Below are 51,490 nucleotides of genomic sequence, written 5' to 3'. Positions count from 1 at the left end.
TTCAGCTTTTGGAATGTATATACATTCCAAAAGCTGAATGCAATAGCCTCTTCCGTTAAGCAGCTGTTAACCATGTCTGATCAATCCTCATCTCATGAGACTGTCTGTTTTAACTGTTTGTCTCTTGGCGGCATGTGACACACCGAGCACCCCCTTTCGCGGGGTCCCTGTTCAGCGCATCACTGTTGCTCGGAGCACGTTTGACGTGCGTGTATTGGACCGACGTGCCGAAGCTATTCGTCTGAATGGCGAGTGGGCGCCACGGTTGGCGGCGGTCGAACCAAGGGCGCGGATTGCTATAGAGACGGTCTCCGGCTGCAAGGTAAGGCGGTTGAGGGGAGACCAGGCTATGATGATCGCTGATTTGAAGTGCTCGAATGAGCCAGTCCCATTGCCGCCGCCAGCGGTCATTTTCTGCGACATCCAACCGGAACCTAATATTTTCGTTGCAAGTTCGTTACTTAAGGCAAGGTGCGAGTAACGGTTACCGGCTTTCACGGTTGTTTAGCTGACGGTCTTGGCGCTCTTTTAGGTCTTGAGAAGTGCCTCCGCTTGGTCGGGCTCCGCCAGTGGAGCCAAAAATTCCTTCAAGCAGTTGTTCCACGGCGCTTTGCGTTTGCCTCGTCCCGCCTAGGGGAGAAATTTTGCCAAGGAGTTGCCCTTCGTTTGTCTCTGGTGCTCGCATCGGAAGCACATGGACGGGAAGGCCCTCATGGACACGCTTCATGGCCTCTTGCCATATCTCTGCGGGAAGGCCCGAGCCTGTGACGTCCTGGAGTGGGGTGTTGTCGTCATAGCCAATCCAAACGCCAGCTACATAGTCGGCTGTAAAACCGATGAACCATGCGTCTTTGGCGGACTGCGAGGTGCCTGTTTTACCAGCTACGTCACGGTCTGCTAGGCGTGCCCGACCACCTGTCCCTTCGGTGACGACCTTGTTCATCATCCAGGTCAGCTTTTCGGCACTCTCTTGTTGAATTACGCGTTCTCCGATTCCGCCTGTTGCCGTCATCAAAGGGTCTTCGTTTCCGAGAAGCTTGAGCTCAATGAGGCCGTAGGGCGTCACTGCGCTCCCACCATTTAGGATGCCTGCGTAGGCACCTGTCATTTCGAGCAGGCTCGCCTCGGAGGCTCCGAGCGCAAGAGCTGGGCCTTGAGCAAGATCCGATTCAATGCCGAAGTCGGAGGCAACCTTACGAACGGTATCGAGGCCGACTTCTTGTGCGAGTTTAACCGCTGGAATATTGTAGGACTTCTTGAGTGCTTCTGTCAGCGTGACCGTTCCGTGAAACTTGTCGTTGTAGTTGTTCGGGCAATATTTACCTGAACCAGGAACGTCGATGCAGTAAGCTTCGTCATTGATCAGATCAAAGGGCGATCTCCCGATGTCGAGCGCAGTGGCATAGACAAAAGGCTTGAATGCTGATCCAGGTTGGCGTTTGGCCATGGTGGCACGGTTGAAGGCGCCAGAAACTTGCGTTTGGCGTCCTCCTACCATGGCGCGAACTGCGCCATCGGCGGACATGATTAGAATAGCAGCCTGAGCACCAGAAGTTTTGCTGACTTTGGCATCAAAAACGTCTTTTATTGCGCCTTCGGCTGCGCGCTGGATCCGTTGGTCAAGCGTGGTACGGATGATGACGTCTTCTGTTGTATTGCGAGTGAAGAAGTCAGGGCCTGTTGTCATAACCCAATCAGCAAAATATCCGCCGGCTTTGGCTTGTGCTGCTTCAGAGAGCGTAGCGGGTGACAGAGATGCCTGCTTTGCCTCGGTGGCCGAGAGGTAACCTTGCTCTTCCATTAGGCGTATGACTGTTGCCGCGCGTGCTTGGGAGCGCTCAAGGTTGTTCGTTGGCGCGTAGCGAGTAGGGGCGACCAGAAGGCCAGCCAACATAGCTGCTTCGTTGGGGGCGACCATGGCCGCGGATTTGCCGAAGTAGCGCTGGGATGCCGCCTCAAAGCCACGCGCGCCCGCGCCAAGAAAAGCTCGGTTGATGTAGACCGTCAGGATTTCGTTTTTGGTGTATTTGAGCTCCATCGCCATGGAGTAGATTGCTTCTTTGGCCTTGCGTGCGAGAGAACCTTGACGACAATCGGCTTCGTATGCCGTTTCGTCTTTCCAGATTGTGGGGTCGAAATCTACGCCAAGGCAGATGAGCTTGGCTGTTTGTTGAGTCAGCGTTGAGCCACCGTGGCCAGACAGAGGCCCGCGTCCTTCGCGCAAGTTAATGCGAACAGCAGAAGCAATGCCACGCGGTGACAAGCCAAAATGTTGGTAGAACCGCTTGTCCTCGGTGGCAATGATTGCGTTCTTAAGGTGAGGTGAGACAGATGTTGCGGTGACCGCCCCTCCAAATTGATCACCACGCCAAGCAAAAACGCTCCCTGAAGCATCTAATAAAGTGACCGAGCCGCGTGCGCGGCCGTCGAAAAGCTGTTCCACGGGAGGGAGAGTGAGTGAAACATAACCCACTGCAAGCCCAAGCAGCAACGTACAGACAAGCGTCAGCCGCCAGCCGATGCCCCAGATGATCCGGAAGATCCAAGAAAAAATTGCCGACATAAAACGGCGAATGAGCCCACGCTTTGGTTTGGTGGGGCTGCGCTTACTGGCTGCCCGCTTTTTCGGCGCTGCAACGGTCTTTTTGGGGTAGCGGCGCTCTGCAACGAGCGGCGGCTTTTTGCGTCCAGTGTTACTCATAATCTGCCCTGCTCGGAGCCTTTGTTTTGTAAGACCTTATCTTGGCTTTCGTAAAATGTAGAGGGGAAAGACGTGCAGAAGCCCTCATAGAAATGCGTATTTTTTGTGCAGTTGAGCGAGTCGTTGCGCAAAAAACGGGATTCTGCCTGTTTTAGAGTCGTCTTGTGAGCCCGAACGCTTCTTTCTGCGCCGCATTGGGCAAATGCTGCAGATGCAAAGTGCTGTCGAAAGGCGGCTTAGGGAAAGGGATAACAAGGTGAAACTCATTATAGCAACGATCAAGCCTTATAAGCTTGAAGAGGTGCGCGAGGCACTGACCGCGATCGGTGTGCGCGGAATGATGGTGAGCGAGATTAAGGGCTTTGGGGCGCAATCTGGCCATACCGAGATCTACCGTGGAGCGGAATACGCAGTCAATTTTGTGCCCAAGATCAAACTTGAAATCGCAGTTCCTGCGGACATGGCGGATAGCATTGTAGAAACAATCACCAAGACCGCACGTACTGGCAAGATCGGTGATGGGAAAATTTTTGTGCTGGATCTGGCGCAGGCAGTGCGCGTGCGGACAGGCGAAACAGGACCAGATGCGCTTTAAGCGCGGGGAAAGGACGAAATCATGACGAATAAATTCATATATACGCTGGCTGCAGCGGCGACGCTTCTGCCCGCCGCCGCAATGGCGCAAGATGCCGAGGTTCTGCCGCTGAGCACAGAAGTCGGCTTCATCTTCAATACCTTCATGTTCCTTGTCGCGGGTTTCCTCGTGTTCTGGATGGCGGCTGGTTTTGCCATGCTTGAAGCGGGCCTTGTTCGCTCCAAGAACGTGACGATGCAATTAACCAAGAACATCGCTCTCTTTGCGATAGCCGCGATTGCTTACTATGTTGTTGGCTATAACTTGATGTATCCAGGCGATGGCTGGAGCATGGAAGGCATCTTGGGTGCGTTTAGCATGGCATCGCTTGAGCCAGTTGGTCTTGCGGGTGCTGAGCCAGACCTGACCTATGCTTCAGTTGGGTCCGATTTCTTCTTCCAGCTCATGTTCTGCGCAACGACTGCTTCGATCGTTTCAGGAACTTTGGCCGAGCGGATCAAACTTTGGCCGTTCCTTGCCTTTGTGGTTGTGCTGACAGCATTCATCTACCCGATCCAGGCCAGCTGGAAATGGGGCGGTGGCTTCCTTGATGGTATGGGCTTCCTCGACTTCGCCGGCTCGACTGTCGTGCACTCGGTTGGCGGCTGGGCTGCTTTGGCTGGCGCGCTCATTCTTGGACCGCGTCTCGGCAAATACACCAAAGAAGGCCGTACAGTTCCCTTCATGGGCTCGAACCTGCCATTGGCAACACTTGGTACGTTTATCCTTTGGCTCGGTTGGTTCGGCTTCAATGGTGGTTCGCAGCTTTATATGAACACAGCCGGAAACGTTGGTGACATCAGCCGTATCTTTGCGAACACCAACACAGCTGCGGCTGGCGGTGCGATTGCGGCTCTGATCTTGACACAGCTTCTCTACAAGAAGGTCGATTTGACGATGGTCCTCAATGGTGCGCTTGCAGGTCTTGTTTCGATCACCGCTGAACCTCTGACGCCTACGCTCGGTTCTGCGACTTTGATCGGCATGGTCGGTGGTGTGATTGTTGTGTTCGCAGTGCCATTCCTTGACAAGCTGAAGATTGACGATGTTGTCGGTGCGATCCCTGTTCACTTGATGGCGGGTATCTGGGGTACAATCGCCGTTGTCTTCACAAACTCAGATGCGAACCTGATGGTACAGCTGACATCTATCGCAGTTGTGGGTGTGTTCGTCTTCGTTGTCTCTGCAGTGTTCTGGTTCTTGCTGAAAGCAACAGTTGGTATCCGTGCAAGCGAAGAAGACGAGATCATGGGTTTGGATATGGCTGAGCTTGGTATGGAAGCTTACCCTGAGTTCTCAAAGGGTTAATCTAACCTAAACAGCATCGGGGCCAGCCAGAGGAAACTTGGCTGGCCCTTTTTGTTGTGCGGTTTCTCTCATGGTCGAATCGCGCGTGCCTATGCTAAGTCTTGCGGCATGTCCGAGCCTCGCCCCAACATAAGCCAAAATCATCCTGTGATTCGTCAGCTTGACGATGCTGCAATCAATCGTATTGCGGCAGGTGAAGTGATCGAACGGCCAGCGTCTGCGGTAAAAGAGCTGGTTGAAAACGCCATCGATGCGGGAGCCACGCGCATTCGTGTTGAAGTGGCGGATGGTGGCAAGACACTCATACGGGTTGTAGATGATGGCTGTGGGATGAGTGCGGCTGATTTACCGCTCGCGTTGTCGCGACATGCGACATCAAAGATCGACGGCTCTGACTTGACGAATATCCATACATTTGGTTTTCGTGGAGAGGCGCTTCCCTCACTTGGTGCTGTCGGGCGGCTGAGTATCGTCTCGCGAGTTTTGGGCGAAGAAGGCGCGCGTATTGAGGTCTCTGGTGGAGATATGAGCGCTGTGAAGCCAGCGGCTTTGGCAGGCGGAACCCGCGTTGAACTGCGTGATATTTTCTATGCGACACCGGCTCGTTTGAAATTTATGCGCTCGGACCGCGCAGAAATGCAGGCAATAGCCGAGGTTGTGAAGCGGTTGGCAATGGCCGAGCCTTATGTGGGCTTTAGTCTGGCCGATGTGTCGGGCGATGACGAGCCGCAAGTTAAGTTTCGCGTTGAAGGAGAGACAGGCGACCTTTTCAAAGCTTTGCACGGACGTTTGGCGCAGGTTATGGGCCGTGATTTTGCCCAGAATGCGCTGGCAATCGATGCGGAACGTGAGGGGATTGCACTGACTGGCTACGCTGCTCTTCCGACATATTCGCGTGGTTCTGCTGTGGCACAGTTTTTCTTTGTGAACGAGCGCCCGGTACGAGACAAACTTTTGATTGGAGCTCTGCGTGGGGCTTATTCCGATTTTTTGAGTAGAGATCGCCACCCTGCTGTGGCGCTTTTCGTGTCTTGCGCACCTAATCTTGTGGATGTGAATGTGCACCCAGCCAAATCTGAGGTGCGTTTCCGTGACCCGGGCATGGTGAGGGGGCTGATTGTAAGTGCGCTGAAACACGCGCTGGCAGAGGCAGGACACAGAGCCTCTTCCACTGTTGGTGCTGCAGCGCTTGGGGCCATGCGACCAGAAGTGACTGAACCAAGGGTCTACCAAATGGATCGCCCCGATATAGGGCGGGGGTATTCTGCGCCAAGCCAAGGCTTTGCGGAAATGGCAGGCGGTTTTTCTGCGCGAGTTGAGACAGTCGAAACACATGACGAACGGCCATTGGAGGCGCTGCCTTTGGGGGCGGCGCGGGCACAGGTGCATGAGAATTACATCGTAGCCCAGACAGAGACAGGGATGATCTTGGTGGATCAGCACGCTGCTCACGAGCGACTGGTTTATGAACGACTGAAAAAACAGATGGCCGAAAACGGCGTGTGCGCGCAGGCGCTATTGATACCCGAGATTGTCAACATGAGCGAAGGCGATTATGCGCTTTTGCTTGAAGCCGCGCAGGATTTGGCACAGCTGGGCTTGAGCATTGAACCTTTTGGGGCAGGGTCTGTTGCCGTGCGTGAGACACCTGCGATTTTGGGTGAGGTCAATGCAGAGGCAATGTTGCGTGACATTGTTGACGAGCTGACAGACGGCGGCTCGACAAGCGCGGTGAAAGACAAGCTCGAAGCTGTTCTCAGCCGAGTGGCTTGTCATGGTTCGATCCGTTCTGGACGACGAATGCGTGCCGAAGAGATGAACGCACTTTTGCGCGAGATGGAGGCGACTCCACATTCGGGTCAATGCAATCACGGACGGCCGACTTATATTGAACTGAAATTGAGCGATATCGAGAGGCTATTCGGGCGCACATGATTGAACTGGCAGGTTATCAGATTGCAGAGCTGCATCTTCTTGTTGCGGGACTCCTCCTACTCTTCGTGATCCTATTTATGCTGTTTATGGGGATGCGATCTGCTGCGCGCTCGGCACGTATGACAGAGCCTTTGGTGCATCAATTGGGGAATCTTGGTGTGCGCGTGCAACAGCTATCAGATGGGCAGCAACAGCTCGCAGGGGGCTTGACTCACGTGAGCGAAGCACAGGCAGCGTCTCAGGCCAATATGTTGCAACTGATGGAAAAGCGCCTTGCTGATGTCAGTGGCAAGGTGAACGAGAACCTGACGGGTTCGGCTCAGAGTACGGCCAAGTCACTCGGGGAGCTTCAAGCACGGCTTATTGCGATTGATAAGGCTCAAGATAATATTACGAAACTGTCAGGCGACGTTTTGAGCCTTCAGGATATTTTGAGCAACAAGCAAACACGGGGCGCGTTTGGTGAGATTCAGCTCACAGATATTGTAACCAAAGCCTTGCCGAGTGACAGTTATACGATGCAGGCAACGCTCTCAAATGGGAAGCGGGCAGATTGTTTGATCCATTTGCCGAACCCGCCCGGACCGATTGCCATTGATGCTAAATTTCCGCTTGAGGCCTATGAAGCGCTGCGGCGTGCCGAGAATGACTGGCAAGTCAACGAGGCAGCCAAGATGCTGCGTGTGTCGATTAAGAAGCATATAAAAGACATCTCGGAGAAATATATTCTTGACGGAGAAACTGCGGATGGTGCGCTGATGTTTTTGCCGTCTGAAGCGATCTATGCTGAGCTTCACGCGAACTTTCCCGAACTTGTTCGCGAAGGGTTTGCAGCGAAAGTCTGGATTGTTTCGCCGACCACCTGCATGGCAACCCTCAATACGATGAGAGCTATTTTGAAAGATGCGCGGATGCGTGAGCAGGCAGGAGCGATCCGACGTGAACTTGGGCTTTTGTTCGCCGATGTTGATCGTCTTGGAAACCGTGTCGAAAATCTTGACCGTCACTTTCATCAAGCTGCCAAAGACATCTCCGATATCAAAGTATCCGCTGACAAGGCAGGTCGACGGGCCAAGCGGCTTGATAACTTTGATTTCGAAGAGCTGGCCCCTGAGCCGCCGAATGTGGTGCCGATCAAAGCGCCTGAGTAAGCTTGAGTTAGATCAAGGCTGAGGGTGAGAAAGCGTTGCATGCTGAGCCTCATGCGCCGACAGGAGGACACAGCATGCTTGAAATCGGTATCAACAAAATTGCCCAAATTATTCTCATGTCCCGCGAGCTGGACCGTGCGGGGGCCGAACTTGCAGGTTTTTTTGAAACCCTCCGTGAGGAGGAGCTAACTGATCTCGTGGCAGTAATGTGGATTGGTCGTGGTAGCTTTGAGCCCGAAGAATTAGCAGAGGCGCGCGCCACCGCTATCGCCGAGGCGACGGTTCCAACACCTGACTACCTTATGGGCACACCTCATCTTTCCGATCATTTGGAGAACGGGCTGGAAGCGCTCGGGCTTTCCGCATTTGACGAAGAAGATGATTTGATCCGTAAAGGGTAAGAAGGTCGCATTTCGCAATGCGGACACGACCCTCTGAGATTGTTTTGATGCCAAGATCGCTTAGGCTAGGTGATCGACCACTTGTAGGTGCTGAGCGAGTGTGTCGACTTCCTTTAGCCATTCGGCGACCAGTTTGGGATCATGTGGCGCGGGGTGTACACCTGCACAAATCTGGCGGCTGAGCACAGCTTTGACCGCGAGAGACACGGGAATCGAGACAAGGCGAGCCATGGCGGTCCCGCGCGCATCTCCCCAGGCATCCATCACATATGTCTTGTTGAAGATTTCGCCTCCGTCTTGTTCTGCCTTCAATCCAACGCACATGACGACGCGATCAGGCTCACCTTCATCGTAGGCATTTTCATTCCAGAAGCCATCTGACATCTCCTTCAGGCGTGCGTCGCCTTCAGGGCCAGAAAGAGTTTCGATTTCGGTGAAGACATCGGCCCATGCGTCTTTCCAACCGTTTAGGCGCAGCGTGCCACGCACAAATTCTTTGATACGCCAGCTTGGCTCGAACTGGTAATCCGCCATGAATGGTAAGCTATCGCGGTTGGGATAAACTTCAAAGGTTTCTGGGCTTGCCAAAGGCGCGGCGTAAGAGCTGATCGCGTCCCAAGGGCGCGAGACGTTCAGTTCTGTGAAGTTTTTGATCGATTTTGAAGGTGACCGTAGCGCTTTGAGCACGCCAAGGGGTGACCAACTGAACTTGTATCTGAACGGGTTGGGATGCTTCGGAATACCGCCGCAATAAGAAATGAACGATATATCAGCACTGGCATCATATGATGCGTTTGCGCGATAATCTGCCACGAGCGCATGCGCCATCAGATGATCGATCCCCGGGTCGAGGCCAACTTCATTGATCGAAATGAGGCCTGCCTCGCGGAACGCAGCATCAAGTGCCCGCATTTCGGGGGCGATATAGCTTGAGCTCACAAAGTTTGCACCGCGTGCAAGACACATTTCGGCCAGTGGCACATGCCAATCGCCTGGGAGCATAGAGACAACGATGTCGTCTTTGGCTGTTGCAGCTGTAATTGCGCCCATGTCGAAGCTGCGAATGTCGTGCGCGATGTCACCGACGGCCTCTTCGGCCTTCGTGGTTGTGCGGTTCCAGACCACTACCGGGTGGCCTTCTTCGATCAGTTTGCGAAGGCCTGGAATGGCCGAAAGGCCTGTGCCGCACCAATGGATTGTCATGTTTTCTGTCCCTTATTTGTATTTCAGTTTGGCTGCGACGATTGTGAGAACCGCTATGACAGCAAATATATTTGCGATGATGATGGGCCAGTCTGAGACCAAAAGTCCATAGAGAAGCCAAAGCGATACCGTTGTTAGGAACAGCATGTTTGACACCAAAGATATTCCTGATGTGTTGCGCGTTCTCCAAGCTTTCCAAGCCTGTGGTATCCAGCAAATTGTGCCAAGCGCGGCGGCGAGATAGCCGACGTAAGGCGCGAGTGTCATAGAGCGCCTACATGTTTAACGAAGTCTCTTTCGGCGCGGGCCCAGACACCTTCGGTCAGTGCGTCAAGCGTGAGGAGCGATGGTAAAAGCTGTGCAGCAAAGTCCTCAGAGCTTTCGAGCGGGAGCATGGAAGGCAGGTTGTCGATAGCCATGACATTAAGTGGCGGGGTATCGTGGACGCGTACTGCAGGTGCTTCCCATGTCGTGGGTTCTGAGTAGACGGGAATAGGATTATAGTCGCTGTCAGGGTCACACGCGACATCACCTATCGCGGTGAGCTTACGGGGAGTCTCTTTTGCGGACAGCGGGACAAACTGCGGTGTTCCAGGGCGGGCAAGAATGCAGTTGATGAAGATGTCGTGCTCAAGAATTTCTGGAAAGGGGCCGCCATTTGCAGTTTCAGCCATGTCCCATTTCGTCACGGAAACGCCCAGTGCCTCAAGCAAATCAGATGCCCCCGTGCCAACGCGGCCCAGTGCGCCGATGACGATGGCGTTTGGCTTGGTGATAAGATCGGCGCGGAGCTCATCCAAGAGAGCATCTTTGTTGGCATAAGCGCCAACAGGCGGGCAAAGAGCGCCCTCTTTTTGAGCAAGCCATGTTTTAAGTGTGACAGCTGCCCCTGCGAAGCCTGCCCAATACCCGAAAGCCGCGACGCGGCGGCCTGTTTCGTCGACGAGATATTCAAGATCGTATAGCGTGCCGCCGCCGGCTTTAAATCTCTCAAGTAAGACTTTTCCGGAAAACTGACCTTTGTAGGCGTGGCCAAACATGATGTGACGGTGGGGAAGTGGTGTTCCATCTTCAGGCAGCTCTTTCAGGCCGAAGATGATCGCATCACGGGGGGCTGTGGGCCAGCTGTTTTCTGGGGCAACTTCGGCGCCGGCGTCGACATAGCCTTGCAGTGGGATAGCGCGCACGGAGCTTTCCTCGACGGTCAGACGGATCCCCGCATTGATCAGTGCCTTTGCCCCTTCGGGTGTAAGGCCTACACGTTCTTCGTGGGCACGTTGTTCGGCTCTGAGCCAGAGATGGGTCATGTTGTGTTCCTGTTCAGACAAAAGTGCGGGCGTGTTCACGGCCTGGGATATCGAGGTGGGGCGTCGCGTTGAAGCTGCCAAGCATGAGTTGGCCGTGTACATATTCGAGGCGGTGAACCGAGGAATTCATCACCTGCAACATGATCTTTGCCATCCCCTCATCAGAAAGGTGCAAGACATGGCGCAGTATTGTGCCGATAACACCTCCTGATGTTACTAGGAGCACGCGGCCGTGTCCTTGACAAACTTCTTCAATGAGGCCCGTTGTGCGGGCATGAAAGTCTGCGAAGCGCTCTGGGACAGATGTCACTTTATCGGCAGCCCAGTAGCCAATCATCTTGGGCAGATGGGAGGCGAACTCGGTTGGGTCAGTCGGAGTGACAATGCCGTGTTCAGCTTCAAGCGCTGCTGCCATTGCGAAGTATTGTAATTCATCAAGGCGCCCGTCGATGCAGGTTTTGTCATATCCCATGCCCGCAGCCGTCTCTTTTTGGCGGCGCAGAGTGCCCGTTATCACATGATCAAAATGGGGGTTGGTGGCGCGCAAATGCTCTCCGAGCCAACGCGCTTGAGTATGGCCCAGATCAGATAGTTTGTCATAGCTTGCCTCGTCCGTGGCGTGGCTGTTGGCCTGCCCGTGCCGCACCAGAATCAGTTCTGCCATATCCGCCTCATTTGATCAAATTCTTCCGAAGATTAGCCTTAGGGTGCAGCGGTTTAAAGGGGATGAAGACAAAGAAAATATAGTGAGGTGAAAGGCGGCGCAAAAGGGTGGTGGGGTGTCGGGAATGTGAGGTGTTCAGGTTGCCGTCTCTGCTTTATGATGGGCGTCAAGATCGACAGGAGACGCGCGATGTCTGAAACAGTTAAGTTCACGCTCGATGGTGAGCAGGTTGTGGCCGAAAAAGGTATGACCATTTGGGAAGTGGCAAACGGGCGTGGGCTCGTCATTCCGCATCTTTGCCACAAGCCTGCGCCAGGATATCGTCCTGACGGTAACTGTCGGGCTTGTATGGTTGAGATCGAGGGCGAACGGACCTTGGCCGCGTCTTGTATTCGCGAGCCGCAAGAGGGCATGGTTGTTGTGACCAATAATGCGCGTGCGACGAGTGCGCGTAAAATGGTTGTAGAAATGCTGTTGGCAGATTTGCCTGAGCGTGAGACGAGCCACGACAAATCGGCGCACATGTGGGATATGGCTGATCTCAACGGCGTCAGCGAGAGCCGTTTTCCCAAACTGGAAGAGGGTCATATTCCGCTGCTGGATGATAGCCATGTTGCTATGCGCGTGAATCTTGATGCTTGTATATCCTGCGGGCTTTGCGTGCGCGCGTGCCGTGAAGTGCAGGTCAATGATGTGATCGGTATGGCGGGCCGGGGGCACTCGGCCTATCCTGTGTTTGATATGGATGACCCGATGGGCGAGAGCTCATGTGTCGCTTGTGGCGAATGTGTTCAGGCTTGCCCGACTGGGGCGCTTATGCCTGCGACGGTTCTGGACGATCAGCAGCAAGGCGACAGCAAGGATTTTGACAGCGAAACAGAAAGTGTCTGTCCGTTTTGTGGCGTTGGTTGCAAGGTTTCGCTTAAGGTCAAAGATGGCAAGGTCAAATATGTTGAAGGCATTAACGGGCCTGCCAACGAGGGCCGGCTTTGTGTGAAGGGCCGCTTTGGATTTGACTACATTCATCACTCTCACCGCCTGACAAAACCGCTTATCCGCCGCGAAGACGCTCCTGCGAAGGGTCTCAATGTACATCCAGACAACTGGAACGAGTTCTTTCGCGAGGCGAGCTGGGATGAAGCGATGGCGTTTGCCGCAGGTGGACTGTCTGGGCTGCGTGATCAACATGGCGGCAAGGCTGTAGCGGGGTTTGGTTCGGCCAAATGTACCAATGAAGAGGCATATCTTTTCCAGAAATTCATTCGGCAGGGCTTTCTTCACAACAACGTCGATCACTGCACGCGGCTTTGCCATGCCAGTTCGGTCACCGCGCTGATCGAGAATGTTGGCTCTGGCGCTGTTACGGCGACATTCAATGAGATTGAGAACGCCGATGTTGCAATCATCATCGGAGCGAACCCGATTGAGAACCACCCTGTTGCAGCCACCTATTTCAAACAGTTCACCAAGCGTGGTGGCAAGCTCATAGTAATGGACCCACGTGGGGTCGGTTTGCGCCGTTTTGCAGAAGAAATGGTTCAGTTTCGCCCGGGAGCAGATGTCAGCATGCTCAACGCGATTATGCATGTGATCGTCGAAGAGGAGCTTTACGACAGCCAGTACATCCATCGCTGGACCGAAAACTGGGAAGCAGAGAAAGCCCATCTGAAGGACTTCTCTCCCGAAGCGATGAGTGAAATTTGTGGTGTGTCTCCTGATCAATTGCGCCGGGTTGCACGCATCTTTGCGGGTGCTGAGGCTGGGATGATTTTCTGGGGCATGGGCGTAAGCCAGCACATCCACGGTACGGATAACTCACGTTGCCTGATTTCGCTTGCCTTGATGACGGGCAATGTCGGTAAGCCAGGCGCTGGGCTGCATCCATTGCGTGGGCAGAACAACGTGCAAGGTGCGTCCGATGCTGGCCTCGTTCCGATGTTTTTGCCTGACTATCAAAGTGTCATGGACGACGGCATTCGCAAAGCCTTTACGGATGTTTGGGGGTCTGGAGACTTTTCCAACGAAAAAGGCCTGACTGTGACGGAGATCATGGATGAAGCCTATGCCGGCAATATCAAGGGGATGTATATTCAGGGCGAAAACCCAGCGATGTCAGACCCTGATGTGGAGCATGCGCGCGACGCTTTGGCAAAGCTTGAGCATCTTGTTGTGCAGGATATTTTCCTGACCGAAACAGCGAACTATGCTGATGTGATTCTTCCTGCTTCGGCGCTTTACGAGAAGAATGGCACGGTGAGCAACACCAACCGTCAGGTGCAGCGTGTGAGGCCAGCTGTGACACCACCGGGTGACGCGCGCGAAGACTGGAAAATCACGGTCGAACTGGCGCAGCGCGTCGGGCTCAATTGGGACTATGGTGATGTGTCTGAGGTGTTTAACGAGATGAAGATCAACATGGCCTCGCTCAACAATATAACATGGGAACGGCTCAAGACTGAGACGATCACCTATCCGAGCCTAAGCGAAACTGACCCCGGACAGGCGATCGTGTTCGGGGATGGATTTCCGAGGGCAGAAGGACGTGCAAAGTTTACGCCTGCAAGTGTAATCGCACCTGATGAATCGCCGGATGCAGACTATCCGATGATTATGACAACAGGTCGTCAGCTAGAACACTGGCACACTGGTTCGATGACACGACGCTCAAATGTTCTGGACGCCGTGGAGCCTGAGGCTAACTGTTCGTTGCATCCCAAGACTTTGCGCCGTCTTGGTGTGGCGCCGGGTGAACATGTTCGCTTGAGTACGCGGCGCGGCAGTATCGTGATCATGGCGCGTGCTGATCGGGCTGTCGCTGAGGATATGGTATTCGTACCTTTTGCTTATGTTGAAGCTGCAGCGAATATTCTTACAAATCCTGCACTTGATCCATATGGCAAGATTCCCGAGTTTAAATTTTCGGCTGTAAAAGTGGAGAAAGCAGAGGGTGCGGTTGCTGCTGAGTAGAATATGAACATCAATCCAACTCGCTTTCTTTCTGATCTTCACGCCTTGCGCCAATTCGGGGCGTCTGGTGTATGCAAAGGCGTTGTGCGCCCAGCCTATAGTGAAGCCGATATTGCGGCGCGGGCCTGGTTGGCGGGGAAGTTTGAAGAGGCGGGTCTCAGGGTGCATTACGATCCGATGGGGTCGCTCTTCGGTTTGTCGGATGCGCCCAGATCGCTCCTGCTCGGTTCGCATTCCGACAGCCAGCCCGAGGGCGGCTGGCTTGACGGCGCGCTGGGTGTGATTGCGGCACTGGAAGTCGCCCGCGCCGCAAAAGAATCAGGCGGACCTGCTGTGTCTGTTGTGAGTTTTCAAGACGAGGAAGGCCGCTTTGGCGTGACGACAGGCAGCACCGTTTGGTCTGGAGAGTTGACGCTTGAAGAGGCTGACAAGTTAACAGACCGCACAGGCACCACTCTTGCAGAGGCGCGCGGGGCTATGGCTTCTCAGGTTGGAGACTTTGTAGATCCAAAGCAATTTACGGGCTTTATTGAGATGCATATTGAGCAGGGTCCATGGCTTGACCAAGCGGGCGAAGCCGTTGGTGTGGTGACGGACATTGTCGGCATTCGCGATATGCGTATTACCTTCGAGGGCGAGCAGAACCATGCGGGGACGACCCCAATGCATCTGCGCAAGGACGCCTTTCAGGCGTTGGGTGCTTTCAATGCGCTTATTGGAGAGCGCTTTAAAAATGTGGCAACGCCTCAAACTGTTTGGACGATTGGTCATGTCAAGTTGCACCCCGATGCACACTCCATTGTACCCGGACGTGCCACCTTCTCGATGCAATGGCGAGACGGTGATGCTGACCGCTTGGGGCGCATGGAGGAGATTATTCGGAATGCCGCCTCAGAGATCGCTGACGCACAGGGATTTGAACTTTCGTTTGGCCCCATGCTGGGGCTTGAACCTGTTGCTATGAGCGCGGGTCTGCGTTCAGCGCTTGAGGCCAGTGCTGAAGAGCATGCTGCGGGACGCTGGAGGAAGATGCCGTCCGGTGCGCTCCATGACGCAACCAATGTCGCGCGATATTTGCCTGTAGCAATGCTGTTTGTTCCGTCAATTAACGGGATCAGTCACGCGTTCGAAGAAGATACAGACGAAGCTGATTTGGTCACAGGCCTTGAGGTTTTGGCGGGAGCAGTCGCGAGGCTTTAGCCCCAGGCCACATCGCCAAGAAAAATATAGCCAGCGCCATAGATGGTCTTGATCAGGCGCGGATTCTTTGGGTCTTCCCCAAGCTTTGTTCTGAGGCGCGAAATGCGCACATCCATCGCACGATCAAAACTTTCGCCCGCTGCCCCACCTAGCGTTTCTTGCATGTTGGCTCGAGAAATAAGTCTTTTGGGGCGTTCCAGAAACAGTCTCAAAACTTCTCCCTCGGCGTGAGAAAAGGCGGTCTCTTGGCCAGCTTGATCAACAAGAATATAGCGCTCAAAATATGCAGTCCATCCGTTGAAACGTGCAGTTTCGGTGCTTTGAGGGGCGGGAGCCGCTTTGCGTAAACGGGCGCGCACGCGAGCGACGACTTCTGCGGGCTCAAAGGGTTTGATAATGTAGTCATCTGCGCCAAGCTCTAACCCTGTGACACGATCTTGGACCTGCGCGCGGCCCGAAATGATGATCACGCTGGCTCCTTGTTCGAGGGCGAGGCGATGAACGAGCGTAAGCCCGTCCTTGTCGGGAAGTGACAGGTCGACGAGACAGACGTCTGGTATTGCGGTCTTGAGCGCCGCTTCGAACTCGGTGGCGCGCGCGAAGCTCATTGTCTCAAAGCCCGCCTCTTCAAGCGCATCAGTGAGCATTTGTCGAATAGCGCGTTCGTCATCCAGGATGGTTACGAGAGGTTTGGTCATGAGACAGTGTCCAATCCAAGGTAGATCTGAAGGGTTTCGGAATTAAATGGCTTGCGGATAACTGGTGCGAGCTGGACGGCACGTTGAAAGAGTGGATCGGTTTCAGGCAAAGAAGTCATCAAAAAACTTGTCGGTCGTGTCTGCCCCAAACGTTCGATCAAGTCGATGCCTGTCGCTTCACCTTCGAGCGATATGTCCGAGAGGACCAGCGCAATATCTGGCAAGTCTTGGGCGAGCAGCAGCGCCTCTTCTGTGCTGGTGGCCTCGATCACAGTATGGCCTTGTGAAATCAACATTTCTCGCACATCGGTTCGGATCAGGGCGTTATCTTCGACAAGCAGCGCCAGTCCGGGTGCGACGGGCGCGGGCGCGAGGCGAAGGGGAAGGCGCAGGCAGACCTCTGCGCCAGTAGCGCCATTGCGCGCCTGAACTCGGCCACCTGAGAGCTTTGCCACGTCATAAACCATAGCGAGGCCAAGACCCGAGCCATTATCGCCTTTGGTTGTGAAGAAGGGGTCAAACACGTGTGATAAGGCATGTTCAGAAAACCCAGGCCCTGTATCAATAACTGTAAATTCAATCCAAGTGTCTTGAACAACATCGACCAAGAGGGAGATTTCACCATCGCCGTTGCAAGCATCTCGTGCGTTCAAGACGAGGTTGAGCAAGCTATCCTGCAGGCTTCCTGAGTCCAGCATGAGGATTAGGTTTGAGGGCAAAAAACGACTTTCAAGGCGCAGGGTGACGCCTTCAGGAAGCGTTGTGCTCGCGAGCGTTTCAAACTCAGTCAAAAAGGTCTGGAGGCGTGTTGGCAGTGGATGGAGATCACGCAAGCCTGTCATGTCGGCGATGCGATTGAGCAAGTCTCCGCCACGGCGTGCAGCCGTGAGTGTAGCGTTGATAAGAGCATCGGCCTTTGGAGGTAAGCCCAGCCGTTGCAGGCGGCTCTGAGAGCCAAGGACAATTGTCAAGAGATTTGAGAAGTCATGCGCAAGTCCAGACACCATTTGGGCCGCAAGTTGACGGCGACGGTTCTGCTGAAGAGCTGAGCGGGTTTGTGTCTCCTCTGTAATGTCCATCGATAGGATGTACACGCCGCCTGTACTGCTGTCTGGTGTCAGCGCGACGCGGATCCGCCGTGAACTGGGTTCGTGATTGAATTCAAAGACCGAAGAGGCGCCCGCAAAACCACGCTCCAAGTGAGGTGAAATCACGCTGTAAGGCTGTGCACCTAACACTTCAGAAGCGTGGTGTCCTACAGGATCAGCCAAGCTGCCAGGCATGACGGAGCTCACGCGCCGGTTTGAGTAGGTGTAGACTTTGTTGGAGCTTACATGTGCGATGTGTGCGGGCATCATTTCAGTTGTCAGGCGGGTACGCGCTTCCATCGCGGTGAGCTGTCGCTTCGCTTCTTCAAGCGCGGTAACCGTAGCTTCGAGTTCACGGTTGGTTTTCGCAAGCTCCTCAGCACGGTTGAGAAGTTGGTCTGATAAAGACTCGGAGCGTGTGCGTAAAAGCTCTTCTTGGCGTTTAGATCCGGTGATGTCAGTATAGACAGCGACCCACCCACCGTTGGGCAGAGGAGAACCTTCGACTGAGATCCAGCGGCCGTTGCTCATTTGCCTCTCAATGTAGTGCGCTTCAAACGCGCGAGCGAGATCAACCCGCTCCTTAACAAATGCCTCAATATCATCAATGGCCCCATATTCGCCGCGCTCAGCGAGATAACGGATCGTTGCGGCAAACTCTGCTCCAGGTGTTACAGTCCAGTCGGGAAGAGCGAACATTGAGCGAAACCGCTCATTTGACACCACGAGACGCAAGTCACTGTCATAGATCGACAGTGCTTGTTGAATGAGATTGAGCCCAGCCATTGTCATAGCTTGATTGTCAGGATTGTTAGTCATGAGCCGCCTTTCTGCCCATGTGCTAACACCCAAACAGATGTAGGCAAAGCCCCACAGACGGCCAAATGCAGCTTGTTACAATTTGTTAGATTCGCGAAATGATCAGGTAAAAGTTGACGGCAACTCTGAAACAGTCACGCTGGGGGAAGGAGAATCGCCCAGAAAGTGGCGAGTTTGGCCCGAAAGGGGCAAAGGGAGGAAAAGATTTGACACAGTCGTCAGAAGCGACGAGCGGACTCGCGTCCGTTCCAGCGCTGTTGCAGCGTAACGCTCGGGAGTTTGCTGATAAGGCGGCTTACCGAGAAAAAGAATTTGGCATCTGGCAGAGCTGGACCTGGGCCGAAACCGAGAAGGAAATCGAGGCGCTGGCGCTTGGGTTTATTAATCTCGGCGTGAATGAGGGCGACTTTGTTGCAATCATTGGCAGAAACCGTCCGCATTTTTACTGGACGATGGTTGCGGCTCAATCTGTGGGCGCGATTCCCGTTCCGCTGTATCAAGATGCCTCTGCTGAAGAGATGGCTTATGTCATGGAGCATTGTGGTGCGCGCTTTGTGGTCTGTCAGGACCAAGAGCAAGTCGACAAAGTTATCGAAATTCAAGATGGGCTGCATCAGTTCGAACATATGATTTATGTCGATCCACGCGGCCTGCGTAAGTATGACCACCATGCGCTGCACCGGTTTGTAGATATCCAAGCACAAGGTCGCGCGGCTTATTATGAGCTGATCGAAGACCTCAAAGAGCGCCGTGAGAAGCTTACCTATGACAGCACCTGCGTCATGCTTTACACGTCTGGCACGACAGGTAAGCCAAAAGGCGTTGTGCTCTCTAACAGAAACATTATCGAGACAGCGAAGAATGCCAGTGAGTTTGATCAGCTGAATGCTGGCGATGAAATTCTGGCGTATTTGCCGATGGCGTGGGTGGGTGATTTTATCTTCTCAGTTGGTCAGGCGTATTGGACGGGCTTCTGCACGAATTGCCCTGAGAGCCCAGAAACCATGATGACCGATCTGCGCGAGATTGGTCCGACATATTATTTTGCCCCGCCGCGTATTTTTGAAACGCAGCTGACAAACGTGATGATCCGCATGGAAGATGCTAGTCCGTTTAAGAAGCGCCTCTTTGATGTGTTTATGGCGCATGCAAAAAAAGTCGGCCCAGCAATCTTGGACGGCAAGTCAGTCGGGTTTATGGATCGCTTAAAGTATAAGCTTGGTGAGCTCTGTATCTACGGACCACTCAAGAACACGCTTGGCTTTAGCCGTGTGCGTGTTGGTTATACGGCGGGTGAGGCCATTGGCCCCGAGATTTTTGACTTCTATCGCTCTCTTGGTATCAACCTCAAGCAGCTGTATGGCCAGACAGAAGCCTCGGTTTTTATCACTGTCCAGCCAGATGGTGAAGTGCGTGCTGACACGGTGGGCGTGCCTGCAAAAGGCGTTGAGATACGTATCGAGGAAAACGGCGAGATCTACTATCGCTCTGAAGGCACGTTTGTAGAATATTACAAAAATGCGGAAAGCACAGCCTCGACCAAAGACCCTGAAGGTTGGGTTGCTACAGGTGATGCTGGTTTCTTTGATCCAGACACAGGTCATTTGCGGATCATCGATCGTGCGAAAGACGTGGGGACAATGGCCGACGGTAGCTTGTTTGCTCCAAAATATGTTGAGAATAAACTCAAGTTTTACCCTGACATTCTCGAAGCTGTGCTCTTTGGCAATGGCAAGGACCGCTGCGTTGCGTTTATCAATATCGATCTGACGGCGGTGGGTAACTGGGCCGAACGCAATAATATTGCTTATGCCTCTTACCAAGAGCTTGCAGGCCATCCCAAGGTTCTGGCTTCAATCCAGAGCCACGTGGAAGAGGTGAACAAATCTGTCGCGCAGGATGAAATGCTTTCGGGCTGTCAGGTGCACCGCTTTGTCGTCTTGCACAAAGAGCTGGATGCTGATGATGGAGAAATGACCCGGACACGAAAAGTGCGCCGCGTCATTGTGGCCGATAAGTTCAAAGACATCGTTGATGCCATCTACGACGGCTCACCCCAGATTTCGACCACAACGGAAGTAACCTACGAAGACGGACGCAAAGGTGCCATAAGCGCGACTTTGAGTATTGTTGACGCCAAGGTTCAGGCCGTCACGACACAGAAGGTGGCAGCAGAATGAACGACATGAGTACAGAAGGCTACACCACAGCTGACGGCCGCAAGATTGGCGGCACGTTGATGGAGATGAAAAACATCACACTGAGTTTTGGTGGGGTGAAGGCTATTACTGACATCAGCTTTGACATCAAGGAAGGCGAAATCCGCGCCATTATCGGACCGAACGGTGCGGGCAAATCCTCGATGCTTAACGTTATCTCGGGCTTCTATATCCCGCAGCAGGGAGAAGTTTGGTATCAGGGTGCAAAGCGTCCACAGATGCGGCCTTATGAAGTCGCCCGTCAGGGCATTGCTCGGACATTTCAGAACATCGCTTTGTTTGACGGTATGAGCGTTCTGGACAACGTGATGACAGGCCGTCTTAACCACATGACCACGGGGCTTTTTGCACAGGGTCTCTGGAAGGGTAAGGCTGAGCGCGAAGAGGTTGAAAACCGCGAGCGCGCTGAGAAAATCATCGATTTCCTCGAAATTCAGGCGATCCGAAAGACGCCTGTGGCGCGTTTACCTTATGGTCTCAAGAAACGCGTAGAGCTGGCGCGCGCGCTCGCCGCTGAGCCTTCACTCTTGCTGCTTGATGAACCGATGGCTGGGATGAACGTTGAAGAAAAAGAGGACATGAGCCGCTTCATTCTTGATGTGAACGACGAATTTGGAACCACGATTGCTCTGATTGAGCACGATATGGGTGTTGTTATGGATCTGAGCGACAGGGTTGTCGTGATGGATTACGGTAAGAAAATTGGCGACGGCACACCTGATGAGGTGCGCAACAACCAAGACGTGATCGACGCCTATTTGGGGGTGAGCCATGACTAAGCAAGCCCAACTGACACAAGTATTTGGAGGCCTCAACAATGCCTGACAATCTGATTTTTGGGATCGAAGTCTTCCTGAATGGCCTTATGGCTGGGGTTCTCTATGCCCTTGTCGCCCTCGGCTTTGTTCTAATCTATAAAGCCTCTGGTATTTTCAACTACGCCCAAGGCGTTATGGCGCTTTTTGCAGCGGCCACTCTTGTCGGAATAATGAACGGTCAGGTGCCTTTCAGTCATCTGATCAATGCGATGTTTGGCACGGAAGTGCACCACTTCGGCTGGCATTTGCCTGCACTGCTCGGCATTTTGCTGACGGCTGCTTTTATGGTTTTGCTGGCATGGCTTGTGCAGAAGTTCGTCTTCCGCCACCTTGTCGGACAGGAGCCTATTATTCTTTTCATGGCGACAATCGGCCTTGCCTACTTCCTTGAAGGTATCAGCGATTTGATGTGGGGCTCCGAGATTAAAAACCTCGATGTCGGCCTACCGCAGGGTGCAAGCATCTGGCTTGAAGACAGCACGCGCTGGATGGGCTTCGGTAACGAAAACTTCTACGGCTTCTTCATCGATAAGCTTGATATGTTTGCGACTGTGATTGCTGCTATCCTTGTTCTGGCGCTCGTGATTTTCAGCCAATATAGCAAACAGGGCCGCGCCATGCGAGCTGTTGCGGATGATCACCAGGCGGCACTTTCGGTTGGTATCAACCTCAACTTTATCTGGGTGATGGTCTGGTCTCTCGCGGGTTTTGTCGCTCTGGTGGCAGGTATCATGTGGGGTACAAAATCAGGTGTCCAATTCTCGCTCTCACTCATTGCTCTGAAGGCCTTGCCCGTACTTATGCTTGGTGGCTTCACCTCCATTCCAGGTGCGATTGTCGGTGGCCTGATCATTGGCGTCGGTGAAAAGCTTTTTGAATTCTCCGTTGGCCCAATGGTCGGCGGGGCCACCGAAAATTGGTTTGCCTATGTGCTCGCTCTTATTTTCCTCGTCTTCCGCCCTCAAGGGTTGTTTGGCGAGAAGATCATCGAGAGGGTCTGACACCATGATGAAAATCATTGCGATTATCAACGTGGTGGCATGGTCAGGCTTCTGGGCCTTTGGGTACCTCGCCTTCTCGGCGAACGTCGACAACGAAAGTCAAATGACCATGGCTGCTGTATGTGCTGCCATTGGAGCGGGCATCGGGATCTGGACCTATCTCCAGCTTGTACGCCACGCAGAAGCAACAGGCTACGCCAAGCGCGCGAACCGCGCTGACCTAAGCCATCAAGAAGAACTAAACGGGGAGAGAGTCTGATGTTTTACCGTGAAGCTGGTGACTATAAGACGTCCTATCAAGATGACGGGCAAACCTTCCCGATCAAATTTGACCGCTATCGCTACTATTTTGTGCTCTTTGTGGCCTTTGCGATGGTTCCCTTTCTTATCAATGATTATTGGGTAAATGCGATCTTCCTGCCGTTCTTGATTTATTCAATCGCTGCAATTGGTCTCAACATACTTGTTGGGTATTGTGGGCAGGTGTCGCTCGGTACTGGCGGCTTTATGGCCGTCGGCGCCTATGCTTGCTACAAGTTCATGACAGGTCTCGATATCTGGATAGACGGTGTGCAATATGCGCTCCCACCTATTAATATCTTTTTCTCTGTCATCCTTGCTGGACTTGTGACGGCAGTTGTAGGTGTTCTGTTTGGCCTGCCGAGCCTCCGCATCAAAGGCTTCTACCTTGCGGTTGCAACTTTGGCTGCGCAATTCTTCCTTGTTTGGCTGTTCAACAAATGGTCATGGGCTTATAACTATTCCGCCTCCGGTCAGATCAACGCGCCTGAGCGTGAAATCTTTGGGGTCGCAATCACGGGGCCGAGCACTGACGCCTGGGCGACTTATCTTTTCTGCTTGGTCATAGCCGCTCTCTGCGCGATCGTTGCGCGCAATCTTACGCGTGGGGCGTCTGGACGCAAATGGATGGCCATTCGCGATATGGACATCGCCGCTGAAATCATTGGGGTGAACCCTCTAAAAGCAAAGCTAAGTGCTTTTGCGGTAAGTTCTTTCTACATCGGCATCGCTGGCGCGCTCTTCTTTGCGGTATATCTCGGCGCTGTTGAAGTTGGTGAAGCCTTTGGTATCCAGAAGTCGTTTATCGTTCTGTTTATGGTGATTATTGGAGGTCTCGGCTCGATCTTTGGATCGTTCGCAGGCGCGGCTTTTCTTGTGCTCTTGCCAGTTCTTCTCAAGCTGATGCTTGCAGACAGTACCGATGAAATATCAGGCTTTTCTTCAGTCATGAGCTGGGTGTTCCTAGCGGCTTTCGCGGCTGCGCTTGTCATGCTGGTGGTCAATATTGTGCGCACGCGCAGCCTGATTGCAGGCGCTGGTGTGGGGTGGATTTTTGCAAGTATCGCAGCCTTCATGGCTTATGCTCTGACCATTGGCGGCATGGGTTGGCCCACAGATATTGTGGCCCACTTGCAGCTTGTGATCGTTGGTGCGTTGATCATTATCTTCCTCATCGCGGAGCCACATGGTCTTGCCCAGCTGTGGCGCGTGGCGAAAGAGAAATTACGGTTGTGGCCATTCCCACACTAAGGGCAGGGCAACAAATAAGGGCTTCAGCGTAATAGCTGTGGCTAACATCGGAAAAAACCAAGGGAGGAGACCCCGATGAAGACGAAACTAGCAACTATGGCCGTGGCAGCCGTTATGGCGGCAGGCCCAGTGATGGCGGACCTTGTGTTCCCGTCACTCTCATACCGGACTGGCCCATATGCGGCGGGTGGTATCCCGTTTGCTGACGGCTACGCAGATTACTTCACAATGCTCAACGAGCGTGATGGTGGCATCGGCGGCATCATGACCAAAGTTCCTGAGTGCGAAACAGGCTATAACACCGAAAAAGGCGTTGAGTGCTATGAGTCTACAAAAGGCGAAGGCGCACTTGTTTATCAACCACTCTCAACAGGTATCACCTACCAGCTGATCCCCAAAGTGACAGCTGACGGTATTCCACTCCACACAATGGGCTATGGCCGTACATCTGCCGCAAACGGCAAGGTCTTCAGCCACGTGTTCAACTATCCAGCGAACTACTGGAACGGTGCATCTGTTGCGATCAACCACCTGCTCGAAACAAACGGTGGCGACATCAAGGGCAAAAAAGTGGCCCTCGTGTATCACAACTCTGCCTATGGAAAAGAGCCGATCCGCACGCTGGAAGAGCTTTCGGCGAAGCACGGCTATGAGCTGAGCCTTCTTCCAGTTGACCATCCTGGTCAGGAGCAGAAATCACAGTGGCTCCAGATCCGCCGCGACAAGCCTGACTATGTAATCATGTACGGCTGGGGCGTTATGAACCAAGTTGCGATCCAAGAAGCGGCGAACATCCGTTTCAACATGGAGAACTTCATTGGTATCTGGTGGTCAGGTGCAGAGCACGATGTGACACCTGCGGGTGATGCGGCCAATGGCTACAAATCGGTAACGTTCCATAACGTTGGTTCTGACTTCCCTGTGTTTGATGACATCAAAGCACACGTTGTCGACAAAGGCCTCACGGCTGGCGCTGGCGACCAGATCGGGACAGTGCTTTACAACCGCGGTATGTATGCAGCGATGCTTGCGGCAGAAGCTGCCAAGACGGCACAAGAGATCCATGGCACAGCCCAGATCACACCTGCGATGATGCGTGACGGTATGGAAGCGCTCGAGATCACCGAAGAGAAGATGACTGCTCTTGGTATGCCAAACTTCGGGCCAAGCTTTGCCGTTTCTTGCGAAAACCACGGTGGCCCGGGCCTCGGCGGGATCACGCAGTGGAACGCAACTGACAAAAAGTGGAACCTGATCTCTGACTTCGGACCATCGGACATGGACGTTATCCTGCCGCTGATCACCGCAGACTCAGAGGCGTTCGCCGCTGAAAGCAACATCGAACAGCGCTGCAACTAAGCGCTTTTGGCCGCCCACTCAGACGGGTGGGCGGCCAATCCTGTAAACGAATTCAAATAAGCGAGCCCTGATATGCTGGATGCTGGTGAAACAAACGACACCGTTCTGGAAGTGAACAACATCGAGGTGATCTACAATCACGTGATCCTTGTGCTTAAAGGCGTTTCGCTCAAAGTGCCCAAAGGCGGTATCACTGCCCTGTTGGGCGGTAACGGCGCGGGCAAGACGACGACGCTCAAGGCGATTTCAAACCTGCTTCACTCGGAGCGTGGCGAAGTCACCAAAGGAAGCGTGAGCTATCGTGGCGAGATTACGCAGCACCTAGATCCAGCCGATCTGGTCAAGCGCGGGGTAATCCAAGTGATGGAAGGGCGGCATTGTTTTGAGCACCTCACTGTTGAGGAAAACTTGCTCACAGGCGCCTATACGCGGATGGATGGCAAAGGTGCTATCGATGCGGACCTTGAGATGGTTTACAATTATTTCCCACGCCTGAAGGAACGCCGTCGCTCGCAAGCTGGCTATACATCGGGCGGAGAGCAACAAATGGTTGCGATTGGTCGCGCTTTGATGAGCCGGCCGGAAACGATCCTTTTGGACGAGCCTTCAATGGGGCTTGCACCTCAGCTTGTTGAGCAGATCTTTGGTATTGTGAAACAGCTCAATGAGGGAGAAGGGTATACCTTCCTTTTGGCTGAACAGAATACAAACGTAGCTCTCAGGTTCGCTCACTATGGGTATATTCTTGAATCAGGCCGCGTGGTTATGGACGGGCCGGCAAAAGAGCTGCGCGAGAACCCGGATGTGAAAGAGTTTTACCTCGGCATGTCTGATGATGGGCGCAAAAGTTTCCGCGATGTGCGCTCCTATCGTCGACGCAAGCGCTGGCTCAGCTAAGGCAGTCAAGCTGAGTTTTGAAAGAATATAGACCCCGTTGACCGCGAGGGTGATGTCCGCACCATGCCGCCAGTTGGGCGCAAATGAGCACAAGAAGGTTTACAAGATGGGCCAGTTTTTCGACGAGTTGGAGACGCGATCCGCTGAGGCGCGCGCTGCGGAAATTGCGCTGCGTTTGCCGCAGCAAGTAGCACTGGCGCAAGGGCTGGCTGGCTATGGGAGCCGTCTTGAAGGCGTTGATGCGGCAGCTATCACAACGGTGGGAGCACTTGCGTCTTTACCTGTGCTACGCAAGTCTGATCTTGGCGCTGCTCAGAAGAAGGTCCCACCTTTTGGTGGGCTGACGGCCGTGAGCGCTGCGGGCTTTGCGCATATTTTTCAGAGCCCAGGACCGATCTATGAACCCGGCAATATGAGCCATGACTGGTGGCGCGCGGGACGCTTTTTGGCGGCTGCTGGTATTGGTTCGGGTGATATTGTCCAAAACTGTTTTTCTTATCACCTTACGCCAGCAGGGATGATGTTTGAGAACGGTGCACGCGCTGTAGGCGCGGCTGTTCTGCCTGCTGGTGTTGGCCAGACCGAGCTTCAGGCGCAGGCGGCGCATGACATTGGCTGTACGGCTTATGTGGGCACTCCCGATTACCTCAAGCTCATTCTGGATAAGGCCGAAGAGATGGGCCTCAAGTTGAAGTTTAGTAAGGCGGCTGTCGGCGGCGGCGCGCTTTTCCCAAGTTTGCGTCAGGAATATAGAGACCGTGGTATTATGTGTTTGCAGAGCTACGGTACTGCAGATCTTGGCACAATTGCATACGAGACATCTGCCATGGAAGGCATGATTGTTGATGAAGGTGTCATCGCAGAGATTGTGCGCCCGGGAACTGGCGATCCCGTGGCTCCAGGCGAGGTGGGCGAAGTTGTTGTGACGACACTCAACCCTGACTATCCGCTGATCCGCTTCGCTACGGGAGACATGAGCGCTGTTATGGAAGGGCAGAGCCCCTGTGGACGGACGAATATGCGTATCAAAGGCTGGATGGGCCGCGCAGACCAGACCACAAAGATTAAAGGTATGTTCGTGCGCCCCGAGCAGGTTGCGGCTTTTGTCGCCAAGCACAGTGAGATTTTCAAAGCTCGTGTTGTGGCCAAGCGCCAAGGCGAGATGGATGCGATGACTGTCATGGTTGAAGCCGAGGGCGGAGATGCGGCGGCGTATGCCAAGTCTGTTTCTGAAGTCTTGAAGCTCAAGGGTGAAATCGAGATTGTTGGGCGTGGTAGTCTGCCCAATGACGGCAAGGTGATCGAAGATCTACGCAGCTACGACTAGGCCCTCTTTGGCTTGTGCACTCTAGCGAATGCGAAACCCGAAGAAGCGCGTAGCAGGGTCTTTCAGTTCCGGCGACTGGTGCAATTCACGGGCTACACCACGGGCGATTGCACGTCTCGTTTTGCGTTCGGCATTTTTGTGCTGGAGTGAGAGGGCCTCGAGAATCTTGATCCTGCGATCGAGCGGCTGGGCCTTGTCAGTCAAATACTCGTCGATCAGATATTGAACTGCGTCAGTGCCCCCCAGCTCGATCAGGGCAGTTGCATAAGCACCCATATAAGCAACGTCTCCTTCGACAGCCATCGCCAGCTCTTCCATCATAAAAGGCTTGTAGCTTTGGTCTTTTGTTAGACCGGCCAGCAAAACGCGTATCGGCATTAAGCCCTCTTCGCCTGTTTCAATCTCTAGTTTTAGCCCTGCTATATTTGGGATGATAAGCTTCTGAAGCGCGCTATATGGCGCGCGATCCAGCTCTTGCAAAGCAAGCTGGTGAACATCTGGACTTGGATCATTCAAGAGTGAACCAAACAACGTGAGGCGCTCTGCATCACCGCCATTGATCAGCGCGGACTGGCGTTCGATAACGTGGCTCAAAACATGATGGAGCCTATTGTCGAGTACTTTGAGCATTTGCCAAGGACCGTAGGCGCCATCACGTGCCAGTAGGACACGTGCTGAAGGGTTTTTCGAGATCGTCTTGGTGACTGATGCTGAAACAGTGATTGGTATATCCGACACATGGGGCCCCATGAGCACTTCGAGCAGCCGGTATCGGTTTGGCTGAGAGGGGTCTATGTCTGCGATGACAACCTGCTCGGTCATCATAAGAAGGTCCACGAGTGTTGGGTTTGGAGTGTAGCCGTGAAAGGCGCAGGCGAGAGTGGGAGCGCTGTTGCTCACGCTCAGTGCGCCGCAAAGAAGCCAGCCAAATATCTTGCGTCTCATGCCCAGTTCAGACCTTGATTGCATCACTCATCTTTCCAAGATGATAGGACATAAAGGGCTTTGATGTAAGGGGATGGGGTCAGTCCAAAAGAAAAGAGCCGCCCCTCGAAAGGCGCGGCTCTTTTTGAAGTGCTGCGTTCAGCTGGGCTTAGCCTTGACGGGCTTTGAAGCGTGGCTGTGTTTTGTTGATCACATAAACGCGGCCCTTGCGGCGCACGATGCGGCAGTCACGGTGCCGGCTCTTGAGCGAGCGGAGTGAATTTCTAACCTTCATGAGGTCGTCTCCTTGGTCGCGGCGCAGGGCTTGCGCCTTTGGGTTTGCGGGTGCGCGAGGGAACTCCCCCGTGCGGTGAATGGTTCATGGTGGGCGATACAAGGTTCGAACTTGTGACCCCTTCGATGTCAACGAAGTGCTCTACCACTGAGCTAATCGCCCGAACTGACTTGGTTTTTTCGTCCCTTAAAACAAAAAGGGACGCGGAAACCCGCGCCAGCGCCTCGTGTCTATAAAAGGAGTCGCAGATATGATCAAGAGCTTTTGACGCTTCATTTTTTTGGCCTATACTCCCCTTAAGAAACTGGAGCCAGAATGCCGCGTGTTGCTTATGATTTGATCCACCCTGAACGGCGTACAACATCTGTTGTGTTTGCTTCGCCGCACAGCGGGCGGGACTATCCTTGGACGTTTCTGCGCAAGACTGTTTTGGACCAACACACCATCCGAACATCGGAAGATGCCTTTGTAGATAGGCTTTTTGCGCATGCACCCAAATGTGGGGCACCGTTTCTGACGGCGGGCGCGCCGCGTGCTTTTGTTGATCTGAACCGCGCGCCTGAGGAGCTGGACCCAGCATTGTTTGAAGGGGTGAGCGCGCGGGGGCACAATCCGCGGGTGGCTTCGGGGCTTGGAGTGGTGCCGCGCGTGGTGGCAGGGGGGCGGGCGATTTATCGTGGAAAGCTGCCCCTGAGCGAGGCGGAGCGCAGAATCAATACGTACTGGCGGCCCTATCACGAGATGTTGGGCAAGCTTTTGGACCAGTCAAAAGCCGCGTTTGGCGAGGCGATTTTGGTTGACTGCCATTCGATGCCCCATGAGGCAATGGACCTTGCGGCGCGGGGGGCAATCCGCCGTCCCGAAGTGGTGATCGGGGACCGACATGGCGCCTCGGCAAGCACCGAGGTTGTCGATCATATCGAGGCGGCGTTTACCCGTGTAGGGCTACATGTGGTGCGCAATGTACCTTTTGCAGGGGCCTATATTTGCCAGACATACGGGCGGCCTTCAAAGGGACAACACGCGATCCAGATCGAAATTGACCGCTCGATCTATATGAACGAGCAGATGATACGCCCGAACGGGAACTTTGAGGCGTTTCGGCGGGCTCTCAAGGGGATCACAGCGGAGATTTGTGAGATCGGCCGCAAGGTTGCGGAGCCTCTTGCGGCGGAGTGATCCGTAAAATTTATCTATATTTATCAGACGTTTTGGTGAGATTTGTCCGAGTGTAGCAGCCCCGTGTTGCTGCCCCATGAGCGCAGCGTCCCGAAGGGTTAATGCGCCAAAACACAGCCAAATCGAGGGGGTGATATGCGTGCACAACCCGTGCACAACCCGTGCACCGCCTGAATGGGTGTTTGGTTAACAGAAATTAAGTTAAGGGGGCGTTCGGTGGGGCAGAAAACTTGCAGTACAATTGTGGCGAGCCGAGATTTAAGGCGGGTCCAGACTTGCGCCCGACGACAGACATATGGTTACTTTGCTTGGTAGTATTTTGAGTGTGTTGGGCAACAATTTATGCAATCTGCATTGATACCATTTTTTGAGACGAATGCTGGGCTTGCAGCTTTTTTTTTGGCCTTGGTTGTTGTCCCTATCGTGTCAAAGCTGACGGCGTACTTTGCCACTGCAAGCCTTCTAGAGCAGATTGAGGACGTCCACTCACATCCGACCTTGGCGCGCCGGTACAGGCAGAAATCCACTAACTGGTATGAGAAGGGCATCGTCGTCACCCTAAATTTCTTTGAGAAAATTTATGGTGAGAAGAAATTCAGCACGAGGGCCTTCGTGACTTCGATGCAGATTGCTATCGTTTATTTTTGGATTGCGGCAGTTCTAGCGCTTGTGATCCTGAGTATTATGACGGGAGCAGTATTCACCGAGTTCAAAGTGGAAATACTCGTAAACCTGCTGATCATTTTGATCTGTGTTTGGGTGAGTGTGAAACTCTTTTTTCTTTCAGGTAGATTGGTTTCTTGGCTTACTTTAGCACGTCCTTTTGTGCAGCAGATATCGGGTGCTATGGCTCTGGAACCAAATGCGCCAAGTGCGGGTTGGGTCGTACGGCTGGTAACAAACCGTCAGTTCTATCGCATCCTAATCTCTCTATCTTTCGCGGTAGCATATCATGTCTTGCTCAAGTGGATAGGTGGCCCCCTTTTACCCAATTCTCTCGCGGATGCTGTGGGCACAAATAGTTTGGAAGGCTACCTCGGAATATCAGTCGTGTGCCTGGCGATTGGTGTTTATTTGGCGCTTGGATTTCGTTTCATCGTTGAAGTTGGTATCTTTTACCCGTTGTTTGGCGCCCTCTTTGCTCTGCTATTTTTTAAAAATGATCATTCTGTGTTTATGGTCGCCGTATTTGCCTTCTTGGTTTACCCTGTGTCGAATGCAGTCTTTGACTTTATTTCGATCGGAGCGACGCGGAGCTTTCTAAGCAAAATTCTGCGGGATCAGTTGCATTTTAAAGCCGTTGTTAGAAATTTGACTTTTGATCTTTTGGTCGCTCTTGTTTCTTTTGCTGGGTTTATTGTGACGACAGTTACAATGATCAGCTTCATTTCGGTTTTCATTTTAGGCCTTTTCCTTGGAGCCGATGCAAAAACCGTCCGCTCAATGGACCCATTGGGCATGGCTCAATATGCAGGTTTTATTGGTGAGCTGGGAGGAGAGCTACCTCGTCCCACGCCCCGCCCGCCCTTGAACAAAGGGGAGGACGCCACAAAACCGATAGATTTAAAGTCTGGGGCCGAGCCTAAAACTGGCAGCTCGGCAGAGTTTAATGAAGTGACTGCTTTGGTTGTTGTGGTTTGTCTCTTTGGAGCGACGACATTTGCGCCCTCACTGGTCCATCTTCTGATTGTTTGCTCAAACAATTTCAGTCAAAGAACCAAAAGCTGGTCAACTGCGGTTTCGATGCTTGAAGCGCCGCCAGCTCAAATTTCAAAAACATGGTCCAATGATGTTTTGAAGCGAATACGAAGTGGGCATTTGTGGGGCTGGAGTTTTGTGCTCTGGGGAGCTCTGATCTTTGGGGTTGTTGTGCTGTAAGGCAATGAAAAGTGCGTTCCGCGACCACCCCTTCGCTACAACCCCACCGCTGCCTCTGCCGCTTTGATTGCTGCTGATGATCCCGTCAGGGAGATCACTCCGCGCCGTGTCAGGTCTTCTATGATCAGTGTATCGCCGCCCTTGAGGGGGCGCAGGGCTGTGCGGGGGAGGGTGAGGCTATAGGCGGGCTGGCCTTGTAGCATCACGATTTTGCCGTGGCGGTAGGTGTCGAGCGGGGTGATTTTGCCGCCTGCATAGCTCACAGAAAGGCGCAGGGTGAGCGGGCGGGCACTCCAGAGGCCTGTGATGAAGAGTTGAGCTGTGCTTTCGCCGTCTTCAAAGCGCAGGGTTGCGCCGAGGCCGTTTGCGCCCTGTGCGCTGGCAAAGCTGGCTTTGCCTGAGTGGCCGGCCGTCCAAGCGGGGCCGGACTGCGCATGGAGCGCGGGGGCAAGAAAGCAGGCAAGCAGAACAACAAAAAAACGCATGAATAGGCCCCAAAACGACAATAGATGCGCATGGGTCGCATATTTTCGCGTGTGGGAATAGCGGTCATTGAGCATTTACACTTGGGGTGTTACGCTTGCGGCATGCTCGGCATCGGGGCCAACAGATGTGTAAGAAGGAGGGACTTCGTCCTGTCACCAAACGTTGTTGCGGCCAAAGGCGCGGCGCATGCGGCCCCAAAAAAGGCCAAAGAGCTGAGCAGCGAAGACTTGCTTGCTGCCATACTGAAATCACTTGACGATGATAAAGCTGAAGATGTCGTGCAGATTGATCTGCGCGGGAAGACATCTATTGGCGATTATATGGTTGTTTGCTCAGGGCGCTCTTCGCGTCAGGTGGGCGCGATCTCTGAGAAGCTTGCGGAGCGCTTGAAGCTTGATCACGGCCGCGCCTCAAAGATCGAAGGCAAGAACACGGGCGACTGGGTTTTGGTCGATACGGGCGATATTATCGTTCATGTCTTCCGCCCTGAGGTGCGCGAGTTTTACCAGCTTGAGAAGATGTGGCTGACGCCCGAGGCGGAAAAGGCCTGATATGCGAGTTCAGATCTGCGCGGTGGGCCGTCTCAGAGGCGGGCCCGAGAAAGCGCTGATTGATGATTATGTGACGCGCTTTGAGCGCACGGGGCGGGGGCTGGGGCTTACCGCCCTTTCTGTTGTGGAAGTTGAGGACAAGAAGGGCGGTGGCATGGAGGCCGAGGCCGCTCTTTTGGAGCGGGCTTTGCCTAAGGGCTGCGTCTTGGTCTGTCTCGATGAGCGTGGACGCGTGGAAAGCTCGCCCCAGTTTGCCGAGCGTTTGGCGGGCTGGCGGGACACAGGCGCGCAGGATGTGGCTTTTGTCATCGGTGGTGCTGACGGGATTGCGCCGAGCCTGCGGGCGCGGGCCGCGCATTCTGTGAGTTTTGGAAAGATGGTCTGGCCGCATATGCTTGTGCGGGTCATGCTGTCCGAGCAGCTTTATCGCGCGGCGTCGATTTTGGCGGGTGCGCCGTATCACCGTGAATGAGGCTCCGGGTGTTGCCCCGAAGCGTTTGAGAGCGTAAACGCTTGTCGCAAAGAAGGTATGGGCAATGAGCAGACAAAAACCGGTTGTTTTGTGTATTTTGGATGGGTGGGGCCACTCGGAACGGCGCGAGGACAATGCGCCTTTGCTGGCCAATACGCCCAATTTTGACAGGATTTCAGCGGAGTGCCCTCACAATTTTCTCACCACTCATGGGCCTGATGTGGGCCTGCCGAGCGGGCAGATGGGCAACTCTGAAGTCGGTCACACCAATATCGGCGCGGGGCGCGTTGTGGCGATGGACCTTGGGCAGATCGATCTGGCGATTGAGGATCAGAGCTATTTTGAAAACGAACGGCTGAAGGCGTTTATCGCTCAGTTGAAGGAGACAGGTGGCACAGCCCATCTTGTCGGGCTTGTCTCGGACGGGGGCGTGCATGGCTCGCTTGTGCATCTGATCGCGTCGGTCAATGCGATTGCTGAGGCGGGTGTACCTGTGGCCATTCACGCAATTGCAGACGGGCGCGACGTTGCGCCGAAATCGGCCTTTGGGTATTTTGCGGCCCTCACGGAGGCACTTCCTGCCAACGCCAAGATCGTTACGGTTACGGGGCGATATTTTACGCTGGATCGTGACAACCGCTGGGAGCGGGTCAAGGAAGCCTATGACGCTATGGTGCATGGGCAGAGCGGCTATAAGGCGATGGATGCCCATGGCGCGATTTCAAATGCTTATAACCGCAGCGAGACCGACGAGTTTATCTCGGCCACGGTTCTGCGCGGCTATGAGGGTATGAAGGACGGTGACGGCGTTTTCTGCCTCAATTTCCGTGCCGACCGCGCGCGGGAGATACTGGCGGCAATGGCTGAGCCTGATTTTGACGGGTTTGATACGGGCGCGCGGCCCAAGCTTCAGATGCTTGGGATGGTTGAATATTCGGACGCGCACGAGCGCTTTATGGACACGGTCTTCCCGTCTCGGGTGATTGTGAACACGCTGGGCGAATGGGTCGCCAAGCAGGGCCTCAGGCAGTTCCGCCTTGCGGAAACAGAAAAGTATCCGCATGTGACCTTCTTTCTCAACGGCGGCAAAGAAGGCGCGGAAGACGGCGAGGTACGCTACATGGCGCCGAGCCCGAGGGTTGCGACCTATGACATGCAGCCCGAGATGAGCGCCGCAGAAGTCACAGATGCGTTTGTGGGCGCGATTGAAGACGGGTTTGACCTTATCGTAACAAACTACGCGAACCCAGACATGGTTGGTCACACGGGCGATTTGAAAGCCGCGATGAAAGCCTGTGAGGCTGTCGATGCGGGCCTTGGCCGCGTGCTTGTGGCGCTTGAAAAGGCGGGCGGTTCTATGATTGTCACGGCGGATCACGGCAATTGCGAAATGATGCGGGATCCTGTGACAGGCGGCGCGCATACGGCGCACACCATTAACCCTGTGCCTGTGATCCTTGTGGGCGGCCCGAAGGGGGCGGCTTTGCGTGAGGGGCGCTTGAGTGATCTGGCGCCGACACTTCTTGCGCTTATGGGGCTGCCGCAGCCTGAAGAAATGACTGGCGAAAGTTTGATTGTATGAACTGGCGCGCGGCGCTCTTGGCGGCTTGTCTGGCTGTGCCAACGGAGCTCTGGGCGCAAGACGTAAGCCCTGCCGCGGCCGCAGCATCCGCGCTTGAGGATTTGTCCGCCGCGCGGGATCTGCTTGAGGCGGCGAAGGGCGGGCGCGAGCGTGTCGCCGCTTTGAGTGAGACAGTGCGCGCCTATGAGGCGGGGCTGAGCGCCGTGCGCGCAGGGTTACGCCGCGCCACGATCCGCGAGCGGGAACTGAGTCTCAAGCTCGCCGGTCAGGAAGAGGAGATCGCGGCGCTGCTCACGGTGCTTCAGGCGCGCGGGCGCGCGGGCTCTCCCAGTCTGTTCTTGCATCCCGAGGGGGCGCTGGGAACTGCGCGCGCGGGTATGATTGTGAGCCAGATGACACCTGCGCTGAATGCACAGGCCGACGCTTTGCGCGAAACACTTGTTGAAGTGAGCACCTTGCGCCAGCTTCAGGCGGGTGCGGAGCGCGGCCTGCAAGAGGGGCTCACCGGCGTACAGGACGCGCGGACAGCTCTGAGCCAAGCGATTGCCGACCGCACAGATTTGCCCCGTAGGTTTACTGAAGATCCAATCAAAACGGCATTGCTTATTGCCACCACCGAGACGCTTGAAGCCTTTGCGGCTGGCTTGGGTGAAATCAGCGGCGGACCTTTGGAAACAGCTGCAAACGCGGATGTTTTTGACCAGAAGGGCGCGCTGCCGCTGCCTGTGGCAGGGCGTGTCTTGCGCCGCGCGGGCGAGGCTGATGCTGCTGGGATCAAGCGGCCCGGTGTCTTGCTTGCGACGCGCCCACGGGCGCTTGTCAGCGCTCCTGTGGCCGCAACGATCCGTTATCAGGGGCCGCTTCTGGACTTTGGGAATGTGATGATTCTTGAACCAAAATCAGGGCTTCTGATGGTATTCGCGGGGCTGGATGTGGTGTATGGAAGAACAGGTGAGGTGATTGCAGAAGGCGCACCTTTGGGCCTTATGGGCGGCAAAGACGCCGCAATTGGCGAAATATTGACACAAGTTGGTGATGGAACAGGGAGTGACCTTTCACAATCACTCTATTTGGAAGTAAGAGAAGACAATGAGCCAGTGAACCCCGAGAGCTGGTTTCGCACACAAAGGGAAGACTGAGACATGAAGAAATTTCTCATGGCGGCGGCAACCGGAACGCTTGCGAGCGTGCTGATCACCACGCAGGTGGCAGCGCCTTTGCTGGCACAGGAATCCACCAAGACCACGAATGTTTACCAGCAGCTTGATCTATTTGGTGACATCTTCGAGCGCATTCGTGCGCAATATGTCGAAGAAGTGGACGAGGGCGACCTGATTGAAGCGGCCATCAACGGCATGTTGACCTCGCTTGATCCGCATTCAAGCTACCTTAGCCCAGAAGACGCGGAAGGCATGAAAGTGCAGACCAGCGGCGAGTTTGGCGGGCTTGGCATCGAGGTCACCCAAGAAGAAGGCTTTGTGAAAGTTGTTTCCCCGATTGATGGGACACCAGCGGACGAAGCGGGCGTGGAAAGCGGCGACTTTATCACTCACGTCGACGGCGAGAGCCTTTTGGGCCTCACGCTTGACCAGGCGGTCGAGATGATGCGGGGGCCTGTGGGCAGCGAGATTGTCATCACGGTGGCACGGGAAGGCGAAGACGAGCCGCTCGAAATTTCGATCATTCGAGATACCATCAAGCTCACGGCTGTGCGCTCACGCGTAGAAGGCACGAGTGTTGTTTTGCGGGTGACGACGTTTAACCGCCAGACCTCGCCCAACCTTGCTTCTGGGATCAAAGAGCAGATCGAAGAGGCGGGCGGCATGGACAAGGTTAACGGGTTTATCCTTGATCTGCGCAACAACCCTGGCGGGCTGTTGACCGAGGCAATTGCAGTTTCGGATGCTTTCCTTGAGAGCGGCGAGATTGTTTCGACCCGTGGGCGCAACCCTGAAGACGGCGAGCGCTATAACGCAACGGCGGGTGACCTGACGGGTGGTAAGCCGATTGTTGTCTTGATCAATGGCGGCTCTGCATCGGCCTCCGAGATTGTGGCAGGGGCGTTGCAAGACCACCGCCGCGCCATCGTGGTTGGTACGAAGAGCTTTGGCAAAGGCTCGGTTCAGACGGTGATGCCGCTCAGAGGCGAGGGCGCGATGCGCTTGACGACGGCGCGGTATTATACGCCATCAGGACGCTCAATTCAGGCGCTTGGCGTGTCGCCTGATATTGTTGTGGAGCAACCCCGTCGCAAGCCTGACGCGGAGACGGAAGAAGAGCAAACCAAGTTTGACGCGCGCACCGAGGCCGACCTGCGTGGCAGCCTCAACAACGACAGCCTGACCGAAGACGAGATTGAACAGATCAAGAAGGATCAGGAAAAGGCGCTCGCAGCGGCCAAGCTGCGCGAAGAGGATTATCAGCTCGCCTATGCGATTGATATTCTGAAGGGACTTGAAGCGCTTGGGCCGCAAGACAAGTAAGCTTTACGCTTGAGATAAGAAAGGGCCGTGCCTGAGATAGCGCGGCCCTTTTTTGTGAGGTCGCTCAGACGCTGCCAGCCTTTTCGATGACAAGGGCGCGCATTGGTCCGTCGGGACACGCGATATGTTCATCGCCGTTCTCGGCGTGAAAAATATCACCGACTTTCAGGCGCAAGACCTCTTCGCGGCCCTCTTTGCGGATGTGCATATCGACTTCACCATCCAGCACGACAAAGACTTCGGGACCATCGTTGATGTGCCATTTGTAAGGTGCATCACTCCAATGCAGGCGCAGGGTTGCGCCCTCAATCTGCTCGATCGGGAGGGCGTCCCATGCGGCTGTGCCGGTAAAGTCGCGGGCGGTTATCTTTCTCATGTCAGCTTCTCCATCCTTGATATAAAACGTCTAAGCCAAGCAAGTTGGCACAGCCACTTGCGGACCGACGCCATAGGCCTGCGAAACGGGGGAAATAGGGATGGATCACACGGATCAGAAAATATTGGCCGCATTGGCGCGCAACGCTCGGCTGAGCTTTGCTGCTCTTGGGCGCGAGATCGGCCTGTCGCGCACTGCCGTGCAGGACCGTGTGGGGCGGCTGGAGCAGAGCGGCGTGATCACTGGCTATGTGACCGAATACAATGCTGAGGCGGCAGGGCTTGTCAGCGCGGTCTTATTTGTGCGCATTGCCGCGCGGCCCTGTGACCCTGCGCTCACCTGGCTAGCCTCGCTCTCGGGAGTTGAGGAGGTGCTGTCGATTTCAGGCGAGATCGACGCTCTGGTGCGCTGCCGCGTGCCAAACCCAGCGGCCTTAACGGCGCTCAATGACAAGATCGGCGCGAATGCCATGATTTCTTCTGTGCTGTCATCGCTTGTTCTGGCGCGGCGCTGTTAAGGGGCTGTCTGTGCCTCGCCTCTTGTAGTGGCTCTGCCCTTGCGCCAGAAGGGGCATAACTGGGGGGGAGACTTATGCTGGAAATTTTTGTGCTCTGTGTCGCGGGCTTTGCCACCGGCGCGCTCAATGCGGTTGCGGGGGGCGGAACATTTATTTCCTTTCCTGCGCTGGTTTGGCTCGGTGTGCCACCGATTATGGCCAATGCCACGGCGACATTGACGGCCATTCCGGGTTATGCGGGGAGCGCTTGGGCGTTTCGCAAGGATATTGCGGCGGAGGGTGCGCTAAGCTTGCCTGTTATGTTGCTGATCTCTGCCCTTGGGGGCCTGACTGGCGCGCTGTTGCTGACGGTGACAAACGAGGAGGTCTTTATGGGCCTCGTGCCTTGGCTTTTGCTCGTGGCAACACTGATATTTGCGGCGGGGCCAAAGCTTCTGGCGCTTTTGAAGGGGGGCGGGCTTGGCACGATTGGCTCTGTGGCTGTTGTCTTGGCCGTTTCGATTTATGGCGGGTATTTTAACGGTGGTCTCGGGATCATGCTTCTGGCGGTGTTCGGCCTCATGGGATTTGCTAATCTGCACGGGATGAACGGGCTGAAGAACCTGATGTCGACGATGATCTCTATCGTTTCAGCGGGCGCGCTTGCTGTGGCGGGGCTGATTGCTTGGAAGAGCGCGATTGTGCTGGCGCTGGCAACGACGGCAGGGGGCTATTTTGGCGCCGCTTATGCGCGTAAGATCACCAATATGAAGCTTTTGCGCGGTGGGATTGTGGCTGTTGGCCTGATCATGACCGTATTGTTTTTTCTGAAGTGAGGATGTGATGAGCCCTGAAGAGATTGCCCAACTGCCCTATCGCCCCTGTGTGGGGGTGATGCTTGTGAACGCCGAGGGCCATGTATTTGTGGGCCAGCGACGCGACCGGGACCAAGACGCATGGCAAATGCCGCAGGGCGGCGTCGATGCTGGAGAAGGCGCGCGCGATGCGGCGTTGCGCGAGCTTTGGGAAGAGACTGGTGTGACGGCAGACAAGGTCTCGGTTGAGAGCGAAACGGCGGGCTGGCTGCCCTATGATTTGCCCCACGACCTTGTGCCGAAGATCTGGAAAGGCCGCTTTCGCGGGCAAGAACAGAAGTGGTTTCTGATGCGATTTCACGGCGCAGACAGCGATGTCAATATTGCGACGGAGCATCCTGAGTTTTCGGAGTGGCGCTGGCTTCCCGCAGATCAGCTTGTCGCAAATATTGTCCCGTTTAAGCGCGAGGTTTATGCCGCGGTGCTTAAGGCGTTTTCAGATCAGATATGATCGTGCCGTTGTTCACCTCTCGCGGGTGAGGCGCGCTCCAGCCGACGCTCCACAAATTTAACCCGGGAAATAGCACGCGACGTGCAAACCTTGTGTTTCGCGTGCCTCTGGTGGGCTTTGGCGGCAGATGTCCTGCGCCTTGGGGCAGCGCTCGGCGAAGGCGCAGCCTTTGGGCGGGTTGATCGGGGAGGGCGGATCTCCTGAGAGCTTCATCGGGCGCACATAGCCTTTTGACTTGCGCCGTGCGAGTGACGGTGCAGCGGCCAGAAGTGCTTGGGTGTAAGGATGTTGTGGGGCTTCAAAGAGGGCTTCAACAGGCCCGTGTTCAACAATCTTACCAAGATACATTACGGCGACATCATCGCAGACATGGCGGACCACGCCGAGGTCGTGGCTGATAAAGAGATAGCTGAGGCCAAGTTCGTCTTTGAGGCGCGCCAGCAGGTTGAGAATTTGGGCTTGGATGGCCACGTCGAGCGCGGACACTGGCTCGTCGCAGACCAGCAGCTTCGGGTTGGTGGAAAGGGCGCGCGCAATGGAAATGCGCTGGCGCTGGCCGCCTGAGAACTGATGGGGAAACAGGTTGAGCTGATCAGGGCGTAGGCCGACGAGCTTAAAGAGCTCGCGTACGCGCGCGTCGCGTTCGGCGGGTATTCCTATTTCCATAAGGTCCATCGGTTCGCGGACGATATCGGCAACCCGCGCGCGCGGGTTGAGTGAACTATACGGGTCTTGAAAGATGAGCTGGATATCGCGGCGGCGTTGGCGCATGTCCTCATCGGATAGCGTCAGCAGATCCTCTCCTTCAAAGAGCACCTGCCCGCCTGCGGCCTCGGTGAGCCGTATAGCAGCCATCGCTGTTGTGGTTTTGCCAGAGCCGCTTTCGCCGACGATTCCCAGAGCGCGGCCCTTGGCAAGCGTGAAGGAGACAGAGCGCACAGCCTCAAGATGCTGGCGCGCGCCGAACAGGCCTTTTTTGCCCAGAGCGAAGCGCACTGTCAGATCATTGGCTTTGAGAAGGACTGTCATATGCGGGCCTCTTCTACGGCGTGGCAGGCGGAGGGGTGATGGCCATGATTGGCAAGAAGGGGCTTCTCGGAAAGGCAACGCGCATCGGCGTGGGCGCAGCGCGCGGCGAAGGCACATCCTGCGCCCAAGAGGTGCAGAGGCGGGACGACACCGGGGATTTCTTTGAGAGCTGTGTCACCTTTGCCAAGTGCGGGAATGCAATCAATCAGCCCGCGCGCGTAAGGATGTTGTGGGGTATCGAGCACGCTGTCGGCGGAGGCTTCTTCGATAACGCGGCCTGCATACATGACGGCGACTCGGTCGGCCATCTCGGAGATAGCGCCCATGTCGTGGGTGATAAGGATGATGGCTGCGCCGAACTCGCGCTGGATTTCATTGAGCAGATCAAAGATTTGGGCTTGTACCGTCACATCGAGCGCTGTTGTCGGCTCGTCGGCTATGAGCACCTTTGGACGGCAAGAGACAGCCATCGCGATCATCACACGCTGACGCATCCCACCCGAAAGCTGATGCGGGTAGTCGCGCGCGCGCTCGGCGGGAGAGGGAATGCCCACCCGGTCAAGCAGGGCCACGGCGTCTTTCATGGCGGTGTCACGGCTGACCTTCTGGTGTAGCATGATGGCCTCGGCTATTTGCGCGCCGACGGTGAAGACGGGGTTGAGCGAGGTCATCGGCTCTTGAAAGATCATCGCTATTTCGGCCCCGCGCAGGGCGCGCAGGCGGGCCTCGGAGGCGGAAGTCAGCTCTTCGCCGTTGAGCGCAATCGACCCCCCTGCAATCCGCCCCGGAGGCGAGGGGATGAGGCCCATGGTGGCGAGGGCTGTGATCGACTTGCCGCAGCCGCTTTCACCGACGACACCGAGCGTTTCGCCTTCATTGACATGCAGGGAGACGCTGTCGAGGGCTGTCACCTCGCCGTAGCGCGTGTTGAATGTGACGCGCAGGTCTTTGATATCAAGAAGAGCGCTCATCCGAGGGCCACGGCGCGTTTGGTCAAGGGCAGGAGCGGGGGTTTTGCACCCCCGCACCCCCGCAGGATATTTTTTGAAAGAAAAAGAGCATGCATGGGCTTAACGCTCCCTCAGCTTTGGATTGAAGGCGTCGTTGAGGCCGTCGCCTATCAGCGAGACAGCGAAGACTGTGAAGAAGATTGCAAGGCCGGGGAAGGTGACTGGCCACCAGGCACCGAGGATATATTCGCGGTTGGCCCCGATCATGAGGCCCCAAGACATGACATTTGGATCGCCGAGGCCCAGAAAGCTGAGCCCTGCTTCAAAGAGGATGGCGACGCCGATTGTGAGTGTCGCGGAGACGATGAGCGGAGGCATGGCGTTGGGCAAGATGACTTTCCAGATGATGCGCTTGTTTTTGGCGCCGATGGCGCGGGCGGCTGTGACGTATTCCAGCTCCTTGATCTTGAGAAACTCGGCGCGGGTGAGGCGGGCTGTCTGCGGCCAGCTGACCACGCCAATGGCCATAGCGATGGTGAAGAGCGAGGGCGAAAAGAGCGTGACCAGCACCATGGCGAAAAGGAGAGCAGGTAGAACCTGAAAGAATTCGGTGATGCGCATCAGGAGATTGTCGACCCAGCCGCCATAAAAGCCCGCCAGCGCACCGAAGGTGATACCGATGATCATGGTGATCATGGCAGCCGTTGCACCGACCGCAAGTGTGGCTCCGCCCCCTGTGAGCAGACCTGCGACGAGGTCGCGGCCGAGATAATCGGTTCCGAGGGGGAACTCGGGTGTTACGCCGGGGCGCTCGTGGGGTGCCCAGACAACATCAAACGCATCACCCGTGTAAAAGAACTGGCCATAGAAGGTGAGCAGGATGATGACTGCGAGGATAAACACCCCGACGAGCGCGGGGATATTGCGGCGGAACATGCGCCAAGCCTCGCGTGCGGGGCTTTCGGCGGTGTAATCGGACATATCGTTTTGATTGGACATATCAGCGACCTCTCAGGCGGGGATCAGCCCAGCGATAGGAGATATCGGTGAGGATATTGGCGACGACGACCATGGCGGAGGCAAAGAAGAGCACTCCCATGATGGTGGGATAGTCACGGCGCAGGATGCTTTCAAAGGCGAGGCGGCCCATGCCCGGCCAGTTGAACACGGTTTCGACCAGCAACGCGCCTGAGATGAGGTTGCCAAACTGCAGACCTGCGACCGTCAGGATGGGCAGGGCTGCGTTGCGCAGGGCATGTTTGAAGAGAACGGAGCGCTCGGGGGAGCCTTTGGCGCGGGCAGTGCGGATGTAGTCGGAGCCGAGCACCTCAAGCATGGAGGCGCGCGAGAGGCGGGCATATTGGGCGAGGTAGATGATCGCCAGTGTAAAGGCGGGCAGCACCAGATGATGCGCCACATCGAGCACCTGCGTAAGAACGGGCGCATCGCGCAGCTTGACCGATTGCATGCCTTCGACGGGGAAGATCGGGATGGCGGAGGCGAAGAGGATGATCAGCATGATGCCAGTCCAGAAGACGGGCACGGCGTAGCCTATGGTTGCGAAGACCGAGACGAAGGCGGACATGACGCCGTTGGGCTTGCGCGCGGCGATGACGCCGAGGAAGACGCCGAGGACGATCGAGATGATCTGCGCTGAGATCACCAGAAGGATCGTTGGGCCAACGCGCGCAGCGATGAGTTTTGAGACAGGCTGGTTGAAAAAGAAGCTTTCACCGAGATTTCCTGTGGCGACGCCTGAAATATAAATCCAGAGCTGGGTCAGGACCGGCTTGTTGAGGCCGTAGTCTTCGCGGATGCTTTCGAGCATCTCCTCGGTCGCACCACCCATTTCGCCTGCAATCACAACAGCAGGATCGCCGGGAGCGAGGCGGATGAGTAAGAAATTGAGAATCACGACACCGAGCATCAGGAGAAGGCCATAGGCAAGGCGGCGTGACAAAAAGGAGAGGCTCATGGGATATCCTAGGTGTTCAGGGTGACAGGGCCGCGCAAGACTGCGGCCCTGCCAAAAAGCCTAGCGCTGGATTACTCGGCCCACTCGACCATATCCATCGGGTGCATTGTGCCCCAGATGCCTTTTGGCGCGTTTTTGAGCTTCTTGCTAAAGGCCGTGTGATAGGGCGTTGCGTTGATCCAGTAGATCGGGAGATCAGCGGCGACGATCTGCTGGAACTCGGCATAGAGCGCGCGGCGTTTGTCCATGTCTAGCTCGACTGCCGCGGCGCCGAGAATTTCGTCGACACGTGCGTTGCTGTAGGACTGGGTGTTGGACCAGATCACGCCTTTGCGGATGTTGGAGCTGAGATACGTGCGGTGAACACCGATCACGGGATCACCCCAGTTGAAGACCACGTCCATCGAGAGTTCGAAGTCATGTCCGCCAACGCGGCCTGCCCATGTGGGGAAGTCGGGAGCGGCGCGCACAGTGAGCTCGATGCCGATCTTTTTGAGCTGGGACTTCAGATATTCGGCGACAGACTGCTGCTGCTCTTTGGGGCCAGGAATATAATCAATCGTCAGTTCCATCCCGTCGCCATAGCCAGCCTCGGCCATGAGCGCGTTGGCTTTGTCCAGATCGGTGTCATAGGCGGGAATGCTGCCATCAAAGAAGGGTGAGCTTTCAATGATCGGGCCACGTTGTGGCTTGGAAACGCCACGGTGCAGGGCCTTTGTGATGAAGTCGCGATCAACCGCATAGGCAATGGCCTGACGTACGCGCACATCGCTGAGCTTTTCGGAGGCTGTGTTGAATGCGAGCCAGTTGATCGGGCCAACGGCAGCGTAGCCTTCGCTGGTGATTTCAAGGGTGTCGACCTTTTCCAGCCGCTTGATTTCCTGACTGCCCGCCATGAAAGGATAGATGTCGGCATCGCCGTTTTCCATCGCGATCAGAAGCGCTGAGGGGTCTTTGATGATGTTAACGATGATTTCGTCAAGCTTTGGGCGGCCCTCGATGAAGAAGTTGGGATTTTTCTTCAATACGATGGCTTCGCCAGCTTTGAATTCTTCCAGCATGAAGGGGCCTGAGCCGATGGGGGCAGAGTTTGCCGGGTGTGATTTTACATCCTGCCCATCGCCGTAGATATGTTTTGGAAGGATCGGCGCAAGGGCGGGGGACATGGCCAGAAGCAGCGCGGGGTGTGGCTGGCTGAGATTGATCACAACCGTGTTGGCGTCGGGCGTGTCGATGCTTGAGACAGGAGCGAACATGGTCTGGAAGGGGTGGTTTTCCTTGATCGTCATGATCGAGAAGGCCACATCTTCGCTTGTGACAGGTTTACTGTCGTGGAAGGTCGCGTTTTTCACCAAGTTGAGCGTCACGGAGAGGCCGTCTTCGGCCACTGTCCAGCTTTCGGCGAGGTAGGGCTGCGGCTCCCAGTTTTCGTCATAGCGCAGGGGCGAGGCAAAAATCTGTGTGGAGGGCACGGCTGTGGCGATGCCTGACTGGACTGCGCCGTTGAGATGGCGGGGCACTTGTGTCGAGGCGATGACCAATGTGCCGCCTTCGGCATAGGCGGGCAGGGCGGAGAGCGACATTGCCGAAACGGCAACAGCACCCAAGAGGCGTGTTGTGAACTTCATTTGAGACTCCCTTGGTTTCTTTTTTATATTGGAAACAGCCTAGCGCGGGCTATCCACTGGTAAAACAGTGTTTTCCTTTGTCTAAGCTCGGTTTTTTGATGTTTTAGGGAGCGGGCGCCAGAAACAGATCGTCAAACGCGCCTTCAGAGGACAAGAGCGAGCAGATTTCCAAGACGGCGTTGACGATGGGCGTATGTCTTGCGTTGCGGGTATAGGCGAGGCCAAAGGCGGGTTCGTCGATCTCTCCGATGAGCGGGCGGCAGACATAGCCGTTTTCGCCTTTTCGGTCGTTGGGCCCGCAGATGTTGAGGATCGAGTACCCGTAGTTTGCCGCCACGAGACCGCGCAGGACCGAGGAACTTTGGGTCGTGTGTACAATGCGCGGGGCGAGGCCTGCTTGCTTGAAGATCGAGGTGAAGTAGGGCTTGGTTGCGGCGAGGTCTAGCATGATCATTGGCAGATCAGCGATATCGGTGAGCGAAAGTTCGGACTTGGCGGCCAGCGGCGAGACTTCGGGCAGCAGTACATAGGGGCGCGCCCGAAACATCGGCTGGAAGAACATCGTATCGGGAATTGTGCGGCGATAGGTTAGGGCGGCGTCTATGACGCCGGTGTTCAGAAAGCCAACAAGACTTTCCATATCGCCTTCGCGCAGTTCAATGCGTATTTCAGGGTGTTGGGCGGTGAGGCGGTTGAGGATGCGGGGCAGCATATAGGGGGCCGTTGGGGCATAGCAGCCCATGCGCAGGCTACCCACTGTTGCGCCTCGGCTTGAGAGCAGGTCGGATTCCAATATGCGAGCATCGGCAAGGAAGGCTCCAATCTTGCTGGCGGCAAGCAGCCCCTCATCGGTGGGGACGATGCCTTTGGCGGGCATCCTGTGAAAGAGTGGGACCCCCATGAGCGCTTCGCTGGCGTCAATCGCCGCCGCAATCGAAGATTGTGAGATGTTCATTTCTCTGGCGGCCTGCACGATTGAGCCTGTGCGCAGGGCGGCATCGACATATCGCAATTGTTTGAGGGTAAAGTGCACGACAGATATCCTCGGAAAAAACGGTGTAAGGGCGATGTTAAATCTATTTTTCCGATTAACAAGCCTGCGTTACTTCTTTGGTCAAAGAGGGAGAGAGTCATGAGCCAGATTACTGTTTTTGCGGCGCGAGAGATTATTACGATGGATCCAAACCGCCCGCGTGCCAGCCATGTTGCCGTGCAAGACGGACATATTCTCGCAGTGGGCGGCAAGGACTGCGCGGCTCAATGGGGTGATGTTGTGTATGACCATAGCCTCAAGGACTCGGTTCTTATGCCCGGATTTGTGGAGGGTCACGCGCATATGATGGCGGGCGCGATGTGGCAGTATGCCTATGCTGGCTACCACGACCGTATCGATCCTGATGGTAAGCTCTGGAAAGGGATGCAGACGATTGACGCCGTGGTGGAGAGCCTGAGCGCGGCGGAAGCGACGCTGCCTGAGGATAAGGCGCTTGTCGGCTGGGGGTTTGATCCGATCTTCCTTCGCTCCGAGCGGCTGAGCCGAAAGCATCTCGACCAGATCAGCGCAACGCGGCCGATTGCGATCATGTTTTCCAACTTCCATCTGATGTGTGTGAACAGCGTTGCGTTGGAAATGGCGGGGTATGATGCGCAGACCAATGTCGAGGGCGTTCTGCGCGGTTCGGACGGCAGCCTGAGCGGTGAGCTTCAGGAGATGGCGGCGATGTTTCCTGTGATGCGTCGTCTTGGCATCGATTTTCGTGGGCTGAGCCAGACCGAGGATGCGATCCGTTCGTATGGGCAGGTTTGTACGCGGGCGGGCGTCACTACAGCGACAGATCTATTTGCCACCATCGAGGCGGATGATCTGGGGACACTTGTGAGTGTTACGGACGAAGCCAGCTTTCCGATCCGGCTTGTGCCAACGCTTGGCGCGATCGGTGGCAGCCCTGAAGAGATCGCGCAGAAAGCGCTGAAGCTTAAGGAGCACAGCCATGAGAAGCTCCGCCTTGGCGCTGTAAAGCTCATGACGGACGGCTCCATTCAGGGCTGGACCGCACGTGTGAAGTGGCCCGGATATGTGGGTGGGCAGCCAAACGGAATCTGGAACACGCCACCTGAAACCATCTTTGCGCTTTGTGAGGAAATGCAGAAGCAGGGCATTCAGATGCATATTCACACAAATGGAGACGAGGCATCCGAAGTCTCTATTGCGGCAATTGAGGCGGCAGGACGCAAGCACCCGTGGCCGAGCGCACGGCATGTTTTGCAGCACTGTCAGATGATGGGGCGTGATCAGTTCCGCAAATGCGCGGATATGGGGATTTGCACCAATATCTTCAGCAATCATATCTGGTATTTTGGCGACCAGCACGCTGAGCTGACCATTGGCGAGGAACGCGCCATGCGCATGGATGCGGCGCGCGCGGCCCTTGATGAAGGCGTGCGCGTGGCGATCCACTCGGATGCACCCGTGACCCCTATGGGCCCCTTGTTTACCGCCTGGTGCGCCGTGGCCCGCGAGACGATGAGCGGGCGCATTCTGGGCGAGGCGCAGCGGATCACCACCGAAGAGGCGCTTTATGCGATTACGCTGGGGGCGGCCTACACGCTCAAGCTGGACCACGAGATCGGCTCTATCGAGGCCGGCAAGCGCGCAGATTTTGCTGTTCTGGGGCAAGATCCGACACAGGCGGCAGCGCTCAAGGATGTTGAGGTGCTCGGCACGGTGCTCGGCGGGGCGTTGCATCTGCTATGAAACGCCTGCCACTCACGGTGATTGCCGGCTATCTGGGCGCGGGTAAGACCACGCTCATCAACCGTTTGCTTGCTGAGCCACACGGGGCGCGCCTGATGGTTCTGGTCAATGATTTTGGAGCGATCAATATTGATGCCGAGCTTTTGGAGAGCGCTGATGAGGACACGCTGACGCTGTCAAACGGCTGTGTCTGCTGCACGATTGGCGGCGATCTGTTTATGGCTATTGGCGATGCGCTCGACCGAGTGCCGCGACCAGATCATCTTGTGATCGAGGCCAGTGGAGTGGCGCAACCTGCGAAGATAGCCAATGCGGCTCTTGCCGAGCGCGAGCTTTTGTATTCAGGGATTGTCACTGTTGTTGATGCGCTCAACTACCCTGAGTTGGCGCGTGACAGTCTTGTGGGGGATCAGGTCAAAACGCAGGTGCGCGAGGCAGACCTTGTTTTGCTGGCCAAGGGCGAAAGCGCGGGGTTGAAGCTTGAGCTTGCGGTGCTTTCAGGTGCGCCCGTGATGGCCCTTGAGGAGGATTTGTCGCTGGCAGAGTTGCTCTTGGAGCGCAGCGAACACGCGGGGCCTTTGGCGGGTGCTTCGGCACATCCAGCCTATCAGAGCTGGTCCTGTGAGGAGGCGCGCGTTTTCGAGCGCGCGCATCTTTTGAATAAACTCGCGGCGCGGCCTCAGGGGGCATATCGCATCAAAGGGCGGCTCAGGGGCGAGAGCGGCGGGCTTGAGCTTCATGTGGTTGGTGGGCAGGTGAGCGTGCGTGACTGCGCACAGCCTAAAGCTGGCCAGATCGTTGCCATAGGCCCCAAGGCGGCGCTCAGTGCCGACGATATCGAGCGCTGGTGGGCGGCCGATGGCTAAGCTTGCTGGGGTGTCACGAGACGGGTGGTTTTTGGGTCTTTTGCAAAAGTGTTGGGACAATGGTTCTAGACCCCCAATTTGGCTTCTCTTTTTATTCGCCAAGCCATATTATATCTTCATATAAAAATAATATTTGAGGATTGAACATGAGCCGTTATTTGGCATTGGCGCTATTTTTAGCAGTTTCAGGATGTGGTACTCTGAGTGGTCTGGGCCATGGAGCCGGGCAGGTCTTTCAGGGGATCGGCAGCGATCTTTCGTCGCTGGGCGATATGTTCCAGAGATAGGTTTGGGCGCTTTGATTTAGGTCTGCCAGCGGGCAGGCATACGGGCTTTTCGCAGATTAACTGTCTTGGCGCGCTTGGCGTCTTCTTGGGTGCGTCGGGTGTCAGGGCAGGGGGTATCAGCGGCATCCCGAGCCTCCTCTTGCTCCAAGGCAAGGCGGAAGGACAGAGCGGCCGTGGCCAGCCAGAAAGGCTGGAGTAGATAGCCGTTAAAAACAATCCAGAGCATAAGTGCGATTTGGGCACCGCGCGTCTCAAACTTTGGCTCTGAAATAGGATAGTTGATCAGATCAGGCGTTTGGCCTGTAAAGGCGCTTTGGGCCAGATGGATCAGTGAGCGAAGACTGACCTCTGGGATGAAAAAGATCACGGTAAATAGGGCAAATCCGCCGAGCACACCAATATAGGAAAGGCGGCTTGTCAGGATTGGCCAGAAGTTGAATCCGATCCCCCAAAAGCCACTGAAGACCCGATCAGAGGGGCCAATGGCATAGGCGGCGGCGGCTGTCGGCACGGCAAAAAGCGCGCCAAGCACCAGAAAAAAGGTGTGTAGAGTAGACTGGCTGCAAGGACAGCGGGAATGCGCCCTTCGTTGAAGAGGGCCATATCGCGGGTGAGGGCGTCAAGCGGCGCAGCAAAAAGATCTGCGAAGTGTGCAGGGCCATATAGGCCGACCAGCATGAATGCGACAAGCGCGCTGGCGAGCAGAGACGACAGCCCACGCATCACACTGATTTTGATCACCTCACTGATCAGATACTCCAGCTTCTGGCGGCGCGCCACGCCGATGAACCCAAGCAAGGAGTGCAAGTTTGTGAGCGTGTTGGCTGTATTTGTGAAGGCAATCGTGAGCGGTACAAAGATGATCATTACAGGCGCCGTAAATGCGGCAAGAATGGCGAGAACCGTCGCCAAAACACCATAAAAGCCGAGGCGAAACTCGAAAAAGAATTTCGACACGATAAGGTGTGGTGTGGCACGGATTGCCAGTATGAAGCTGTATCTTAGAAGGCTCATGCAATGCCTGCCCGTTGTTGTGCGAGCACGATTTAGCTGAAAAATGCGGGTATTTTAGGGCGAAACAAAGTCTTTAGGCTTTGTGTGAAGCTTTGAGGGGGAAATCTGGTGCTGCAGGGGAGGATTGAACTCCCGACCTCGTCATTACCAATGACGCGCTCTACCACTGAGCTACTGCAGCAACGATGTGGCGGGTGATTAGACCCAATTCAGCTTTCACGCAAGGCCAATCTGGACGCTTATGCTCAAGCGCTATAAGAGACCATTATGGAGCCAAAAAACACAAAACCGAAAGCCAAGGGCGAAACTGCCCGTGAAGAGCGCTTGAAGGCGGCTTTAAAGGCCAATATGGCGCGCCGTAAGGCGCAGGCTAAGGCACGCACCGCTGCGCAAAGTGGTGAGAGTGCGACGCGTAAAGATAAAGGGTAGAGCAGATGGATCAGATTATCGTAACAGGCAGTGGCCCCGTAAGTGGGCAGATCCCTATTGCAGGGGCGAAAAATGCTTGTCTTGCCCTGATGCCGGCCACGCTTTTGAGCGAAGAGCCGCTGACGCTGACCAATGCACCACGTCTCTCTGATATTCGCACTATGACTCAGCTTCTGGAAAGCCTTGGTGCAGAGATTTCTGCGCTCTCGGATGGCCAAGTGATTGCTATGTCGTGCCACGGGGAGATTAATACCCGCGCGGACTATGATATTGTGCGCAAAATGCGCGCGTCAAATCTTGTGCTTGGGCCGCTTCTGGCGCGTGAAGGGCACGCTGTTGTCTCGCTTCCTGGTGGTTGTGCGATTGGCGCGCGCCCAATGGACATCCACACCGACGGTTTGGAGAAAATGGGCGCGACGATTGAGCTTAGGGAAGGCTATCTGCACGCCAAGGCGAGCGGCGGGCGTCTCAAAGGCGCGGTTATCGACTTTCCGTTTGCTTCGGTGGGGGCGACCGAGAATATCATGATGGCAGCGACCCTTGCGAAGGGCACAACTGTGATCAACAACGCCGCGCGTGAGCCCGAGATTGTCGATCTTGCGGACTGCTTGCGCAAGATGGGTGCGCAGATTGACGGCGACGGCACAAGCACGATCACTATTGAGGGTGTGGACCGGCTTGGCGGGGCGACCCATCAGGTTGTGACCGACCGGATCGAGCTTGGAACCTATATGCTTGCCCCTGCGATTTGCGGTGGTGAAGTTGAGTGTCTTGGCGGCAAGCTGAGCCTTGTAGAGAGCTTTGTTGCGAAGCTCAACGAGGCGGGCATTGATGTGGAAGAGACGGCCTCGGGCCTCAAAGTGGCGCGCAAGACAGGGCCGATCAAGGCGGTGAATGTGACGACGGAGCCTTTCCCGGGCTTTCCGACCGATTTGCAGGCGCAGATGATGGCATTGCTCTGCACGGCTGAGGGCACATCTGTGCTGGAAGAGAAGATTTTTGAGAACCGCTTTATGCATGCGCCCGAGCTTGAGCGTATGGGGGCGGATATTGAAGTGCATGGCGGCACGGCGACTGTGAAGGGAGTGAAGCGTCTCAAGGGGGCGCCAGTGATGGCGACCGATCTGCGCGCCTCTGTTTCGCTCATTCTGGCGGGCATGGCGGCAGAGGGTGAAACCGTTGTGAATCGTGTTTATCATCTTGATCGCGGCTATGAGCATGTGGTGCGCAAGCTTTCGGGCATCGGCGCAAAAGTCGAGCG

47 protein-coding genes, 2 tRNA genes and 2 pseudogenes are annotated in these 51,490 nt (G+C 55.3%); 30 read left to right on the top strand and 21 right to left on the bottom strand.

Annotated elements, in window-relative coordinates; translation table 11 throughout:
* Nucleotides 1–484 precede the first annotated feature (484 nt).
* Nucleotides 485–2,701, bottom strand: a complete 2,217-nt coding sequence (locus P8O11_RS07980) for a transglycosylase domain-containing protein (protein WP_300293471.1) — start codon at nt 2,699–2,701, stop codon at nt 485–487.
* 256 nt (nt 2,702–2,957) lie between these two features.
* Here P8O11_RS07980 and P8O11_RS07975 point away from each other — a divergent pair, with 256 nt between their 5' ends.
* The 5 genes from P8O11_RS07975 (at nt 2,958) to P8O11_RS07955 (ending at nt 8,130) form a co-directional block, all read left to right on the top strand.
* A complete protein-coding gene (locus P8O11_RS07975) occupies nt 2,958–3,296 on the top strand; it encodes a P-II family nitrogen regulator (protein ID WP_089892279.1) in 339 nt (112 codons plus the stop codon).
* Nucleotides 3,297–3,317: 21 nt separating this feature from the next.
* Nucleotides 3,318–4,643 (top strand): ammonium transporter, encoded by a 1,326-nt coding sequence (locus P8O11_RS07970; protein WP_273514770.1) that lies wholly within the window; start codon nt 3,318–3,320, stop codon nt 4,641–4,643.
* 108 nt (nt 4,644–4,751) lie between these two features.
* Nucleotides 4,752–6,578, top strand: a complete 1,827-nt coding sequence (gene mutL, locus P8O11_RS07965) for a DNA mismatch repair endonuclease MutL (protein WP_300293463.1) — start codon at nt 4,752–4,754, stop codon at nt 6,576–6,578.
* Entirely contained in the window at nt 6,575–7,729 is a 1,155-nt protein-coding gene (locus P8O11_RS07960; protein ID WP_300293461.1) for a DNA recombination protein RmuC, read from the top strand. Before mutL ends, P8O11_RS07960 begins: the two co-directional genes overlap by 4 nt.
* A gap of 74 nt (nt 7,730–7,803) precedes the next feature.
* A complete protein-coding gene (locus P8O11_RS07955) occupies nt 7,804–8,130 on the top strand; it encodes a DUF3775 domain-containing protein (protein ID WP_300293459.1) in 327 nt (108 codons plus the stop codon).
* Between the two features lie 60 nt (nt 8,131–8,190).
* Here P8O11_RS07955 and P8O11_RS07950 read toward each other — a convergent pair whose 3' ends face one another.
* From P8O11_RS07950 to P8O11_RS07935, 4 genes are read right to left on the bottom strand one after another with little or no spacing between them, the layout of a single operon-like run.
* Nucleotides 8,191–9,333: a saccharopine dehydrogenase C-terminal domain-containing protein gene (locus tag P8O11_RS07950; protein ID WP_300293457.1), complete on the bottom strand. Its 1,143-nt coding sequence runs from the start codon at nt 9,331–9,333 to the stop codon at nt 8,191–8,193.
* Nucleotides 9,334–9,345: 12 nt separating this feature from the next.
* Nucleotides 9,346–9,600 carry a SemiSWEET family sugar transporter gene (locus P8O11_RS07945; protein ID WP_089892261.1) on the bottom strand — a complete coding sequence of 85 codons (255 nt, stop codon included), beginning with the start codon at nt 9,598–9,600 and terminating at the stop codon, nt 9,346–9,348.
* Nucleotides 9,597–10,640 carry a saccharopine dehydrogenase gene (locus P8O11_RS07940; protein WP_300293453.1) on the bottom strand — a complete coding sequence of 348 codons (1,044 nt, stop codon included), beginning with the start codon at nt 10,638–10,640 and terminating at the stop codon, nt 9,597–9,599. The genes P8O11_RS07945 and P8O11_RS07940 overlap by 4 nt, the downstream gene beginning before the upstream one ends.
* Nucleotides 10,641–10,653: 13 nt before the next feature.
* Nucleotides 10,654–11,304: a histidine phosphatase family protein gene (locus P8O11_RS07935; RefSeq protein ID WP_300293451.1), complete on the bottom strand. Its 651-nt coding sequence runs from the start codon at nt 11,302–11,304 to the stop codon at nt 10,654–10,656.
* 189 nt (nt 11,305–11,493) lie between these two features.
* Between P8O11_RS07935 and fdhF the strand changes: the two genes are divergently transcribed.
* Nucleotides 11,494–14,271, top strand: a complete 2,778-nt coding sequence (fdhF, locus tag P8O11_RS07930) for a formate dehydrogenase subunit alpha (protein ID WP_300293449.1) — start codon at nt 11,494–11,496, stop codon at nt 14,269–14,271.
* Between the two features lie 3 nt (nt 14,272–14,274).
* On the top strand, nt 14,275–15,471 hold the full coding sequence (locus P8O11_RS07925; protein WP_300293447.1) for a hydantoinase/carbamoylase family amidase: 1,197 nt from the start codon (nt 14,275–14,277) through the stop codon (nt 15,469–15,471).
* On the opposite strand, the gene P8O11_RS07920 is transcribed toward P8O11_RS07925, so the two are convergent.
* Nucleotides 15,468–16,169, bottom strand: coding sequence for a response regulator transcription factor (locus tag P8O11_RS07920; protein ID WP_300293444.1), 702 nt, complete (start codon nt 16,167–16,169; stop codon nt 15,468–15,470). The genes P8O11_RS07925 and P8O11_RS07920 overlap by 4 nt on opposite strands.
* On the bottom strand, nt 16,166–18,076 hold the full coding sequence (locus P8O11_RS07915) for a PAS-domain containing protein (RefSeq protein WP_300293442.1): 1,911 nt from the start codon (nt 18,074–18,076) through the stop codon (nt 16,166–16,168). The genes P8O11_RS07920 and P8O11_RS07915 overlap by 4 nt, the downstream gene beginning before the upstream one ends.
* 206 nt (nt 18,077–18,282) lie before the next feature.
* On the opposite strand from P8O11_RS07915, the gene P8O11_RS07910 reads away from it, so the two are divergent.
* From P8O11_RS07910 to P8O11_RS07875, 9 genes and pseudogenes are all read left to right on the top strand, one after another.
* Nucleotides 18,283–20,256 (top strand): AMP-binding protein, encoded by a 1,974-nt coding sequence (locus P8O11_RS07910; RefSeq protein ID WP_300293440.1) that lies wholly within the window; start codon nt 18,283–18,285, stop codon nt 20,254–20,256.
* Nucleotides 20,253–21,074: an ABC transporter ATP-binding protein gene (locus P8O11_RS07905; RefSeq protein WP_089892239.1), complete on the top strand. Its 822-nt coding sequence runs from the start codon at nt 20,253–20,255 to the stop codon at nt 21,072–21,074. The genes P8O11_RS07910 and P8O11_RS07905 overlap by 4 nt, the downstream gene beginning before the upstream one ends.
* Before the next feature lie 38 nt (nt 21,075–21,112).
* A complete protein-coding gene (locus tag P8O11_RS07900) occupies nt 21,113–22,114 on the top strand; it encodes a branched-chain amino acid ABC transporter permease (protein ID WP_300293436.1) in 1,002 nt (333 codons plus the stop codon).
* Nucleotides 22,115–22,118: 4 nt separating this feature from the next.
* A complete protein-coding gene (locus P8O11_RS07895) occupies nt 22,119–22,373 on the top strand; it encodes a hypothetical protein (RefSeq protein WP_300293435.1) in 255 nt (84 codons plus the stop codon).
* Nucleotides 22,373–23,329: pseudogene (locus P8O11_RS07890) on the top strand (branched-chain amino acid ABC transporter permease); the annotation flags it as partial. The gene P8O11_RS07895 and the pseudogene P8O11_RS07890, both read left to right, overlap by 1 nt.
* A gap of 123 nt (nt 23,330–23,452) precedes the next feature.
* Nucleotides 23,453–23,665 (top strand): annotated as a pseudogene (locus P8O11_RS13775) (branched-chain amino acid ABC transporter permease); the annotation flags it as partial.
* Between the two features lie 75 nt (nt 23,666–23,740).
* Nucleotides 23,741–25,024, top strand: a complete 1,284-nt coding sequence (locus P8O11_RS07885; RefSeq protein ID WP_300293431.1) for an ABC transporter substrate-binding protein — start codon at nt 23,741–23,743, stop codon at nt 25,022–25,024.
* Nucleotides 25,025–25,096: 72 nt separating this feature from the next.
* Nucleotides 25,097–25,921 carry an ABC transporter ATP-binding protein gene (locus P8O11_RS07880; protein WP_300293429.1) on the top strand — a complete coding sequence of 275 codons (825 nt, stop codon included), beginning with the start codon at nt 25,097–25,099 and terminating at the stop codon, nt 25,919–25,921.
* 106 nt (nt 25,922–26,027) lie between these two features.
* Nucleotides 26,028–27,248: a phenylacetate--CoA ligase family protein gene (locus P8O11_RS07875; protein ID WP_300293427.1), complete on the top strand. Its 1,221-nt coding sequence runs from the start codon at nt 26,028–26,030 to the stop codon at nt 27,246–27,248.
* Between the two features lie 21 nt (nt 27,249–27,269).
* On the opposite strand, the gene P8O11_RS07870 is transcribed toward P8O11_RS07875, so the two are convergent.
* The 3 genes from P8O11_RS07870 to P8O11_RS07860 all read right to left on the bottom strand — a co-directional run bounded on the left by P8O11_RS07870 (nt 27,270) and on the right by P8O11_RS07860 (nt 28,629).
* On the bottom strand, nt 27,270–28,193 hold the full coding sequence (locus P8O11_RS07870) for a hypothetical protein (protein ID WP_300293424.1): 924 nt from the start codon (nt 28,191–28,193) through the stop codon (nt 27,270–27,272).
* 148 nt (nt 28,194–28,341) lie between these two features.
* Nucleotides 28,342–28,467, bottom strand: coding sequence for a type B 50S ribosomal protein L36 (gene ykgO, locus P8O11_RS07865; RefSeq protein ID WP_085850311.1), 126 nt, complete (start codon nt 28,465–28,467; stop codon nt 28,342–28,344).
* Between the two features lie 87 nt (nt 28,468–28,554).
* Nucleotides 28,555–28,629, bottom strand: a tRNA-Val gene (locus P8O11_RS07860).
* A gap of 153 nt (nt 28,630–28,782) precedes the next feature.
* Between P8O11_RS07860 and P8O11_RS07855 the strand changes: the two genes are divergently transcribed.
* Both P8O11_RS07855 and P8O11_RS07850 read left to right on the top strand, forming a co-directional pair.
* The gene (locus tag P8O11_RS07855) at nt 28,783–29,646 is read left to right on the top strand and encodes an N-formylglutamate amidohydrolase (RefSeq protein WP_300293418.1); all 864 of its coding nucleotides are present in this window, start codon (nt 28,783–28,785) and stop codon (nt 29,644–29,646) included.
* Nucleotides 29,647–29,988: 342 nt separating this feature from the next.
* A complete protein-coding gene (locus tag P8O11_RS07850; RefSeq protein ID WP_300293416.1) occupies nt 29,989–31,524 on the top strand; it encodes a hypothetical protein in 1,536 nt (511 codons plus the stop codon).
* Between the two features lie 35 nt (nt 31,525–31,559).
* On the opposite strand, the gene P8O11_RS07845 is transcribed toward P8O11_RS07850, so the two are convergent.
* Entirely contained in the window at nt 31,560–32,009 is a 450-nt protein-coding gene (locus P8O11_RS07845) for a hypothetical protein (protein ID WP_300293414.1), read from the bottom strand.
* Between the two features lie 102 nt (nt 32,010–32,111).
* Between P8O11_RS07845 and rsfS the strand changes: the two genes are divergently transcribed.
* The 5 genes from rsfS (at nt 32,112) to P8O11_RS07820 (ending at nt 37,098) form a co-directional block, all read left to right on the top strand.
* A complete protein-coding gene (gene rsfS, locus P8O11_RS07840) occupies nt 32,112–32,561 on the top strand; it encodes a ribosome silencing factor (RefSeq protein ID WP_089892194.1) in 450 nt (149 codons plus the stop codon).
* A 1-nt stretch (nt 32,562) separates the two neighbouring features.
* On the top strand, nt 32,563–33,033 hold the full coding sequence (rlmH, locus tag P8O11_RS07835; protein WP_300293411.1) for a 23S rRNA (pseudouridine(1915)-N(3))-methyltransferase RlmH: 471 nt from the start codon (nt 32,563–32,565) through the stop codon (nt 33,031–33,033).
* Nucleotides 33,034–33,097: 64 nt separating this feature from the next.
* On the top strand, nt 33,098–34,615 hold the full coding sequence (gpmI, locus tag P8O11_RS07830) for a 2,3-bisphosphoglycerate-independent phosphoglycerate mutase (RefSeq protein WP_300293409.1): 1,518 nt from the start codon (nt 33,098–33,100) through the stop codon (nt 34,613–34,615).
* Nucleotides 34,612–35,754 (top strand): peptidoglycan DD-metalloendopeptidase family protein, encoded by a 1,143-nt coding sequence (locus P8O11_RS07825; RefSeq protein WP_300293407.1) that lies wholly within the window; start codon nt 34,612–34,614, stop codon nt 35,752–35,754. The genes gpmI and P8O11_RS07825 overlap by 4 nt, the downstream gene beginning before the upstream one ends.
* Nucleotides 35,755–35,757: 3 nt before the next feature.
* On the top strand, nt 35,758–37,098 hold the full coding sequence (locus P8O11_RS07820; protein WP_300293405.1) for a S41 family peptidase: 1,341 nt from the start codon (nt 35,758–35,760) through the stop codon (nt 37,096–37,098).
* Nucleotides 37,099–37,162: 64 nt separating this feature from the next.
* Here P8O11_RS07820 and P8O11_RS07815 read toward each other — a convergent pair whose 3' ends face one another.
* Nucleotides 37,163–37,474, bottom strand: a complete 312-nt coding sequence (locus P8O11_RS07815; RefSeq protein WP_300293403.1) for a cupin domain-containing protein — start codon at nt 37,472–37,474, stop codon at nt 37,163–37,165.
* Between the two features lie 100 nt (nt 37,475–37,574).
* On the opposite strand from P8O11_RS07815, the gene P8O11_RS07810 reads away from it, so the two are divergent.
* The 3 genes from P8O11_RS07810 (at nt 37,575) to P8O11_RS07800 (ending at nt 39,296) form a co-directional block, all read left to right on the top strand.
* Entirely contained in the window at nt 37,575–37,991 is a 417-nt protein-coding gene (locus tag P8O11_RS07810) for an Lrp/AsnC family transcriptional regulator (protein WP_300293401.1), read from the top strand.
* 74 nt (nt 37,992–38,065) lie between these two features.
* Nucleotides 38,066–38,806, top strand: a complete 741-nt coding sequence (locus P8O11_RS07805) for a sulfite exporter TauE/SafE family protein (RefSeq protein ID WP_300293398.1) — start codon at nt 38,066–38,068, stop codon at nt 38,804–38,806.
* 7 nt (nt 38,807–38,813) lie between these two features.
* Entirely contained in the window at nt 38,814–39,296 is a 483-nt protein-coding gene (locus P8O11_RS07800; RefSeq protein WP_300293396.1) for an RNA pyrophosphohydrolase, read from the top strand.
* Nucleotides 39,297–39,353: 57 nt separating this feature from the next.
* Here the strand turns inward: P8O11_RS07800 and P8O11_RS07795 are convergent, their stop codons facing one another.
* The 6 genes from P8O11_RS07795 to P8O11_RS07770 form a co-directional block, all read right to left on the bottom strand.
* On the bottom strand, nt 39,354–40,325 hold the full coding sequence (locus P8O11_RS07795) for an ABC transporter ATP-binding protein (protein ID WP_300293393.1): 972 nt from the start codon (nt 40,323–40,325) through the stop codon (nt 39,354–39,356).
* Nucleotides 40,322–41,296 carry an ABC transporter ATP-binding protein gene (locus P8O11_RS07790; protein WP_300293391.1) on the bottom strand — a complete coding sequence of 325 codons (975 nt, stop codon included), beginning with the start codon at nt 41,294–41,296 and terminating at the stop codon, nt 40,322–40,324. Before P8O11_RS07790 ends, P8O11_RS07795 begins: the two co-directional genes overlap by 4 nt.
* A 99-nt stretch (nt 41,297–41,395) precedes the next feature.
* Nucleotides 41,396–42,274, bottom strand: coding sequence for an ABC transporter permease (locus tag P8O11_RS07785; protein ID WP_300293389.1), 879 nt, complete (start codon nt 42,272–42,274; stop codon nt 41,396–41,398).
* Between the two features lies 1 nt (nt 42,275).
* Nucleotides 42,276–43,250: an ABC transporter permease gene (locus P8O11_RS07780; RefSeq protein WP_300293387.1), complete on the bottom strand. Its 975-nt coding sequence runs from the start codon at nt 43,248–43,250 to the stop codon at nt 42,276–42,278.
* Between the two features lie 71 nt (nt 43,251–43,321).
* The gene (locus tag P8O11_RS07775) at nt 43,322–44,878 is read right to left on the bottom strand and encodes an ABC transporter substrate-binding protein (RefSeq protein WP_300293384.1); all 1,557 of its coding nucleotides are present in this window, start codon (nt 44,876–44,878) and stop codon (nt 43,322–43,324) included.
* A gap of 103 nt (nt 44,879–44,981) precedes the next feature.
* A complete protein-coding gene (locus P8O11_RS07770) occupies nt 44,982–45,911 on the bottom strand; it encodes a LysR family transcriptional regulator (protein ID WP_300293381.1) in 930 nt (309 codons plus the stop codon).
* Nucleotides 45,912–46,010: 99 nt separating this feature from the next.
* Here P8O11_RS07770 and P8O11_RS07765 point away from each other — a divergent pair, with 99 nt between their 5' ends.
* Nucleotides 46,011–47,633 (top strand): amidohydrolase, encoded by a 1,623-nt coding sequence (locus tag P8O11_RS07765; RefSeq protein ID WP_300293378.1) that lies wholly within the window; start codon nt 46,011–46,013, stop codon nt 47,631–47,633.
* On the top strand, nt 47,630–48,499 hold the full coding sequence (locus tag P8O11_RS07760; protein WP_300293375.1) for a GTP-binding protein: 870 nt from the start codon (nt 47,630–47,632) through the stop codon (nt 48,497–48,499). Before P8O11_RS07765 ends, P8O11_RS07760 begins: the two co-directional genes overlap by 4 nt.
* 303 nt (nt 48,500–48,802) lie before the next feature.
* Here the strand turns inward: P8O11_RS07760 and P8O11_RS07755 are convergent, their stop codons facing one another.
* The 3 genes from P8O11_RS07755 to P8O11_RS07745 all read right to left on the bottom strand — a co-directional run bounded on the left by P8O11_RS07755 (nt 48,803) and on the right by P8O11_RS07745 (nt 49,981).
* Nucleotides 48,803–49,153, bottom strand: a complete 351-nt coding sequence (locus P8O11_RS07755; protein ID WP_300293372.1) for a hypothetical protein — start codon at nt 49,151–49,153, stop codon at nt 48,803–48,805.
* A 50-nt stretch (nt 49,154–49,203) separates the two neighbouring features.
* Nucleotides 49,204–49,800, bottom strand: coding sequence for a hypothetical protein (locus P8O11_RS07750; protein ID WP_300293369.1), 597 nt, complete (start codon nt 49,798–49,800; stop codon nt 49,204–49,206).
* A 106-nt stretch (nt 49,801–49,906) separates the two neighbouring features.
* Nucleotides 49,907–49,981: transfer RNA gene (locus tag P8O11_RS07745), tRNA-Thr, on the bottom strand.
* 86 nt (nt 49,982–50,067) lie between these two features.
* Between P8O11_RS07745 and P8O11_RS07740 the strand changes: the two genes are divergently transcribed.
* The gene (locus P8O11_RS07740; RefSeq protein WP_300293367.1) at nt 50,068–50,229 is read left to right on the top strand and encodes a hypothetical protein; all 162 of its coding nucleotides are present in this window, start codon (nt 50,068–50,070) and stop codon (nt 50,227–50,229) included.
* 5 nt (nt 50,230–50,234) lie between these two features.
* Nucleotides 50,235–51,490: UDP-N-acetylglucosamine 1-carboxyvinyltransferase (gene murA / locus P8O11_RS07735; protein WP_300293364.1), on the top strand; the 1,256-nt coding region annotated here is incomplete at its 3' end.

The organism is Lentibacter sp. (genome assembly GCF_029254145.1).
Lineage (GTDB): Bacteria > Pseudomonadota > Alphaproteobacteria > Rhodobacterales > Rhodobacteraceae > Lentibacter.
Note: the sequence above shows the minus strand (reverse complement) of the source record. Positions and strands in the feature narration are given on the sequence as shown.

What these genes read in the sequence shown, in the direction of transcription:
- P8O11_RS07980 (WP_300293471.1), bottom strand. Translation starts at nt 2,701, where the DNA reads ATGAGTAACACTGGACGCAAAAAGCCGCCGCTCGTTGCAGAGCGCCGC.
- P8O11_RS07970 (WP_273514770.1), top strand. Translation starts at nt 3,318, where the DNA reads ATGACGAATAAATTCATATATACGCTGGCTGCAGCGGCGACGCTTCTG.
- mutL (WP_300293463.1), top strand. Translation starts at nt 4,752, where the DNA reads ATGTCCGAGCCTCGCCCCAACATAAGCCAAAATCATCCTGTGATTCGT.
- P8O11_RS07960 (WP_300293461.1), top strand. Translation starts at nt 6,575, where the DNA reads ATGATTGAACTGGCAGGTTATCAGATTGCAGAGCTGCATCTTCTTGTT.
- P8O11_RS07955 (WP_300293459.1), top strand. Translation starts at nt 7,804, where the DNA reads ATGCTTGAAATCGGTATCAACAAAATTGCCCAAATTATTCTCATGTCC.
- P8O11_RS07950 (WP_300293457.1), bottom strand. Translation starts at nt 9,333, where the DNA reads ATGACAATCCATTGGTGCGGCACAGGCCTTTCGGCCATTCCAGGCCTT.
- P8O11_RS07945 (WP_089892261.1), bottom strand. Translation starts at nt 9,600, where the DNA reads ATGACACTCGCGCCTTACGTCGGCTATCTCGCCGCCGCGCTTGGCACA.
- P8O11_RS07940 (WP_300293453.1), bottom strand. Translation starts at nt 10,640, where the DNA reads ATGACCCATCTCTGGCTCAGAGCCGAACAACGTGCCCACGAAGAACGT.
- P8O11_RS07935 (WP_300293451.1), bottom strand. Translation starts at nt 11,304, where the DNA reads ATGGCAGAACTGATTCTGGTGCGGCACGGGCAGGCCAACAGCCACGCC.
- fdhF (WP_300293449.1), top strand. Translation starts at nt 11,494, where the DNA reads ATGTCTGAAACAGTTAAGTTCACGCTCGATGGTGAGCAGGTTGTGGCC.
- P8O11_RS07925 (WP_300293447.1), top strand. Translation starts at nt 14,275, where the DNA reads ATGAACATCAATCCAACTCGCTTTCTTTCTGATCTTCACGCCTTGCGC.
- P8O11_RS07920 (WP_300293444.1), bottom strand. Translation starts at nt 16,169, where the DNA reads ATGACCAAACCTCTCGTAACCATCCTGGATGACGAACGCGCTATTCGA.
- P8O11_RS07915 (WP_300293442.1), bottom strand. Translation starts at nt 18,076, where the DNA reads ATGACTAACAATCCTGACAATCAAGCTATGACAATGGCTGGGCTCAAT.
- P8O11_RS07905 (WP_089892239.1), top strand. Translation starts at nt 20,253, where the DNA reads ATGAACGACATGAGTACAGAAGGCTACACCACAGCTGACGGCCGCAAG.
- P8O11_RS07900 (WP_300293436.1), top strand. Translation starts at nt 21,113, where the DNA reads ATGCCTGACAATCTGATTTTTGGGATCGAAGTCTTCCTGAATGGCCTT.
- P8O11_RS07895 (WP_300293435.1), top strand. Translation starts at nt 22,119, where the DNA reads ATGATGAAAATCATTGCGATTATCAACGTGGTGGCATGGTCAGGCTTC.
- P8O11_RS07885 (WP_300293431.1), top strand. Translation starts at nt 23,741, where the DNA reads ATGAAGACGAAACTAGCAACTATGGCCGTGGCAGCCGTTATGGCGGCA.
- P8O11_RS07880 (WP_300293429.1), top strand. Translation starts at nt 25,097, where the DNA reads ATGCTGGATGCTGGTGAAACAAACGACACCGTTCTGGAAGTGAACAAC.
- P8O11_RS07875 (WP_300293427.1), top strand. Translation starts at nt 26,028, where the DNA reads ATGGGCCAGTTTTTCGACGAGTTGGAGACGCGATCCGCTGAGGCGCGC.
- P8O11_RS07870 (WP_300293424.1), bottom strand. Translation starts at nt 28,193, where the DNA reads ATGAGACGCAAGATATTTGGCTGGCTTCTTTGCGGCGCACTGAGCGTG.
- ykgO (WP_085850311.1), bottom strand. Translation starts at nt 28,467, where the DNA reads ATGAAGGTTAGAAATTCACTCCGCTCGCTCAAGAGCCGGCACCGTGAC.
- P8O11_RS07855 (WP_300293418.1), top strand. Translation starts at nt 28,783, where the DNA reads ATGCCGCGTGTTGCTTATGATTTGATCCACCCTGAACGGCGTACAACA.
- P8O11_RS07850 (WP_300293416.1), top strand. Translation starts at nt 29,989, where the DNA reads ATGCAATCTGCATTGATACCATTTTTTGAGACGAATGCTGGGCTTGCA.
- P8O11_RS07845 (WP_300293414.1), bottom strand. Translation starts at nt 32,009, where the DNA reads ATGCGTTTTTTTGTTGTTCTGCTTGCCTGCTTTCTTGCCCCCGCGCTC.
- rsfS (WP_089892194.1), top strand. Translation starts at nt 32,112, where the DNA reads ATGCTCGGCATCGGGGCCAACAGATGTGTAAGAAGGAGGGACTTCGTC.
- rlmH (WP_300293411.1), top strand. Translation starts at nt 32,563, where the DNA reads ATGCGAGTTCAGATCTGCGCGGTGGGCCGTCTCAGAGGCGGGCCCGAG.
- gpmI (WP_300293409.1), top strand. Translation starts at nt 33,098, where the DNA reads ATGAGCAGACAAAAACCGGTTGTTTTGTGTATTTTGGATGGGTGGGGC.
- P8O11_RS07825 (WP_300293407.1), top strand. Translation starts at nt 34,612, where the DNA reads ATGAACTGGCGCGCGGCGCTCTTGGCGGCTTGTCTGGCTGTGCCAACG.
- P8O11_RS07820 (WP_300293405.1), top strand. Translation starts at nt 35,758, where the DNA reads ATGAAGAAATTTCTCATGGCGGCGGCAACCGGAACGCTTGCGAGCGTG.
- P8O11_RS07815 (WP_300293403.1), bottom strand. Translation starts at nt 37,474, where the DNA reads ATGAGAAAGATAACCGCCCGCGACTTTACCGGCACAGCCGCATGGGAC.
- P8O11_RS07810 (WP_300293401.1), top strand. Translation starts at nt 37,575, where the DNA reads ATGGATCACACGGATCAGAAAATATTGGCCGCATTGGCGCGCAACGCT.
- P8O11_RS07805 (WP_300293398.1), top strand. Translation starts at nt 38,066, where the DNA reads ATGCTGGAAATTTTTGTGCTCTGTGTCGCGGGCTTTGCCACCGGCGCG.
- P8O11_RS07800 (WP_300293396.1), top strand. Translation starts at nt 38,814, where the DNA reads ATGAGCCCTGAAGAGATTGCCCAACTGCCCTATCGCCCCTGTGTGGGG.
- P8O11_RS07795 (WP_300293393.1), bottom strand. Translation starts at nt 40,325, where the DNA reads ATGACAGTCCTTCTCAAAGCCAATGATCTGACAGTGCGCTTCGCTCTG.
- P8O11_RS07790 (WP_300293391.1), bottom strand. Translation starts at nt 41,296, where the DNA reads ATGAGCGCTCTTCTTGATATCAAAGACCTGCGCGTCACATTCAACACG.
- P8O11_RS07785 (WP_300293389.1), bottom strand. Translation starts at nt 42,274, where the DNA reads ATGTCCAATCAAAACGATATGTCCGATTACACCGCCGAAAGCCCCGCA.
- P8O11_RS07780 (WP_300293387.1), bottom strand. Translation starts at nt 43,250, where the DNA reads ATGAGCCTCTCCTTTTTGTCACGCCGCCTTGCCTATGGCCTTCTCCTG.
- P8O11_RS07775 (WP_300293384.1), bottom strand. Translation starts at nt 44,878, where the DNA reads ATGAAGTTCACAACACGCCTCTTGGGTGCTGTTGCCGTTTCGGCAATG.
- P8O11_RS07765 (WP_300293378.1), top strand. Translation starts at nt 46,011, where the DNA reads ATGAGCCAGATTACTGTTTTTGCGGCGCGAGAGATTATTACGATGGAT.
- P8O11_RS07760 (WP_300293375.1), top strand. Translation starts at nt 47,630, where the DNA reads ATGAAACGCCTGCCACTCACGGTGATTGCCGGCTATCTGGGCGCGGGT.
- P8O11_RS07750 (WP_300293369.1), bottom strand. Translation starts at nt 49,800, where the DNA reads ATGAGCCTTCTAAGATACAGCTTCATACTGGCAATCCGTGCCACACCA.
- P8O11_RS07740 (WP_300293367.1), top strand. Translation starts at nt 50,068, where the DNA reads ATGGAGCCAAAAAACACAAAACCGAAAGCCAAGGGCGAAACTGCCCGT.